This is a genomic window from Alkalihalobacillus deserti, assembly GCF_020734105.1.
Classification (GTDB): domain Bacteria; phylum Bacillota; class Bacilli; order Bacillales; family Bacillaceae_D; genus Halalkalibacter; species Halalkalibacter deserti.
Map to the genome: position 1 here is coordinate 287,198 of NZ_JAJAFR010000003.1, position 57,671 is coordinate 344,868.

Genomic DNA, 57,671 nt, shown 5'->3' on the forward strand with positions numbered 1-57,671 from the left:
CTACTACTGTCGGTCATTTCTTATTTAATGCAGCGATACAGAAAATTGGAGCAGGACAAACGGCGATTTTTAACAATTTTGTTCCTTTCTTCGGATTAATTTTCTCAGCTATTTTCCTTAAAGAGCAAGTTTATTGGTATCAATCATTTGGATTTATGTTTATTGTAGTTGGTGTTCTTTTTGGTACTGGTTATATCGAAAGGTCGTTTCTAAAAAACAAGCACCATTCAGTACAAGAAAAAGGTATGTAGTGAACAGTCAGTTAAGTGAAACTAAAAATATAAGTGGTGATGCTTGTGCTACAGGTATCACTTTTTTGTCTCCAAATGAAGGGAAGTGTGTTACGACTGTTATGCATGTTCCTTTAATTCTGACAAATTTTCTCGACAGAGCGGTTAACTTATATGGAGATAAGCTTGCTATTATTGGTGATAAAAATTCGTATACATACGCCGAGTTAGGGGAAAGAGTCAATCAATTGTCTAACGGTTTGAAAGCGCTCAACATTGAAAAAGGTGATAAAGTAGCTTATCTGGCTCCTAATACAGTAGAAATGCTAGAGGGGTTTTATGGTACCTTTCAAGTAGGTAAGGTAATGACACCTCTGAATACTCGACTGAAATCCGAAGATTATCTATATATATTAAATCATATTGAATCTAAAGTTTTGTTTGTTGATGCAGAGTTGTATCCACTGGTGGAACCTATCTTAAAAGATTTACCTAATGACGGTTTGTCAATCTAACTGCGACACTTCTTCCCAAACTGCTTCGTATGAAGTTTTCCAACCAAGACAATTTAAAAAAAGTTATTGTCCAAGGAGAAAAAGGGAATGAAGTAAACTATGATCAATGGCTTTCACAATTTTCCTCTTCCTCGTTTGATCGCGTCTTATTAGAAGAATCGGATGTGGCTAGCTTATTGTATACGAGTGGGACAACTGGAAAACCAAAAGGTGTCATACTTACTCATCGGAGCAACTATTTACAAGTCTTATCAACTCAACACCATCTTCGTGTGTCTGATCAAGACACGTTGCTTCATGTATTGCCGGTGTTTCATGTGAATGGATGGGGCTCTCCTTTTTATTATACAGCTAACGGGGCAACTCAGGTTATGAAAAGTAGATCCAGAAGTTATCTTTGATAAGATTGCTGCTCATAATGTGACGGTTGCCCATATGGCGCCAACGGTTTTAAATATGTTACTGGAATATCAAAAACAAAAAAATATACAGATGGCAATCAAATAAGTATTATCATAGCTGGTTCAGCACCACCACCAGCTTTTGTAACAGCAGTGGAAGAGGGGTTAGGGTGGAAGTTTATTCAGGTATATGGAATGACGGAAATCTCTCCGCTCATTACGATTTCAGAAATTAAATCTCAATATGTAGTAGAACTGAGTGAACAATCAAAACTGAAAGTGAAGACGGGCTACGCGATGATTGGATCAATGGTTAAAGTTATTGATGTAAATGGAAAGGTTTTATATAAGACCAACCCAACTCATTCCAAGTAGCCAGTTTCGGTTCGCATTACTATAGTAAAAAAGCAAGGATAACTTTTAAGTTATCTTTGCTTTTTATTAAAAGATTGGAAAGTACACGTTATGAACATAATAAAGTATGAAAGCCTATTCTAAGAAAAAACAGCTATCTCCTTTTTTCTTAGCTGACAAAGAAATTAATCGTTGGGTGCACAACTGTTTGGAGTTCTGCTTGCTGCTCAGCTGTTAAAGGAATAAGAGGTAAGCGAACTTGCCCCACTTTGATCCCTTTCATTTCAAGTGCTGCTTTTACCGCTGTTGGGTTAGGAGCCATAAAAAGAGTTTTCATAATCGGTACAAGTTGACGATGCTGCATAGCGGCAGCTGTAACTTGACCTGCTTGATAATTGCGTACCATTTGTTGCATTTCATTTCCAATTATATGAGATGCTACAGAGACAACACCTGTACCACCAATGGCCAATACTGGTAAGGCTAAACTGTCATCACCACTATAAACTGAAAATCCTTCAGGTGCGTGTTCGATAATAGAAGCGATGGCATCTAAATCACCACTTGCTTCTTTCGTAGACACAATATTTGGTATTTGAGCTAAACGAAGAGTTGTTTCAACACTCATATTAACAACACTGCGACCAGGTATGTTATAAAGCATAACAGGTAACTTGGTTGTATTAGCTATCGCACTAAAATGTGCATACATACCTTCTTGAGAAGGCTTATTATAGTAAGGAACAACAAGCATAATAGCATCTACGCCAATTTCTTCAGCTTGCTTGGTAAGTTCAATTGAGGCTTGTGTATTATTTGAGCCTGTTCCTGCTATAACAGGAATTTGTCCATTAACTGTTTCGACAACTGTTTTAAAAAGGATAAGTTTTTCTTCTGTTGACAAAGTAGGTGATTCACCTGTTGTACCCGCTACAACTAAAGCGTCTGTTCCATTTGACATTAAATGAAGCACAAGTTCCTTTGTTGCCTCAATATCAAGTTGTCCATGTTGATTAAATGGTGTTACCATTGCAGTTATAATTCTTCCGAAATTCATCCAATTCACCCTCAATTCATCAAATTTTCCACGTACGTTGGGCTAGATGGGCTACTGGGAGGCACAAAAAAACAACAATGAGGCCTCTACTCATTGTTGATAGGTTATGCATGACTAACAAGCAAAACCATTCAATGTGTGAGATAGCCCTCCATATAGCTTCTGCTATATGACAGTACTGCTCTTATTCAGAACAGTCCCAGCTCATGAGATAATGAGTTCTCATAAAGCTTCGGCAAGCACCCCTTTTTATTAGCTTCTACAGATCCCATTCTCCTCAGCTAACATACTAATGATAATTGCACCTCTACCCTCACTTCAATATTTGAAGTAAGATATAACGTATTTTGAGTTTACCTTACCAGATGTTTTAATTCAATGCAATGGTTTAACGGATTTTTCTTTTTTTTGTTGATGGGATTAACAATAAATTTAAGAGCTTGTCTAATTCTTGACTGCATTGAACAGTAGCGTCTGCAGTCATCCCGTATTTTTTTGCAAAATTCAACATTTGTAATCGTTTTTCTTCTATTTCCAAATGCAGCATTTTTTCCAACTCCAACTCAATTAATTATAACAAAACAGATTGGCATAGTTGCTGTTACTGGAAAACTAATCTTGGATCGATTTAGGCAATCTGTTCATAATGATTATTATAACCAAAAGAAAATTGTTGAAAAGTGTTTCTGTTAAAGTAGTCATAATCAGATTAAATAAGTGAGGAATCGACAAGATTCTCGTGGTTGAAACAATTTCTAAATATTTTCAGATTGAAACCAGTTGGTTAACCGCACAATAGAAGAAGGAGGGATTCCAATGAGATATAGGAACTATCTACTGATTGCCGTCATATTTCTAACAGGTTGCACGATACCACAACAGGAAGATATGGGGGCCAATTCAGATCGTAATGAAGGATTTAGTGGGTATGGTGTTAATCAAATGAGAGAACTGGAAGGGCCTCTTTCAGATTTAATGGTACCAGACGAAGCCCCGAACGGCTTAACCGATCCTGCTTCAGAATTAGTCCAACAAGGAGCTTATATAACGGGGAGACGTGACTTGAGTATCACTAAGGATAGATCGATTAACGGACAGCGAATCTTAAGTAACCGTCCTGGTGTTCTAAGGGGAATGTACTCACATAGCAATAACCCAGATGTAAATAAAAGCAACCAGAAGGGTAAGCACTATCAAGCAACAAGTGATCAAACTAGAACGATTGAACAACGTGTAGAATCTCTACAAATTGTGCGTGACGCTCATGTGATTACAGATGGTAATCGAATCATAATAGGGCTTGAATCAAGTGAGCAAGATCGACCAAAGCTGATTCAAACTGTTAAAGAGGAAATAGCAGAAATGGTTGACTTAACCAATGTGTATATTACAACAGACCGGCAAATCATCAATCGAATGAATGCACTTGAACATGGTGTCGGATTACCAAGACCTTTTGAATCAATAGGAGGAGCGGTAGGAGACATTGTTGATTTAGTGGACGATGCCGCACATGGACGCAGATAAAAAAGCAAGGGATAAGCTCATCCCTGCTTTTTTATTTTGGGTTATTTGATTATCACTAACAGCTAAGACATTTAATAGATGCCTAGCTCCTCTGTAACAGACAAAAATTCTCGTTCCATTAATTTATGGGACATGACCGAATTTTCATAATAGACACGGGCATTCGTAACTTGAAGAGGATGTATGGGTTCTTTCATGTCTTCAAGAATTCTACGGAGCGCGTCCAATTCAACGAGAGTAGATAAATGTACATTATGAAAACCATCAAAAGGTTCTGGTCTTTCTAGTTTTATGAACTCTTCACTCTTTCTTCTAATTTGGTCGAGCGTAGATATAGTGGCATTTAAACTCTCTTGATTAGCTTGATTTTGCTGAAATAAAGTAGTCATGTTCTCTAATAAACTAGCCGTTTCAGCTAAATAAAAACCAGCTTCATTTGCATATTTGGTTTGGCGTTCATCTTGTGGCAGTCTTTCTTGATTTTGTCCTTTTATGTTTGGGGGTTCTAGGCCAAGACGCTCTGTATTAAGCTGCTGAGCTTCAACATCGTTGGCAATATCAGCTTCAGAGTCAGCTCCACAGCTAGTTAGCAGTATACTAGCTCCTACTAGTAGAAAAAGATTCTTCTTATTCAAGGTAGATCAACCTCCGTTAACAAATGTTTCCTTTAGTATGGAACCCAGCAGGAAAAAGTATGCATGAGTTAGAGCTTTCCCTCGTATGATGTTAAAAAGGGCGAGGGGGACGTCAGATGTTTACTCTAGTCATAACGATTTTTCTATCTGTTTTTTTCTTGCTTTTCTTTGGAGTTATGATGCTTGGAAATAAAATGGCTCATAAAATTGAATATTTACTAGCTAGGGAAGCAGATCAAGAAATATCTTATATCAATGAAATGATGAGCAAGAGTGAGCAGGAAGAACCAGTAAAAAGAAACAACAAGAAGAAAAGATAAGTTAAAGGTAAACGAAAACATGCTAAGGGTAGCATGTTTTTTTATGGGATAAAGGATTTAAGACGAATTTTGGACGAATTAAAATTAATTTATTGAGAGAGTGTGAAAAGCATCATTCTATTTAAATCAATCTGTAACTTTTTGTTATTTATGCCTTTATTTTTCTTGGTTTTTTATATCTGACGCGAAACAGATATAAAAAGGTTTGAAGAGTACGTGAGGGCACGTGAAAATTCTTGGGGGCACCTTTCCTGAAGTGAAACCATGCATACAACGACTAAAGACACTGAAAGGCCAAAGAGGTGTTCAGACAAATACAAGAGAAAGGTTGACTCAATTATAAGAGTCAACCTTTTTTACGCTTTTTAGTTGACTAGGATTTAAACGAGTGGCTACTTTAGGTTTTTTAACAGAGTAATAGCTATGAAGCATGATTCCAAAAATGATAATGAAAATACCCGTTAATGCAATTGAATCAGGCCATGGAGTAGAAAGTAAAAAGACTTCACCGAGAATAACAAAAATAATTTGAATTGAGATCGTTGCTTCAACGGCTGCTAGTTGTTCTGGTGAATGGCGAACAAGATTGGTCGCAAAAAAGAACAGTATCGTTGCTATCACACCTGAACAAATAGCGACGAGGAAACTTTGAAACACTTGATTCGTACTTGGTAATCCCACGGTAGCGAGACCATAGAACGACAAGAGAAACCAATAAGGTAAGCTCGCTACCGTCATTCCAAGCACACGCTGAAACGTATCAAAACGATCACTACAAATAGCCATCATTTTGCGATTTCCAAGTGGATAAGCAAAACAAGCAATGATAACGGGGATGCAACCTAATAACATGACAGGTATAGAGACAGTTTCAAAATGACGAACTTGTATGAGGACAATTCCGATAAAGATAATGAATGAGATTGTTAACGGCCTTAATGGGATTTGCATTTGTGTCTCATTATTCTTTGATTTAAACAATGGAGTTAACAAAACACCGGCGATAATCGTGAATTGCCATGTCCCTGCTATGAGCCAAGCAGGACCGTATGCAGCTGCGAATGTAATTGGGGCATAAAATAACACAAAGCCAACGAAACTCCATAGTAACCACGGTTTTGGGTTGTTTTTTAACTCTTGCCAAAGTGACCGAAAATTCTTCCTCCATAAAACAAAAGCAAATAAAAAGGGTACCATAAAAATAAATCGAAGCGAAGCGGCCCAAATCCAACTTCCTCCAGAGAGTTCCATTGACCGGTTTAGAACAAAGGTTGATGCGAAAAAAAGAGAAGATAGAATTCCGAGTAAAATTGCTTTCATATGCTGCCCACCTTTTTTAGCTGTTAAGTCAGTTGTACAGCTTACTTTTGTTATATTCAGAATGTAGTTATATGTTATAGTAAAAAGACAAAAATTGGAAGGGGTTTGTCGCTTTATAAAGTGGAACAATTTTAAAAGGGCATACTGCCAAGAGTTTAAAATTGAATATCAGCTTATAGTGGGAGGATGTAAGACAATTTTATGAAAAAACACCAATTTACATTTGTCACTAAGTCGATTTAGTTGCTTTTGCTAGATTTAGGTCCGATTGCATTAAATAAACTAAGAACAGGTTTACATAGGAGAAAAACGATGATTAAGTTAATTGCAATAGATATGGACGGAACATTACTTGGAGATGCGCGAGAAGTAACAAGGGGAAACATAAAAGCAATCAAAGAAGCTCAGATTTAAGGTGTAACAATTGTCGTTGCGACAGGTAGAGATGAAATAGAGGCAAGAACACCTTTGAATCCCTTGTATTACTGTTAATGGAGCGGAAACTCGTGATGAACATGGAAAAGTGCTTGAAAGTTATCCACGCTCACAACAGAAGGCCAAAGACATTATAGTCTCAGATGATGTTTATTGAAGTGATGGTAATCGGGGATATTCTAAATGATGTTTCGATGTTTGAAAAGGCCAAATATCGGATTGCGATGGGAAATCCAAGCAAAAAATCAAGGATCTATTATCTTTTGTAACAAAAAAACAAATGAAGAAGATGGGGTTGCCTATGCTATTGGAAAATGTTAGCAGAGATTAGTTAATGAAGAGGTGAAGGATGTGCGGGCGTTTGCTAGACCGAAAGTAGTTGTTAGTAAATGCATGGAATTTGCGGCCTGCAGATATAACGGCGACAAAATAACTGAGGCTATTGTAGCAAAATTGGCTGACTATGTTGAGTTTATTCCAGTGTGTCCGGAAGTAGAAATTGGTTTAGGAACCCCTCGTGAAATAATTCGCCTTGTATCAGAAGGTGAAACAAATCAGTTAATACAACCTAAAACAAAGAAAAACCTAACCCATGTCATGACTGAATTTGCAGATGACTTTATAGATGGGTTAACGTACATCGATGGCTTTCTCCTCAAGAGCCGTTCTCCAAGTTGCGGAGTAACAGACGCGAAAATTTATGCAAAGAGCGACAACTCCCCTGTATTACGAAAGGGTAGTGGTACTTTTACAACTCGTATCCTAGCTGCTTATCCGGCAAAACCCTTGGAGGACGAAGGGCGCTTAAGAAACTTTATTATAAGAGAGCATTATTTTACACATTTATTTATGGTAACCGATTTTCGTATCGTGAAACAAAGTCTAAAAATCAAAGAATTGGTGAATTTCCATGCGGAAAATAAGTATTTATTTATGGCCTGTAACCAGGTGAAAATGCGTGAAATGGGGAGAGTGATAGCTAATCAGGCAGCGCTCCCGATGGAAGAAGTATTTTCAACGTATGAGGAAGGTTTAAACGAATTGTTTGCAACTCCAGTTAAATTAACTGACCATATCAATGTCTGTCTTCATGTTTTTGGTTATTTCTCCAATTATTTAACTACGGCTGAGAAACTTCATTTTGATCATCTTTTAGGGCAGTATAGAAAGAAAAAAATTCCTCTCAGCAGTGTACTTTGTGTATTAAGGTCATGGTGTTATCGCTTTGAAAACGAGTATTTATTAAAACAAACCTATTTTGAACCGTATCCTGAAGAATTAATAGCGATTAGTGATTCTGGAAAAGGGAGAGCGTTATCTTAGGCTGACTTGTTCGGCCTATTTTTTTTGACAAAAAAGCAGTCAGATATAGGTTAGAGTGTGTATTAATACATAACTAAAAAAAAGATTGACTATTATAGTACAGGAGCATATAATAAAAACAAGAAAAGAGTAAAAAATTCAAACAATTTGTATTGAGGGGATGAGATGACATGAAAAAAGCGCAAACAGGGTCAAACAGTAAACCAGTGGAAATCAAGGAAGATCAGTCGATTCTCGAATCCATTAATGACTATTATAGCCGTAATTAAATAGAATAAGAAAAACGAACAGATCCTAGTACCAACATAGGATCTGTTTTGTATATTAAGTTGTTGTGATACAGTAGATCACATGCTTTTTATAGATTGCATGGCCGGTCTTTTGGTTGGGAATTCACTTGCAATTTCCAGTAGAATAGGATATAGTTATCATAACGGTCGTCAACTTCCAATTACGTATAGCGCATTTCATTCAGCTGGCGCGGTCAAGGAACCGCAAGGATGAACGAGAGGCAGGGCTTTCATCGTGTGGATATTGATTGATGGATCCTAAGATTTACCCATAGAACAATTGCATCAATAGGCAACACTTTAGAGAGTCCAGTATTCACATGTTATAAGGGATATTCACTCGATTCGTGGTTGATGTTCCTTATAATATGTGAATTTTTATTTACCTCGGATTGTAAATACGATTGCATATTAAGTAAATTATTTTAAGATTGGGGTTTTTTAAGCATGGCACAAACAGGTACAGTTAAATGGTTTAATGCAGAAAAAGGATTCGGTTTCATTGAAGTAGAAGGCGGAAACGACGTATTCGTACACTTCAGCGCTATTACAGGCGATGGTTTCAAATCACTTGACGAAGGTCAAGCAGTTGAATTTGAAATTGTTGAAGGCGACCGTGGACCACAAGCAGCTAACGTTGTAAAACGATAAATGGTTCTTAAAGACATTGTCTCATGGAGAGATGATGTCTTTTTTTATATTTGAGAATTAGTTTAATATAATTTTATTATGTAAACTAATTACTTGGACTTAAAATACAGATGAATTAATTCGGTAAATAAGGTAAAATTACCCTATTGTCTAGAGGGATGTTTATGAAAGGAGAGAAAAGATGCGCAAAAATAGAATGAATTATGTTTTCACAGTTCTACTTATTATGTTCATAGGAGGATGTTCTGAATCTATTGCGACACCTGAAGAAGTCTTCTCAGCTTTTGCGTTAGCATGGGAGCAAGGAGACTATGAAGCAATGTATGAATCCCTTTCTAATAGTTCTAAAGCTTTAATCTCATCGGAAGAATTTATCGAATTGTATACAACTACATATACGGAAATTAATGCTAGTGAGGTATCAATTTCTCTTACTTCACCTGAAAGAGATGAGGATGAAGAGATCGAAGGAAATGAGACATCTCTTCAATTTGAAAAAGATTTAATCGTGTTTACAGGAGAAATCAAATTAGATTCTCATGTCTCAATGATGCTTGACGAAGAAGCAAGTGCGTGGAAGGTCGATTGGAGCCCTGATCTTATTTTCCCATTGATGGAGATGGGGGATCGTGTAAAACTTCGAATCCTTTATCCAAGTGAACGCGGAGAAATTTTAGATCGTAATGGGGAAGCTCTTGCGATCAATGGATCAATCTATGAAATTGGAGTGGTCCCGAGTCGGATAGAAAATGAAGAGGAAGAAATAAGTCAATTAAGTGAAAGAATCGGTGTTTCAGAAGAGTTTATAATAGATAGATTAAATCAAGGTTGGGTTGGGCCTGATACTTATGTTCCTATCAAGAAAATCTCGGAAGATCAGAAACCATTTGTTGAAGAGTTACACTCAACGATCCCTTTTGCTACATATAAAAAAATAGGGGCTAGAGTGTATCCAGCAGGTAAAGCTTCAGCTCATCTGATTGGTTACTTAGGAATGGTATCAAAAAAGGAATTGGAAGAAGATACAGAAAGAGCTTATCATGCTAATTCAACAACAGGTAAAGCGGGTTTAGAGCAAATTTATGAAAATCGCTTAAGAGGTCAAAGTGGTGGTGAAATTTATCTAGAGGCAAACGATGGAACAGAAAAACATGTGATTCAGAAAAAAGAACCCATTAATGGAGAATCAATTCAATTAACGATCGATCGGACATTACAGCAGGCTGTATTTGATAAGTTTAATCAAGAGGGTGATACAGGGACAGGAGTAGCTGTTCATCCTTTAACTGGTGAAGTACTGACTCTAGTCAATTCACCTGCATATGACCCAAATGAGTTTATTTTAGGTATCTCACAGAACAAATATAGTGAACTAGAAAATGATCCGAAAAAACCACTTATCAATCGTTTTGCACAAGCGTTCGTCCCTGGATCAACGATTAAACCAATTACAGCAGCGATCGTTTTAAAAAATGGTTTAGATCCTGATGAGAAGATTGCTAGTACAGATGCAGGCTGGAGGAAAGATGGTTCTTGGGGAAATCATACCGTAAGACGTGTACCGAACCCATTACAACAATTGAATTTAACGGAAGCGATGATGTATTCAGATAATATTTATTTTGCTAAGGTTGCTGTCGAGTTAGGGATTGATGATTTTGAGCAGGGATTAACTAAACTTGGCTTTGAAAAAAGAATGCCATTTGTTTACGGGTTTTCAGAATCTCAAATTGCAGCAAAGAAATTAGACTCAGACATTTTACTCGCTGATACAGCCTATGGGCAAGGTGAATTATTAGTTAACCCGTTGCACTTGGCGATGCTGTATACAACCTTTCTCAATGATGGTTCAACACCTAAACCATTACTTTTAATGACAGAAGAAAAAGAATGGTGGTTAGAAGAGACGATCAGTAAAGAACATTCGGATATCGTCTTGCAATCGCTTATTGAAGTAATAGAAAATCCGAGTGGAACGGCTTCTAATGTTCGACTCGATGAAGTCAAATTAGCTGGAAAAACAGGAACGGCGGAACATAAATTATCTCGTGAAGATGAAGAAGGCATAGAGACAGGGTGGTTTGTAGCAATGGATATAGATAATCGAGATTTGCTTATGTTGATGATGGTTGAAGAAGGCGGTAGTAGTTATGCAGCTTTAAAAGTAAAGGAACTGTTTCAAGAATATTACACGGATTGATACATGTAGACAACTCAGTTAATCTACTGCTATTCTTTTTAGAAGTAGACTTATCGTGGGTTGTCTTTTTTTTGAACCCGATTTAATAGCAAAAAAAGATTAGCATGAATTCTGAAAAGTGAATATAATAATGTAAGGGCTTACATTATTTTAGTGCTTGCGTGAACAACGTAAGTCAAGTCTATAGTAGAAGATTTTTGTATACACATAATCAATACCATTATAAGGTGAGGGGTGTATAAATATGGAAGCGACACATTACGATGATCTGTCCATTTATGTTCCTAAAAATCAGTTGGATAAACTAATTAATGGAGTTCTTCAAAATAAATATCGGATTTTCTGGGGATTTAACAAAGGAAAAATGATTTTAAATATTTACAACAACGAAGTGAATAATAAACTTATATTTAAAAGGCATAAAGGTTACTTGGAATTAATTGAGGCGAAACTTAAAAGCGACAAAGTCTTAAGTGTTTTAGATCAGGATATAGATTTTACTTTTAAAGTAGCTACAAAAAGTAATGAAGACATAAAAAGAGGAGCAGATGCTGTTTATCGTGAAATTGATTATTTCTTAATTGAGTTATCTCATTTTAAAAATATAAACGATAAGAACTCGATTGACAATATTAAAGAGAAATTAAAAAAGCTTACAGAAGAGTGGAATAACTTAAGGGAAACATGATGCGATTAAACCACTTTAGGAGATGATGTCATTTTCTAAGTGGTTTTTAATTTTAATGAGACTTAAGTAACTAACCTTGATTTATGAACGATGTTACTGATCTGATTTAGTAAAAGTACATACCCTGAAGAAAACCCTATAGCTGACTGAACTGTGTACTATAGGGGATAGAAAGATCCATCTGTATGAATTTTACTAGTTGCAACAGTCAAATTATCAGAGGCGTAAAAGTGGTCACTCAACGTATTTGTCTAACGGACGTAAAGCCTTTGTTTCATCCACATAAATAAAAGCATCGTATCGTTCTGAAAGTCTAGAAGGGACATAATTTCCCAAATGCTCATAACGATGATTATAGGTGACGCCAATTGCGCGGTGTCCGATTGTTTCATTAAAAACACTAAAATTCATTTGATTAAATAAAATGAATTTATCATAGGCACCAGCTTGGTGGAGAGAATATTCCCAGCTACCTGTTTGAGCTTCAGGAACGACCATTTTTTCATAGGGATCTCCCCATCTGTCGGCGGCGATGACTGTTCCTTTATATGTTCCAAACCCAACGGCATATATTTGGTCTTCACCATACTTTTCGCGCGTAAGTTGGCCGACATTTACCATGCCGTCATCTGCCATATCGGTTGCTCTTGCGTCACCTATATGTGTGTTGTGCTCCCATATGATTCCTTTCGCCTGATCCCCATAAAAAGAAGAGACTTTATGCAAAGCATCAACCATATGACGGTCACGAATATTCCAAGATTCATTCCCATCTGTTACCATAACTCTATAGTAATTCTCTGCGTTATTTACGACGAGTGAATTTATTTCTACATTCATAGTTGCTTCTAAATCCTGGTCATAAACTGCTCGGTTTTGGTGCATAGATTTCAGTAAATCGACGAGTTCATCTAAACAATCTTTTCCATAGAAAGAGGCCGAAACACCATACATTTGGAGTTCGTCATGATAAGGTTCAAAGCAATCAAAAGCCCTTTTTGCCTTTTCGAGATCGGGAGACCCTATGGACTCAAGGTAAGAGACAATTTCGGTCATAGACTCCGAAAGACTATAGACATCAATTCCATAAAAGCCTATTTTAGAACGAGTATCTTTACTATCGTTAAATTCCTTCAACCAACTAGTTAAAGTAGCTATTTCTTCATTTGCCCACATCCATGCCGGCCATCTGTTAAATGCACTCAGAGATTCAACTGCTTTTGTATAGGGGGTTTCATACCCCTTAATATACCGATTTACTTCATAACAAGAAGGCCAGTCCCCCTCTACTGCAATGAATTGAAATCCCTTTTCTCTTATAAGCCACTTGGAAATTTCCGCTCTTATGGAATAAAACTCTGATGTTCCGTGAGAAGATTCTCCTAAGAGAACGTATTTAGCCTGACTTGCTTTCTCTAACAACGGTTTTAAATCAGAAAGGCTAGTAAAGCGTCTTGCATGTTGTTCAATCGCTTTTGTTAAGTCAAGTGTGTGGATCATATCAGTATCTCCTTCTTGAATTACAATTAAATCCTTCTAAGAATAGTATGTGTGTGTATCGTTTAAAAAATAGACGGTAAGGAAAAGAAATGGATTATCATCTGCTTTTTCTAAAAAGTAGTACCGAACGCTATAAGTTTGGCAAATTCTATGGGATCCGTTTCTACATCAACACAACAAGCGAAAAAGGATTCAATCCGGTAACACCCTACTAGAAATGTATTTCCACAAGGACAAACCCAATGATGGTCAGGTGGGTTTTCAATAGTGCTAAAAAACGAGTAAGTCAATTGAACCAGGATGTTTAAACCAAAATAAAAATCTGTTTACAAAGACGTTTTACTAATAGTCCCTTTTTTCAATTTCAACTTCCTCTTCTAAAATATTATTTAAAATCCAGGGAATGGCTGATAATAAATTAGGAAATACAGCGTTTGAGTCAGCGGTATTTTCTCGTTCAGGCCCGATAAAGATGGTTTTACATCCTGCTTTTTTACCAGCTTCAATATCTGGTTCACGATCACCAACCATGATACTTGCTGTTAAATCAATTTGATGTCTTTGCGCTAGATCCTCTAACATTTGTGACCCAGGTTTTCTGCAAGCACAGCCTGCTTTGGGTTTATGTGGACAATAAGCAATGTCATTTACTCTAGATCCGTAAGCCGCTAATTCCTCTTGCATTTTTTCATGAACTTTTATAAGTGCTTTTTCTTTCATAAATCCTAGACCTACTCCACCTTGGTTCGTTACGACAAAAGTAGGGATTTGCGCATCATTTAATATTCGTACAGCTTCGCCCACCCCATCTAACAAGAAGAATTCATGAGGTTTATTTACGAATTTCACACGTGTTGATAGAACTTCATTTATAACTCCGTCACGGTCTAAAAAAACGGCTTTTTTCACAAAGACCCTCCTTGTAAATTAATCTAGGTAAGCAGTATGTATAAAAAGAGGGAGAAAAAAATACAGGTATTAGAATACGGGCCAAACGTTTGTTTGACCCGTGTCATACAACCAATGTTATTGGTTACGGTTCTGAGAAATCATATCGTTAATAGGTTCCATCATGTTGTTCATGCCACTTCCGTTGTTACGATTTCTCATCATACCGTAAGCGGCAGCACCGATACCGATACCTACCAATGACATCATTAATCCATTACCATTATTATTTCTGCGCTTACGACCACCGAATAATCCATTCATTTTCATTCCCCCTTTTAAAAAATGTGTTTGAATGACTATCAAACATTCTATATCATCAGTTATTTTGCTTGAATTTATTCGTGGCGATAAATGTTATTAGTTAAAATGAAAAAATTGTGATCAGTTTTAGCTTCATACATTATTTTCTTGTTGATTTTTCAAGCTTCATAGTAGAAAAACAAACAAACATTCGCTAAAATGAAGATAATTGAAATTGAGGTGTAGCGGATGTTTAAAAAAGATTTACAACAAATATTAAATGAATTCAAATCAGATGAACAATGGAAAGAACGTATAGTCCATTGGCACGAAATGCCTGCTGTTGAAGCTAAGAGTAGACCGTTTCCTAATTCTTTGGATACTCGAATTCAACAAGCAATGCAGCGTCGCGGCATTGGTTCATTGTATTCACATCAAGCGGAAGCATTTCATTATACAAGAGAAAAAAAAGAAAATGTCGTTGCTGTGACTCCAACTGCATCCGGAAAAACGCTTTGTTACAACTTACCTGTTTTACAAGAAATCATTGAGAATGAGGAAAGTAGAGCTTTATATTTATTTCCGACAAAAGCACTGGCTCAAGATCAGAAAAGTGAGTTAAACGAGATCATTGACGAAATGGGCATGGCTGTAAAGTGTTTCACGTATGATGGAGATACCGCTCCAACTATCAGGCAAGCTGTGAGAAAGGCAGGACATGTTGTAATTACCAATCCTGACATGCTTCACTCTGCCATTTTGCCTCACCATACAAAATGGGTCGCTTTCTTTGAAAACTTAAAATATGTTGTCATTGATGAACTTCATACGTACCGGGGGGTTTTCGGCAGTCACGTTGCAAATGTGATTAGGAGGCTTAAACGAATCGCTCGTTATTATGGGAGTGAACCAACCTTTATTTGTACATCAGCCACCATTGCTAATCCAAAAGAACTTGCTGAAGCACTAACAGGATCTAACGTGCGTTTAATTGATCAGAACGGAGCACCTAGAGGGAAGAAACATTTTCTTTTTTTAAATCCACCCATTATTAATCAAGCGTTAAACATTCGCCAAAGTGCGACGGTTCAAGTAAATAAGTTAGCCAAGCAGTTTCTGCAAAATAAAATCCAGACGATTGTATTTGCTAGAAGTCGTATAAGGGTTGAAATTATATTAAGCCACTTACAAGAATTAACAAAGAAGTACTTAGGGGATCAAACGATTCGTGGTTATCGTGGTGGGTACCTTCCTAAACAAAGGCGTGAAATAGAACGCGGATTAAGGCAAGGTGAAATCATTGGAGTGGTAAGCACAAATGCTCTTGAATTAGGTGTGGACATTGGTCAGCTCCAGGTTTGTATAATGACTGGATATCCCGGTTCGGTCGCAAGTGCTTGGCAACAAGCAGGTCGCGCGGGCCGTAGACAGAATGAATCCGTTATCATCATGGTCGCAAGCTCTACACCCCTTGATCAATACATCGTTCAACACCCAGAATTCTTTTTTGATAAAAATCCTGAGTCTGCTCGTATTAATCCAGATAATCTTGTCATCTTAGTGGACCACCTGAAATGTGCTGCTTACGAGCTTCCATTTAAACGAGGGGAGACGTTTGATGGAGTTGAAATTGAGGATATTTTAGAATTTTTAACGGAAGAGCAAGTTCTTCATGAGCGAGCAAATAAATGGTATTGGATGAATGATGCGTTTCCGGCTCATGGCATTAGCCTTCGCTCGGCTTCACAAGAGAATGTGGTCATTATTGATCAAAGCGATGTGGCGAACTCGAAGGTTATAGGCGAAATGGACCGATTTAGCGCAATGACATTGCTTCATGATGAAGCAATTTACTTGCATCAAGGCGTTCAATATCAAGTAGAGTATCTAGATTGGGATGAAAAGAAAGCGTTTGTCCGAGAAGTGGATGTCGAATATTTTACTGATGCAAACTTGGCGGTGCAGCTTCGTGTATTAGAAGAAGATGAAATAAGAGAAGAAAAAGAGGTCACAGTCAGTTATGGTGATGTCATGGTAAATGCAAAAGCAACAATATTCAAGAAAATCCGCATGTCGACTTTTGAGAACATTGGTTCAGGTCCTATTCATTTACCAGAAGAAGAACTTCATACAAGTGCGGTGTGGATTAGTTTCTCTGAGGACTTGACAAATCGTTTCGGAGAAAGGGCATTTGACCAAGCGTTAACAGGGTTAGCTCAGCTTTTACAACAAGTAGCACCTGTTTTTGTGATGTGTGATCGCCATGATCTTCATGTTGTTCCTCAAATGAAAGCAGAGCATTCTGAACAATCAACGATTTTTCTTTATGATCGGTATCCTGGCGGCATCGGTTTAGCTAAAGAAGTGTATCGTCATTTGCCAACCATATTAAAACAAGTAACACAACTTATTTCGGCTTGCCCATGTGAACAAGGATGTCCAGCCTGTGTAGGGGCAAGCGACGGGAATGTAAAGTCGTTAGTGAAACGTTTCATTCAGCTTCTAAAATAGAGAAGGGGAGGGTAAATGGAATGACAATGAAAAACAAATTAGCACGGATGAAACAGCATATGGGAATAAAGAAAGATCAAAGTCATGCGAAAGTAGTTCTAGAAACAAAACATTCTAATCAAATACCTTATCAAGCTGAGTGGTATCAATTTGACACTAAACCTTCGTGGTTTGAGGATGGATACACTCTCATACGCGAAAAGGAGTATTCTCTTGATCACCAACATGGACGTTATCGTTTTTCAGATATATTCAACGTGATAGATAGATGGCAAAATCACCAACAAAGTCATCCTCTATCTGCGAAAGATCGTAGCGTTGAGAATTTAATTTTTTTTGATACGGAAACAACTGGTTTAAGCAGTGGCGTAGGAAACACCATCTTTATGCTCGGCTATTGTCAGGTTAAATCTGATTCTGTTAAAGTAAAGCAGTTTTTTCTTCCAGGTCCAGAATCTGAGGTAGCATTATATCACCACTTTCTAACAGATGTTGGTACATTAGGAAACCTTGTTACATATAACGGCAAGGCATTTGATTGGCCTCAGGTGAAGACACGCCATACATTTGTAAGAGATCAAGTACCCAAATTACCCAAGTTTGGCCATTTTGATTTGTTACATGCATCTAGGCGACTTTGGAAAGATAGTTTACCTTCTTGTAAACTATCAATAATTGAAAAAGAAATTTTGGAGTTTGAGAGAGTTGAAGATACTCCAAGTTATATGGCACCTATGCTCTATTTTGATTTTCTAAGAGAACAAGATCCGGATTTTGTAAAAGGAGTATTTCAACATCATGAATGGGATGTTCTTTCTTTATTGATTTTGTATACACATCTTTCTACTACTATCTTAGATTGTGAAGCAGATCTCATTTCACCACGTGAGAAATTTCAAGTGGCTAGGTGGTATGAAGCACTAGGTGAAAAAGACATAGCAATGAATTTGTATGAGCAGTTAAAAGGGATTGGCAATGATGTAGCAGAAGCGAGTTTATTTGCTTATGCAAAAGGAAAAAAACAGCAAAGTGATTTTACAACTGCTCTTGAATCTTTTACAAAATTAATAGGGACGAAGGGCTTTACTTATTTAGCTGCTCTTGAATCTTCCAAATTATATGAACACCAATTTAAAGATTTTGAAAAAGCTTTATATTACAGTGGAAAAGTGCTAAAAGATAAAGATGAGTATGTGTCTAATCTGACGCAAGCAAAACAAGAAAAAATAATGAAAGAATTAGAACAAAGGAATGGGCGTTTAGAGAGAAAGAAGAACGTTACGTAATTGTACGTTCACCATTTCCTGGGGAAGCGCAAAAAACCTTTTTCTTGAACAAAAATCAACAAATTTATGAACACAGCTTTGCAAGTTTAAGTAATGTAAAAAAAAGAATTGTCATTACGTGTAGAAACCGTTACAATATGTTCGATATTCTTCTAAGAAATGAGTGAACAAAATGTATCGAGCGATATTGGTATTGTTTTTTTTGATGATTGGCCTCACATTTTTTATTATGATTGAAATGCGAGATTCTGCATTGCAAATTTTATAATTTACTAGTGAAGTTGATATATAGCTTTAGGCGTTTATTTAGGCGATATGATTAGTACATCTAGGTTTATAGATACATAGGTTAATATTGACTCAACTTTAAAAGGAGGAAATAACTTATGTATTGCAAACCAAGACCTAATTTTTGTAAGCTTCCAACAACAACTCAAGTGATGCCAGCGCAAGTTGCGCCGACACAGCAAAACATTGTTGAGAAAACGTGTGAGTATGTGGTTCCGCATGTCTACCCAACACACACTCATCATCAAACAAACCATGTTTACAAACATGTTGCAAGCTATCCACAAACACAATCTGCTGATCAACAAATCTTTAATCAGCAATTTGTAGCTCCAGCACCTGGTCCACAAGTAGCAGGAGCAATGTCTCCGGCAGGTCCAGGCTTCGGCGGCCCGGGCTTCGGCCCCCAAGTAGCAGGGGCAATGTCTCCAGCAGCAGGCCCGGGCTATGGCCCCCAAGTAGCAGGGGCAATGTCTCCAGCAGCAGGCCCGGGCTATGGCCCCCAAGTAGCAGGGGCAATGTCTCCAGCAGCAGGCCCAGGCTATGGCCCGAAAGTAGCGGGGGCAATGTCTCCAGCAGCAGGCCCAGGCTATGGCCCGAAAGTAGCGGGAGCAATGTCACCGCACATGCACGGTAAAGGCTGCGGTTGTAGACGTTAGTAGTAACAACTAGAGCGAACTGTGAGTCCAGTTCGCTCTTTCTCTTTACACATTGAAAAGAAGTGTGGTGAAAATGAATGAAATCAATCGTTGTTTCGGGTTATAAAGGGCATGAACTTGGCATTTTTGATCAAAAACACAAGGGGATTTATTTCATAAAAAAAGCGATTGAACAACGACTAAGATCACTAGTGGAAGAAGGGCTTGAATGGGTCATTATTTCGGGGCAATTAGGAGTCGAGCTTTGGGCAGCTGAAGTAGTTCTTCAATTAAAAGAAGAATACCCTAAATTGCAGTTAGCTGTGTTAACTCCATTTTTGCAGCAAGAGGATAGATGGCAGGAAGCAACGAAATTATATTATCAAGAAATTGTTCAACAAGCGGACTTCCAAGATAGTATCACAAGAAGGTCTTATGATAACCCTGCTCAGCTAAGACAAAAAAATGAATTTCTTATTGCAAAAGCAGATGGGTTATTGCTCCTGTATGATGAGGAAAAGCCAGGGTCTCCTACCTATTATCTAGAAATAGCAAAAAAACGTGAATCTTTTGAGCATTTTCCAATTTTAATCATAACGCCAACAGATCTTGATATATTAGTACAAGAAGAGCAATATGAAAGCTTTGATGGTTAGTGTTTTAATAATTGAAATTGACAAGAACGCAAACTTTTGGAAAAATAGTAGAGAAGCCGTACATATAAGAGGTGATGGGAATGAACCAACAGCAAAGTATTCGTTTTACTGCGAAGGAAATTTTGGAGAAAGACTTTAAAACAAGCATGCGGGGATATAATCCAGATGAGGTAGATAAATTTTTAGATGCAGTTATACAAGATTACGAGCTTTTTCAACGTAAAGTTGAACTTTTAGAACAAGAAAATGCAGCCCTTAAACGAGAAGTGAAAAAAGTATCTGAACGTACGCAAAGGCAGGCACCTGCTCAAACAGTGGGAAGTACGAATTATGACATCCTTCAGCGACTCTCAAATTTAGAGAAGAAGGTATTTGGAAATAAATTGTACGAGTAGGAGATTGATATGAATGGTGGATGTTTATATTGACGGCGCTAGCGCTGGGGATCCGGGCCCTTCCGGTGCGGGAATATTTATCAATTATAAAAATGGTCAAGTTGAAAATTACGCCATTCCTTTAACTATTATGTCCAACCATGAAGCAGAGTATGAAGCTCTAATTTATGCACTGGATCTCTGTCTTGAAAAAGGAATGACAATTGTTTCGTTTCGAACTGATTCTAAATTAATTGATGATGCTATTGAAAAGCGCTTTGTCAAAAATAAAAAATTTCAACCATATTTAGAAAAAGCGATTGAAAAAATTGATCAGTTTGATCTTTTCTTCATCAAATGGGTTCCAAGTAATCAGAATAAAAATGCTGATAGACTAGCAAGACAAGCAATAAGAAAGAAGAAATAAATACCTATTGATTCCTTTTCTAATTAAAGGTATAATAACCTTTGTCGCTTAAGACAACATTAAACATTCAGGTAACCGCTGTACGTTTACGTGTAGAGGAAAGTCCATGCTCGCACGGGCTGAGATGCCCGTAGTGTTCGTGCCTAGCCAATAAATAAGCTAGGGTAGTCTGGTTTCGACTGGGCTAACGGCAAGGTAAGCACCTAAGTCTTTGGATATGGTGTGAGGCCTTTGAAAGTGCCACAGTGACGGAGTCTGTTCGGAAACGAATAGAGTGGAACGCGGTAAACCCCACGAGCGAGAAACCCAAAATATGGTAGGGGCATCTTCTCAAAATTGGAAATGAACATATGAGAAGGACAGGGGAAATACCTTGTAGATAGATGGTTACCACCGGAGTACGAGGTTCATCACCGTTTGCAGTACAAAGGAACAGAACATGGCTTATCGAATGTTTAGTGGATGATTAAAAAAACCCCCTTATTGGGGCTTTTTTTATAGACTTTTTTCAAAAAGGTTCCTTTCCCCTTTTGAAAAAAGTAGTAGAACAGTCAAAGTTTGTTTTCGATATTAAGACAATATATAATGAAGATATTAAGTTAAGTTATCTGAAGGAGTACATAATGGAAAAAGTAACGCTAATTGCAACAGCAACAATGGGGCTAGAAGCACTTGTTGCTAGGGAAGTGAAAGATTTGGGATATGAAGATGTGCAAGTAGAGAATGGGAAAGTTACTTTTACTGCGGATGTCTCAGCCATTCCAAGAGCCAATTTGTGGCTCCGGACAGCCGATCGTATAAAGTTAAAAGTAGGCGAATTCAAAGCTTATACGTTTGATGAATTATTTGAGAAGACTAAGGCTTTGCCATGGGCGGATATCATTCCGGTTGATGCTGAGTTTCCGGTTATTGGAAAGTCAGTAAAATCAAAATTATTTAGCGTTTCAGATTGTCAGGCCATTGTGAAAAAAGCGGTAGTAGAAAGCATGAAGAAAAAATATAACCAAGGCTGGTTTGACGAAGACGGTCCATTTTACCGTATTGAAGTCGCGTTACATAAAGATGTAGCGACATTAACAATCGATTCCAGTGGGACGGGTCTACACAAGCGAGGCTATCGTTATTTACATAATGAAGCACCGCTTAAGGAAACGTTAGCAGCGGCGATGATTATGCTTACGCCGTGGAAGCCTGATCGTCCGTTTGCAGATCCATTTACAGGGTCTGGGACGATTCCCATTGAAGCAGCAATGATTGGCCAAAATATCGCACCTGGATTTAATCGAGATTTCGCATCTGAAGATTGGAACTGGATTGGAAATGATGTATGGGATAAAGCTCGTCAAGAAGTAGAGGATGCTGCCAACTATGATCAGCCACTCGATATTTTAGGAGCTGATATTGATCATCGAAGTGTCGAACTGGCTAGTAACAACGCAATGGAAGCTGGATTTGGTGATTTAATTAAATTCAAACAAATGCAAGTGAAGGATTTTAGACACCGTGGTGAATATGGAGTTTTGATCGGAAATCCTCCGTATGGAGAGCGCTTAGGTGAACGTCATGAAGTAGAAGAAATGTATCGAGATATGGGTAAGACCTTTAACCAGTTTCTTGAAACGTGGTCAATCTATATGTTAACTTCACACGAAGGATTTGAAGGGCTCTATGGTCAAAAAGCAACAAAAAAACGTAAGCTCTATAATGGTAATTTGAAAGTCGATTATTATCAATTTTTTGGTCCAAGGCCACCGAGAGTTTAAATTTCATTTACCGTATTTTGGAATGATAAAGACAGGATAAACATAGCGAAGAAGCACATTCTAATATCGAGGTCAGCAGTTTGACTGTTGCCTCAATGACCATATCCCATCAAGTTGATGTTCACATATACAACAGGAAAAAGACGATTACATCACTAAAAAAGGTGATTGCGTTTAACAGTGACCCTTTTTACGAGTGTTCCTTAGAACATAATTGAAAAGAGATGTCTCTTTAAAGCCTATGATCGTTACTACCCAGATTGTAACTTGAATGAGAATGCTTGAGTAAGGTTAATGGTTAGAGGAGAAGGTCACATTGTGTGGACCTTCTCTTCTTTTGATTAAAAAAAGTTTCGTTTTCTGAAAAAGTATACTATTCTTTTAAATATACTTTATTTTAAAATGGATGGTGTACTATGTATGATACAATAGCAATATTATTGTTAAATTTTCTCTTTTTATGTTTTTTTCTTTTATTTATACCCCTTATAACAGATACAGAATTAAGTCGAATGGCTCATGAGAACAGAAATGTTATTTATATTATTTGTGCTGCTCTTGCTATCATTAGTTGTATAAGCTTTCCAATTCAGATAATGGATGGCTTCATGTTTGACTTGAGACTTGTTGCAACAATGGTTGGCAGTTTATACGGCGGTGTTTTAGCGAGTATTTTTTTATTTATTGTAGGGATCTCATACCGCCTTGTATTCGGAGGTCTCGGAGCTCTTTCATCTATATTTGTTTCAATGGTTATTATGATTATAGCAATCTTACTTTATTCACGTTTTAATGAAAAATCAAAACGTAGAAAACTAATCATTATTTCAGCCTTTTCTCTTTTCACTGGTTTTTTTGTTTTAACAACACTTACGTTTATTAATGGACTAATTTTAGATCCTAAAGTTACTTTTATTTACATTAGCATTCAATGGATGGCTGCAGTCGTCATTGTTTACATAACTGAATTTATTAGAGAAGCTTCTTTAATAAGGTCAAAAGTCGTGAAAGCTGAGAAAATGGAAGTAGTCAGGCATCTAGCTTCATCAATCTCTCATGAAGTAAGAAATCCGCTCACGGTTGTTAGAGGCTTTTTACAAATGATGATTCAAAACGATCTCAATAAAGAGAAACGAGAGGAATTCTTAAAGATCTCTATGGCTGAAATTGATCGTGCAAATGTAATCATCCGTGATTATCTAACTTTTGCTAAACCGAAGCCTGAAAATATGGAGAAGTTTGATGTGAAAGAAGAGTTATCACATTTAAAAGATTTGCTTAGTCCTCTTGCTAATATGAACTCAATTACAATTGAGACGGAACTGCATTCCTTCAAGATAGAAGGGGAACGTCAATTATTCCAACAATGTTTGCTAAATATCGCAAAAAATTGTATAGAAGCTATGCCCGAAAGTGGTGTGCTAACAATCAAAGTTATGAACGAGATACATAAAGTAAATATTGAAGTTTCAGATACCGGAATGGGTATGTCTGAAGAACAAATAGCTCGAATAGGAGAACCTTATTTTACAACAAAGGGGCGAAATGGGACAGGTCTAGGTATGCTTTCTGCCATTCGAATTGTCGAGACCATGAAAGGAACAATGAAAATTTCAAGTGAATTAAATAAGGGAACCACTTTTATTATTACTTTTCCTTACGCCTCTTAAAAAGGAGATGACCAAACAAATTGGTCATCTCCTTAACATTACCTACAAGTTCTCAAACACTCTGCGGCCGTAACGATTATTGTCTTCCACAGACACCCCTCATTTCATTTATGTTACTATGAACACTCTTGAAATTTCTGGATACTGTACAATGCAATCACCTCATTAAAGAGATTAACGTTAGTTTCTCAAGTATCACGATTAGTTCTATCTGCGGTCGAAACGATTATGCTCTTTCACAGACACCCCTCATTTCATTTATGTTACTATGAACACTCTTGAAAATCCTGGACACTGCGCAATGCAACCACCTCATTATGAGTTGATAAAATCGTCAACAACGATCCCTATTTCGGTAATACTATCTGCGGCCGTAACGATTATTGTCTTTCACAGACACCCCTCATTTCATTTATGTTACGATGAACACTCTTGAAATTTCTGGACACTGTTCAATGCAACCACCTCAGTAAGAGTTGATCCAAAATCGTTTTCATTGTATTGAATGAACTTGTTGGTTGAGAAAGCAATTAATTGCTCCTCGGTTAATATGATGTCCGCTTGTGAACTATTTATTCTACAATTTTTATTTTTTTTAAGAACATTAAAAACCTCGTAGTAAAGTATGTTTTTTCCGGAGATGGACAACCTTAACTTGAAAGATTTGCATTTGAAAAAGGAGGAGATTATAAATGACAAATCCATCTGGCTATAATGATATCAAACAGGTTGAAATGTCTGTACTATCAGCCGAACACATGGTTGGACAAGCGACAAGAAGCATGGATGAAGAACAATTAGAGGCAGCAACGAATGCATTACAAGAGGCGAAATCCAAGCTTTATAAAGCGATGTCCCATCAAACAGGTGTTGATGAGGCATTTTTTGAAATGTCCCAGGAATTATTAGAAAAGGCAGATCATCAATTAAAAGAAGCAAAAAAATAAAAAAAAGGGACGGTTCTTTATAAGAATCGTCCTTCTTTAGAATAATTAGACTTATTTTTCTGGGTGATCTAATTGAGTAAATTGAGGATTTTGAAAATCAAGGAATCCTGTATCTTCATTATATTGAATCTTCATCCCATCTAAATACCAAAAATCATCTTCGGTAACAAAGAATGTGATTCCTTGTTTTATTATCGTAAAAGAAGTGTCTGTAGGTGAATCTTCTTTCATAATCCCGACAGAAAACCCACCAGAACCAACACCACCCACTCGTACATACAGTCTTATTGTGTCTCCATCTTGAAGAGGAATTTCTTCTTTGTATAATAAAGCTGCTGAATCAGTAATCGTTAACTTCACCTTATAAAACCTCCTATCTCTTCAAAAACATTAACACAGGAATTGAGATTTTTCTAGGCGTGAATAAAATGGAGAAGGGGAATCAATTCGAATGTCGAAATAATAATGAAGGACTTTTATATCATAGAAAAGGTGGATGGCTTATTATGACCGACAAAGTTCTAAAACTAGAAACAGAATTTAGACAATATATTAAGAAAATCGAGGACTACGGACAAGCACTAGCTGTTTTAGCATGGGATTCGCGTACAGGTGCTCCCAAAAAAGGCGTTCAGCAAAGATCCGAAGTAATAGGAACATTATCTTCTGAAGTATTTGCTTTATCTACTTCGGAGCAGATGGGCAACTATCTAAAGGAACTTCGCGATGAAAATGTATATCGTCAGCTATCAGCAATTACGCAAAAATCAGTTGACGAATGTCATAAAGCCTATGAGCGCAATGTCAAGATACCAAAAGAAGAATATAAAGAATACGTCATGTTACAGTCACAATCTGAATCTGTATGGGAAGAAGCAAAGAGTAAAGCAGATTTCGAGATGTTCAAGCCTAATTTAGAAAAATTAGTAGAATTTAAAAAGCGTTTTGTTGGATATTGGGGGTACGAAAAGCATCCTTATAATACCCTGCTTGATGATTTTGAGCCTGGTGTTTTTGTTGAAACCATTGATAAGGTATTTGGAGAACTTCGTGATCAATTGATTCCACTTGTTAAAGGTGTGATGGAGTCATCTCATCAACCGAAAACGGATTTTCTCTTTCAGAAATTTCCATGCGCTAACCAGAAAGCGCTTAGCTTAGATATTCTGAAAGAAATTGGCTATGATTTTGCGGCAGGTCGATTGGATGAAACGGTTCATCCGTTTGCTATCGGAATTAATCCTAACGATGTTCGCGTAACAACTAAATACAATGAGGACGACTTCCGCGTTGCTTTATTCGGAACGATTCATGAAGGTGGACATGCTCTCTATGAACAAAATATTTCACAAGATTTAATAGGTACACCATTAGCTGATGGAACTTCGATGGGGATTCACGAGTCACAATCGCTTTTCTGGGAAAAATTTGTAGGTAAAAACTATCGTTTTTGGGAGCGTAATTATGATCTCTTGAAAAAGCATTCATCAGGACAATTTGATGATGTCTCACTTGATGATTTCTACTTTGCGGTAAATCAAGCCAAACAATCGTTGATCCGTATTGAAAGTGATGAATTAACGTATTGTTTACATATTATCTTACGGTATGAACTTGAGAAATCCCTAATGGAAGATAAACTCACGGTTGCTGAGCTTCCTCAAGCATGGAACGATAAGATGGAGGAATATTTAGGTGTTCGGCCAGCAAATGATGGCGAAGGTGTCCTTCAAGATGTACATTGGTCGTTCGGGGCTTTCGGGTACTTTCCGTCGTATGCATTAGGCTATATTTACTCTGCCCAAATTAAAGAAGCGATGGTAAAGGATATACCTAATTTCGATGAGTTAGTAAGAACAGGAGAATTAGCTCGGATCCGTGAGTGGTTAACGAAGAAAGTACACCAACATGGAAAAATGAAACAACCGGCTGAGATTATTAAAGATATAACAGGCGGTGGGATTGATTCAAAACCACTGGTTAATTATCTAACAGAAAAATATCGCCGTTTATACAAATTCTAAGCTATTTATACAAAGATTCACTGTAAGCACAACGACTTTTCAAACATTGTTGTGCTTCTTTTGGTGAAAGATTAGAATTCTGTCATTGGACAAAAACAAAAATAATTGCACTCTGATTGCTAGACAATTGTATAAAATGCTAGGTTTTGGTATAAACTATTGTCACTATGTAAATTGGGGTGAACTAAATGCGTATTGTTGAAATAGACCCAAAAGCAAATTGCACAGTAACAGCGATTGAAAATGATGTACATAGTTATTTTCAAGATAAAGTGTGTATATTAAATTGTTCATTTAAAGGGAAAAATTATCGATTTATCTGTTATGAACAAGGAATTCAAATAAAAAATAAAGAAGTAAAAGCCTTATATGGACCAGCAATCATTTGTGATGAGCACTTTGAAGGTCTGAGTGAGAATGAAGCACAGCTTGTCCAAAAATACGTGAATGAAAATCAGTTGGACTTGAACAATTTAACTATATAATAGACTGTTAAAAGAAGATCATATGCTGATCTTCTTTTTTTGCGAAACCATTTAAATAGGAAGGCACTTATGCACCAAATTGTAACTCTTTATATTTAATATTGTTTGTTTGAGGTGAGCTATGTGCCTATAATTATTTTTTTTCTTCGGTTACTTGAGTAGTGTAGGATTTTATCATGCATTTAGACAAAAGCAAAAATCCGCTTCCTTCCTGAATGACGTATCTACCATTTATCCAACATGGTTCTCAATATTTGGAGAAATCATCTTGTGGCTTAATCGAAAGTTTCTCCCAAAAAACCTGCAATGAATCGTATACAAAATATTAGCATTTCTATTTGGACTTTTGATGATTTTTATTATTATGTTATTTTGGGTTCTACTTAGATAACGCTTTTAAAAAATTCTGATTGTTGTTTAGTAGCTTGTACAACATGATGAAACGATTTGTAAGGTTTTATCGTTTTATGTGTAAACAAAGGGAGGAAGGTGAAGGATGATGTTTCTAGCTTTAAAAATAACCTCTATACTTTCGTTTTTACTACCTAATCTGTTTAAACCATCTTATATAAAGGGATTACCTGTTGTTGAACCTGATCTCATTGGAGAAGTCTTAAGTGTGGAAGAACATTGGTTGTTTATAGATGGAAAGGCATATTTTTATATTCGGGATGCAACTATCATGGATGAAAAAAACATTCGTCTTGGACTTAAGCATATAGAAAAAGGAGATACAGTACGTATATGGATCTCAGAAACTGAGTTATTTGAAACAATTCCAGCTTTGGGAACCGCCATGTTTGTACAACGGCAAAATAACAATTAACCATAACAAAGGATGATTCAAGAAGTTGTAACATGGCTTTTTGAATCATTTTTGTTTTTTTTTATGGAATGGCAAATAAAGTAAGACAAACATCAATAAAGCAATGAATTCCAACGATACTATATACCAAGGATAGGGACCTAATACATCAAGAATGCTCGGGCCAGTAGGTTTACGAGCAAGAAACATATAATTGGCACCAGTGACTTTATTTGCCGAAAAAGCGATGAAGGCGAACCCATTCAATACAGCAAAAGATTTAAAAATAGATGTAAAAGTAATCGTATACTTTTCAATCCATACCATATGTAAAATGGCTAAGATAATGGCAAAGTGAGCGACAAAAAAGTGAAGATAGCGATAATGTGGGAATGTATAGAACAGGTCAGGAGTCACTAATGCTTGAAAGGATCCTGCAATACCAAAAAAATAAACCACTTCAAATATAAAATAATTTCTAGTGATAAGCATGATAATACACAGATATAAACTGATTGTACATAGTTGTAAAGGCAGATTAAAACGAATATCCCATTGGCCTATAGAAAGACTCCAAACAATTAAACTAATTTCAGACACAGCTAGTACACCTATTAAAGTCCAGCGACTAAAACGAATAACTAGAGAGTGATCTCTAAACAAATAAAAGAAAGAAATGAGAATGAAAAAGAACGTAAGCGTGTAAAGGTGAACAGGTGACAAAAATAAAGCTTGATCAATGTATGTGCCAGTTTCAAAAATGGGAGCCACGAAAATGTCACCTCCGGATAAATTTGAAATTGAGCATTAAGTTAATGACTCGTAGGTGGTTTTTTTGCTGGTCGATCTAAATGTCGGAATCTAGATCTCTTATATTTTTTATAATGATTTTGAATCTCCTTTTCTGACAGAGAGTTCTCAACTAACTCAATTCGATCGATAAATTTAATAAATAACGCTGCCGTATTAATAGCGTCATCAATTCCTCTATGTGCTTTTCCAGTTAATTCAATGCCTGCCATGTTTAAAGCATTTTTTAATCCTAATTGATTGTTTACCGCCTCGGTTAGAAATTTGCCAATGGGTTTTTGAATATCATTATAGTTTTGTAACCAATCAAGGTTGAGTTTATTTTGAACCGATTGATTAATGAAGTGAGCACGATCATCTTTCCCCCAAGAACATAAATAATAGTTATCTTCACCAATCCATTCACAGAACAGTTGAATGGCTGTTTGAAAAGGAACGGCCTTTTTCACGTCTTCCTCCGTCATTTTTATAAATTTTCTTGTGCTTTTTGAAATATGACCTTTTTTAGGAGAGATGTAAATTTGAATTTGATCAATCATAGTCTTTGTTTTTAAATCCACTTTGCAAGCACCGATCTCGACAATTTCACTTGGCTGGCCTTTGCGAAATCGTTTTATTAGCTCAAGATCAAAAATAATTGCTACCAATATAGTTCATCCTTTCTTTTCTTTAAAGCATATTTATACTGTTCTCTGATGAGAGACTTCCCATACAACAAAAACTCAAGAAAAAACAGGCTTGTTTATCTCGTGGTGACCTTCATTTAGGCAGTTATGCTTTCCCTAAGGGAAATCTTATCATACTGAATTAATAGGGTGGGAAACTAATTTAAAAAATTGGATAAGTTTTGAGGACACTTGTAGAAGCTTTTTGATCTTGTGTATTTTTTCAAGGAGAGATTAAGTTAGGGATACTGTCTTTAATTTTTCAGATCTATATATCACGCATGTGCCAAATTGTAATTTTCTTCAGTACATACGAAAGAGTCATCTTTTAAGCGTTATTGATTGAAATAAATAATAACGCTTACTTAGGATATTAATTCGCGAGTTCATTAGTTCAATTCATGTAAATTATTTCACGTACCATACTGGAAACAGATATAGCAAAAAAATTGAACTAAGTTAAATAGGGATTCATCTCATAGGTAATCGCTTCAGCGTAATAGTCAAGCGTACCGTTTTTTATCAATTCATACACTCTTAAAACCGATTCATCTTTTCGTTTTGATTCAAACATAATATCAGCTTCTCTATTGCCTATTAATTGAATAAAATCAATAAAGTCCTCTTTTAAAATAAAATCATGGTGAGCCGGATCAGTTATCGAGTTTCTTCCTGAACTGATATGCATTTTAGGGCGGTCGACAGACACCCATGATTCAAACACAATATCTAACGCATGATTTAAAGACAAATCGTCAGTAGGATTACAGCGATTATGGTGGAAATCAAAGATGATCGGAATGCCTGTCTTTTTATAAATATCAATCACATCTTTAATATGAAAAATTTTATCATCGTTTTCTAGTCTCAATTTAGTTTTAATATCGCTTGATAATGTTTGATAATTGTCAACGAACTTATCTTTGGCTTCTACTTTATTTCCGTAGGCACCTCCAACATGGATAATCATATCTGTTCCACTAACAAGATTTAAAATCTTGGAATGATATTCTAAATCTAAAATAGCTTTTCGGACAATTTCTGGTTTAGGGGAGTTAAGGATACTATATTGGCCTGGATGCATCGTGAGCCTCATGTTATAGTCAATCGCTAATTTCTTTATTTCCTTGGTTATGTTTAGAACGTCATCATCTAGATCCCATTCCCAAGACATGATTTCGTGTGTGGCAAATGGAACTAAATCGCTACTTAATCTATAGAAGAAAATACCTTGTTCAATGTTCCAACGAATGGTTTTTAATACTTCATTGAAGTTATGTATAGTTAGTTCCTTCACTTTTTCTAACCCTTCATTCTCAACTGTTTTTAAGCGACAAGTCTTAAACTTAGAAGGCAGCGAAAGGTTAATACATGCGTAACCAAGTTTCATTTATTCCAACCTCACTTTCCTTATGCTATTATGCCACAGCAATGAGAAAGAAATAAAATCTAATGAATGTTTAGAGTTCGCTTTCTAAGGATATAATTAACTGTAAAATAAAAAATAAGAGTTTGATAGCAAAGAGTGGAACGATTGCAGATATTTGGGGGAATGGACAACGTGAAAGAGACACTTAAAAATATATACCAATATTTAGTGAGTTAACGAGTGATGAACTTGATAAAATAGAAATGATTACAAATATGCGCACCTATAAGAAGCGAATGCATGTTTAGCTGAATTGCCAGAAGTGTTAGTCCTATTATTAGACGGAAAACTGCGAGGAAGAACGATTGTGAAGCTTTAATATAAGAATAAACTTTATTTTGTAATAGATACATATTTCCTACTCAAAGAGGTTAATTTATATTTGTACTTTAAACCAACTTTCAGGAGGAATTAAACATGTTTCAAAACCAACACACTCAAATGAGTTCAATGAATGCATCATCAATGTCAGGTCAATTAAACCAAATGCTTCAACAAATGTCACATATGGAGCAACAACATGCGTCACAATTAAAACAAATTACTAGTCAACTTCAACAGATTTCTCAGCATGAAGGCATGGCTAGTCAACAAATTCAACAAATTCAACAAATGTGCAATCAATTAATTCAAGAGAATCAACGTTTAACACAATTGCAATCAACTCAATCACACATGCAGCCAATGTCACAAGGTTCGATGCGTATGAATCAAATGCATCAAAGTCCAAATCAATTTCAACAATAGTAAATGAATAGCCATCTACATAATTGGAGGGCTAGGATAAACAAAGAGGAGGTGGCCAAAGCCACCTCCTCTTCTATCTAATAGGCCATTGTTGTATCATGGTAAAATTTAAATTCTAACAGATTATTGGCTGGATCAACTAAAAAGAAGAGAAGGTGTTCTTCTTGTTTTCCTTGAAAGCGGGTTGTTAGTTCCTGAAAAAAAGGAAGATCTTTGCTTTTAGCTGTTTCAATCAGCTGATTGAATTCTTGTATGTTTGTTAGTGTAATCCCGAAATGACGCGGGTACATTTTCGGGGAGTGATCGATGTGTTCAGGACTAAGATGACACACAACCTGATCACCAAAGAAATTAAACGTTACTCGGTCATCGTATCTTCTCGCAAGCTTGCATCCGAGCTGTTCGTAAAAGGTAACAGTCTCATCTAAATCTTTACATGGTATGGCGAGGTGAAATATTTTATTTGTATCTCTCATTTCTACTCCCCCTAATCAAATATGTTAAATGTGTCTGATCGTAAACCTAAGCGTAGTGTTTCTAATGAGATAGGATCAGCGAACGAAATATTAGCTAGATTAACGTCTGATCCAAGCCTTTGGATAAAAAATGTTTGCATTTTCTTGTTAGGCGCTTCAAATATCACGTTATTTATCGGGATTTCAGAAGATAGAATATCTTCAATCAAATCGTATCTCATTTCTCCGTTGCTTCGACATATTCCACTTGTACCGCTTTCCCTTGCTTCTGTAATTACTTTTGCTGACCCAGCTTCGAGGTCTTCTTGAATATATTCAATCCACTCCGAAGTGTGACAATCATCGGATTTTTCGCAATTTTTGCTCCCGACTTCACTAAAGACGTTAAATTCCGGTGTGAAGTCAGAAATGTATTTTGCCTTTTCACTGTTGCTAATATCAATCGTGCCATTTGAAATTTCGATAAACTGACAATGATACATTTTGCAGTATTTGTAAAACTCGTCAATTTTCCTTTGACTTAAAAACTTCTCAAAAAGAGTCCCCCCGAAAAAAAAGTGAACATCGTGTTCTTGGAGAAAATTTATTTTCTCTTGAAGTTGTTTCGTAATAATGGAAGTACCCCAACCAAACTTAACAAAATCGATAAGATCTGCAGAGCTGTTTATCGTGTCTTTAAAGGATTGTATCGAAACCCCATTATCAATCAAAATTGTTAGACCTTCATTTCTAGGCTTGACGTTTCTTACCGGTAAATATAATCCAGATGCAGATAGGTTATTCATATGTCAATCCTCTCAATCGTTGGTATTTGATTTGACTGATTTACTTTCATTACAAAATTAGATTCTCGTTCATGGGCACAAAATGTAATATCTTCATAATTAAAATCAAGATTGTTTGGGTCGAAGAATTTCTGAGCGACGTGGGCATTTTTAATTCTTTCTTCCACTTCAACGTTAGTTAAAAAGCCTTTTCCCAAAATAAGGCCTCTTATATATTCAGCACAAGCTAAATCATCATCACCTGATGGATGTGATGCAATAACAGTAATCTTGAGGTCTCTTTGAGAGGTGTTATTTATTTTTTTTATATAATTAGCTGTAGTCTTAGCATTCGAATACCCTGTTACAAAAAGGCATTTCGAATTTAAACTATTTAAAGTGGCCCTTACCCCATTTGTTGTTTTTTGAACTAATGTTTTATCACCCAATCTTTCCTCAGAGATTCGTTTAGGCGAGTTATCGAAATCAAATCCATTAATCGCTATACCGTGTTTCTCTCCAGCTAAAAGGAAATGAGGATGTTCTTTTTTTAAGGTGAAAGCTTCTTCTGTTGTTCCTACGAGTAAAATCTGTTTGGCTCCTTTAATAAATGCATAATGAGCCACTGTAAATGCACGTATGACATCAATTACAATGGTAATGTCTGATGACTCTAAAATATGAGAGTGCCCTTGGTGAATTGTAATCATCATATTCTCTCCTAAACTTGAGTTATGTCAAAGTACTATATTCGCCTATAAAAAGGATTGTTACTCGTTTGATTCAATATAGGCTGATAGTTAATTGGCTTTTTTAGGCTGTTTTAGTTGCTATTGTAAAAGTAGCTATAATAAAATACACAATATCTTGATCGTTACATATCTAAAAATCAGGGTAACTTTTAGATGCTAAAGGAGGTTTATGGATGTCCAAAGAGGATATGAAACAAAGAGATTCTAAACAACTTAAAGATATTAAATTGTCTATTTTGGATTTAGCCCCAATTGTAACCGGTGGAACTCCAGCAGATTCTTTTCACAATACCTTAAATCTAGCTCAGCATGTTGAAAAATTAGGCTTTCATCGTTTTTGGTTAGCAGAACATCATAATATGCCTGGTATTGCAAGCTCTGCAACTTCGGTATTAATCGGCTATGTTGCTTCAGGAACATCAACCATTCGAGTTGGCTCAGGTGGAATTATGCTGCCTAACCATGCCCCGCTCATTGTAGCGGAACAGTTTGGCACGTTAGAATCACTTTATCCAGGTCGGATTGATCTAGGTTTAGGACGAGCACCTGGAACGGATCAAGCAGCAGTCCGTGCGTTGCGTCGTGATATTCGTGGAGATCATGATTTTCCACAGGATTTAGAAGAGCTTAGATCCTTTTTTAAATCATCTCCAGAAGCTCATCCAACAGTGAGAGCGGTCCCTGGTGAAGGATTAAATATTCCAATTTGGCTTCTTGGTTCAAGTGGTTTTAGTGCTCAGTTAGCTGGGCAATTAGGATTACCATTTGCTTTTGCGAGTCACTTTTCTCCTGATAACACATTAGCCGCACTTGAGCTATACCGAAAATGCTTCAAGCCATCGGAGGTATTACAAGAACCGTATGTGATGGTTGGGGTTAATGTGATTGCTGCCGACACAGATAAAGAAGCGCTGAGATTAGCTACATCACACCAACAAAGATTATTGAAGAGGATTAGAGGTTATTCAACTCCATTAGACCGACCAGTAGAAAGCATGGATGAAATTTGGAGTGCATATGAAAAGGGAGTAGTAGAGCAACAGTTGCGTTCTTCTATTAACGGGAGTGTAGAGGTCGTGAAGGAAAAGTTACAAGCGTTCTTAGATGAGACCCAGGCGGATGAAATGATGATAAATACAAGCGTGTATGATCATGAAGCACGTTTACGATCTTACACTATTCTAGCTAACCTTTGGAAAGGGTAGTTCATTAAAATATTTTAAAGTAATCAGAGTCCTTCGGAAAATAAAAAGAAGGGCTTTTTCCTATGGATAAATGGAGTCCAGAAGATATTCTGTCACCCATTTAGTTTGTCGAAAAGAAAAATGTCTGTCGAAGAAATCTTTAATATCATTTCTATTATAAATTTTAGTAAACTTTAGATGAACGTTTCTCCATTTTCAACAGTATAGACTAAAACTAAATTAGGTAGATGGGTACCTCATGAGAGGCATCCATTTTTTTCTATGAATGAATATTGAACTAAAACTGTCGGAGGTGTTAATTTAGATGGTGAGTAATATCTTTGTCCTCATGTATATGTTAACTGTAATTATTTATATGACTTTTCTGATCCTGATTAATCCATTTACTTGGTATATGGTAGGATTTCTTTTTATTCTCTTTGTACCGGTAGCTGTTTTAACTAAAGTTATCCAAACAAATGTTGTGGAGAAGAAAGAACTACAACAAAGAATCGAAAAGCTTATAGAAAAAGAAGAAGAAACTGAACAAGACTTGAATGAAGTGAATCAAATCAATAAGGTTCTTAATATAGGTCATTTATCCTTCGACGTTAACGATCAATCTGTCAGTATTTCCGAAAACCTTGAGGATATATTTGGATATAAAATAGAGGAATTCCAACGTAATCCTTTCTTTTGGCAAGAAGTCGCCAATCCTGAAGATATAAGCCTACTAATCGAACAAGAGAATAGCTTGCTACTTGGAAAATCTACTAAGTATAAGTATAGAATTTTACATAGTAATGGGAATCCAGTTTGGCTAATTAATAGTGCTACTCCGATATATGATTCAAATGGTAAACTAGCAAAAAGTAGAAGAGCGTTTATTGATATAACAAAAGAAAAAGAAACAGAAGAAAAGCTAAGGCAGTTAGCGTTTTATGATGATTTAACGGAACTACCAAATAGAAAAATGCTTGAAACACATATGAAGAAAGCGTTGGCGCGATCAAAACGTCACAACCATACAATGATCGTTATGTTTATTGATTTAGATGGATTTAAAAAGGTAAATGATTCATTCGGTCTTGAGAGTGGAGATTTATTATTGAAGGAAGTAGCCGAAAGTTTGTTCGATAGCGTCCGTGAAGAAGATCTGATTGTCAGACTAGGTGGAGAGAATTTGTAATCGTCTATGAAGAAACGCATAAAGACGAAATAATCGTTATTGCTGAGCGCATTTTAACGTCTGTTTCTAATCCCTTTATCATTGACGGTAATGAAGTAAGTGTCTCACCAAGCATAGGAATTAGTATGTATCCGGAAGACGGTGAGACACGTGAAACACTAATTCAAAACGCAGATAAAGCTATGTATTATACAAAAAGAAATGGAAAAAACAATTATCAGTTTTATACTTCTGACCTAGACATTCTACTTCCTCGTAAATTTGATTTATTTGAAAAGCTTGTGCAAGGTGTAGCTAAAATGAGAGGTTAGTAGTAATGGAAAGTTTTGTATTGAAGTTACTAAAATTGTATGTTACAAATAGTATTATATTTAAACAATTATATAAAGTTATCACTACTAGGGGTGCTATTTAGCTGAGAGAGATGAAATGTCTTAACCCTTAAAACCTGATCTAGCTAAGACTAGCGTAGGGAAGAAGTGTTAGTAAATTCTATTTAGCCAATTTTTGTGTTTAATTAGACATTTACATAAAACCCCCACTTCTATATCAATTGGAAGTGGGGGTTTTATTGAGGCACAATCGTTTGAGGCGACATCCGACCTGTAGGGATAATATTTTAGGAGGGTTGAAAGTGGATGATAAGATACAATTCTTACTCAAACAAGTTGATGAACGTCAGGAAGAACTGATAGATCTGTTGAAAACATTAATATCGTTTGAAACACCAGCACCACCAGCAAGAAATACTAAAGGAGTCCAAGACTATGTCGCTTCTCTACTTAAGGATCTAGGATTTGAGATTGATATGTGGGATGTATATCCAAATGATCCAAATGTGGTTGGCTTTTTAAAAGGCAGTGATTCTAATTACTATAAGAGTCTAATCATCAATGGGCATGTAGATGTAGCAGAGGTAAGTGAAGATGAAGAGTGGGAAACGGATCCATTTACTCCTATCGTGCGCGATGGTGTTGTGATTGGAAGGGGAGCCGCTGATATGAAAGGCGGCTTAGCTGGAGCGCTATTTGCCATTAAGTTACTTCGTGGGTCTGGAGTTGATTTGCCGGGAGATCTTATTTTTCAATCCGTTATTGGAGAAGAAGTTGGTGAAGCAGGAACGCTTCAATGTTGCAAACGGGGAAGTACGGCTGATTTTGCAGTTGTTGTTGATACGAGTGATTTACATATTCAAGGCCAGGGTGGGGTTATTACTGGCTGGGTTACGATAAAAAGCAAACAGACTTATCATGACGCAACAAGAAGAAACATGATTCACGCAGGTGGAAACTTAGTTGCAGCGAGTGCAATTGAGAAAATGATGAAAATAATAGAAGGATTGCAAGAACTTGAACGCCACTGGGCTGTAACGAAAAGTTATCCAGGTTTCCCTCCAGGAGCAAATACCATTAATCCTGCTGTTATAGAAGGTGGAAGACATGCTGCTTTTATAGCCGATGAATGTAGACTTTGGATTACCGTTCATTTTTATCCTAATGAAACGTACGACCAAGTTTCAAAAGAAATTGAAGACCATATTTTAAAAATAGCTGAAGGAGATGTATGGCTGCGGGACAACCTACCTACATTTATTTGGGGAGGGACATCGATGATAGAAGATCGAGGTGAAATTTTTCCTTCTCTTGAAATTGATCCTTCCCATCCTGGAGTTAAACTACTAGCTCAATCACATCAACATGTTACTGGACAAGGTGCCATTGTCGATGTTTCTCCAACCGTTACGGATGGAGGGTGGCTCGCGGATGCAGGCATTCCAACAGCCATTTACGGACCGGGTGATTTACTTAATGCCCATTCAGTGAATGAACAAGTCTCAATTGAACAGCTTGTTGAATACACAAAAACACTGATGATGTTTATTTATGAATGGACAAACTTACAATCAAAATAAAAGAGGTGCCTTAACGTGAAATTTAGCGAACGTTTATATAAAGAATTGCAACCAATTTGGAGAAAAAATCATGCTCATCCCTTTGTTCAAGGAATTGGAGATGGCACATTAGATCAAGAGAAATTTCGCTTCTTCATGATCCAAGACTATCTGTACTTAATCGATTATGCTAAATTGTTTGCTCTTGGTGTAATGAAGGCAGAAGATCTTGAGACAATGGGGAAATTTGCAAAATTACTAGAAACAACTTTGAATGAAGAAATGTCTCTTCATCGCAAGTATGGAAAGAAGTTCGGTATTACTGAAGAGGAGTTCGAACAGGCAAAGCCATCACCAACTACCTTAGCTTATAGTCATTATATGTTACATGTTGGACAAAATGGTACGCTAACAGATCTAGTTGCGGCTATCCTTCCTTGTATGTGGAGTTACTCAGAAATCGGCAAAGAGTTAAATCAAATCCCTGGAGCTAGCGAACATGAGTTTTATGGTGAATGGATCAAAATGTATAGCTCTAAGGAGTTCGAAGAGTTAGCTGATTGGTGCATTGATTTATTAGACCAACTAACAGAAGGGAAGCCAGAGACAGAACTCGAAAAGCTTGAAGAGATCTTCTTAAATACGACGCGCTTTGAGTATATGTTTTGGGACATGTCCTTTAATCAAGCGATGTGGCCAACGGATGAGTGAACGGTCATTACAATTTAAGGAGGTCAGCTTTTACTACAAAAATGGTCAGAAACAAACACAAGCTCAAATTCTCGATTCTCTTAGTTTTGCTATTGGAGAAGGAGAGTTTGTAAGTATTATTGGTCCGAGTGGTTCAGGGAAAACCACCTTATTTAGGCTTATTACCGGATTAGAACAATCAGTTAAAGGGGAAATCCTTATCAATGGGCAATCCTATTCGGATCGATTTGGTAAAGTGGGCTATATGCCACAACAAGATTTACTCATGCCGTGGAGAACCATTTTGGCTAATGCTGCGCTCCCATTAGAAATTAAAGGGATTGATAAGCAAGAAGCTCACAAACAAGTTACTCAACTTTTAAATGAGTTTGGTTTAAATGGTGTAGAAAAAAAATACCCAGGGGATTTATCTGGTGGGATGAGACAACGCGTTTCTTTTCTACGAACCGTTTTAAGTGGTTCGAATGTTCTGTTGTTAGATGAACCGTTTAGTGCTCTTGATGCCATTACGCGACTCACCATGCAAGAGTGGTTGTTAGACCAATGGGAGAAATGGAAATCGACGATTCTTTTTATTACTCATGATGTCGATGAAGCATTGTTCTTATCTGATCGCATTTTCGTCTTTACCGAGGCTCCGGTTCAGAAGCTTGAAGAAGTGGTTGTCCCACTGAAACGCCCTAGAGAGATTCGAGACATTCATAATCCGGAAGTCATAGCCGTGAAAGAACAATTAATTGATCAACTGCGAAAACAGGTGAGATTATGAAGCGGATGAATGATTATGTTACACCGGTTGTTGTTGTTTTTGTTCTGCTCGTTATTTGGGAAACTGTTGCTAGATTTATCGGTATGACGTTTATTTTGCCAGCACCAACAGAAGTAGCGGTGAAGCTCTGGGACATTAGACAAATTCTATTAACGGTTCACTTACCGTCAACATTGCTCATCATCTTAATTGGTCTAGCGTTGTCTATTGTCTTAGGTGTTGGTCTAGCGGTGTGTATGAGTGTCAGTAGAGCGGCTGAAAAAGCCTTTTATCCGATTATTATTTCGTCACAAACAATTCCGATCATTGCTTTAGCACCCATTTTCGTTTTGTGGTTTGGTTATTCGATCTGGAGCAAGGTGGTTGTAACATTACTTATAACCTTTTTTCCTATTACCGTAAATACGTTTGATGGTTTAAAGTCGAGTAGCAAGGAGTTAAAAGAGCTATTACAGACAATGGGAGCGAGTAAAAAGGATATATTTTTTAAATTAAGCGTTCCATCAGCCCTCCCGCATTTTTATTCTGGTTTAAAAGTCGCAGTTACATTAAGTGTGATTGGAGCAGCGATTGGGGAATGGCTAGGTGCTCAATCAGGTCTTGGCTATTTTAGCAGGAGAATGATGACGCAATTTGATGGAGCAGGTGTATTCGCGCCAATTGTCTTGTTATCAACAATAGGAATTATCTTGTTCTTACTTGTTGTTTTACTAGAAAAATTATCGTTAAAGTGGAGGAGAACAGAATGAAGAAATGGTTAACAGCTAGTGTTAGTGCATTCATGTTAGTAAGTCTAGTAGCTTGCGGAGGGAGCGAAGAACAGCCAGAGCCAGAAACGGTATCGCCTGAACCTGTAACTGAAGAAGAAGTGGAGTTAGCAGAAATCGACATTATGTTAGATTGGTATCCGAATGCCGTACATAGTTATTTATATGTTGCGCAAGAAAAGGGCTATTTTGAAGAAGAAGGGGTTAAAGTCAATATTCAATTCCCGGCCAACCCAACTGATCCTATTAATTTAGCAGCAGCTGGGCAAGTGACACTAGGTATTTCTTATCAACCAGATGTCGTAATTGCTCGTGCAACACAGAATGTACCTGTAAAATCAATTGGTGCAATTGTTCGTTCACCTCTTAATCACGTGGTGTTTTCAGAGGATAGTGACATTCAAACACCGAAAGACTTAGAAGGAAAGCAAGTAGGATTCCCCGGCATCCCTTTGAATGAATCGATCTTGAGTACAATGGTTCAAAACGATGGTGGAAATCCCGATGATGTCGAGATGATTGATGTTGGTTTTGAGTTAGGTTCTTCACTCGTAAGTGAACGAGTAAATGCTGTCATCGGAGCTTACATTAATCATGAAGTTCCAGTATTAAGACATAATGGTCATGAAACTCGTTATTTTAATCCAGTGGATTATGGAGTGCCGAGTTATTATGAATTAGTTGTTGTTACAAATGATCAAACGTGGGAAAAGCAAGAAGAAGAAATTAGAGCTTTCTGGCGTGGAGCAACAAAAGGGTATGAGTTCATGAAAGAAAACCCTGAGGAAGCTCTAAACATTTTATTAACGAATCAAGATGAAGCCAATTTCCCATTAATTGAAGAAGTTGAACAAGAAAGCTTAGGCATTTTACTTCCGAAAATGGAGTCTGAAGCGGGATTTGGAAGTCAAGATGCGGACTCTTGGCAAGAAACCATTGATTGGATGCTGGAATTTGATTTGATTCAAGAGTCACCTTCATTAGAAGATATTTTTGTTAATATTGTTGAATAATAAAAGTGGACTACTAATTTTTCTCGAAGTTAGTAGTTCTGTTTTTATTTTGATGAGAGAGGGAATGTATTTGATTTAAGCACTTTGAATACGTAATATAGGAGTGAATCAATTTATCTTGTGTATAAACCCTTGATTGTAAGTAGAGGTGTACATAAATGAATCGTAGAATATGGTGGATGTTTGTCGTCTTTTTGATTTTGCCGATAGCTGGTTTTTTTACGACTACTTATTTTGTAATAAACGGAATGGTACTTCCTTTTGATCAATCGATACTTAATATGGTTAAACCACTTGAATCCGCTGTCTTAACAAAGTATATGAGTTTTTTTAGTTATTTAGGTTCAGTAGGTCCTGTAATCGTGATATCGTGTATTTTTCTTCTAATTATTTATATTTTTTACCGTAAACTAGATGAAGTTATTTTATTTATTGTTGTTTCACTAGGTTCACTTGGTATTAATCAAGCCCTTAAGTTTGTTTTTAAAAGAGACCGTCCTTTTGAGCAAATTATCGCTGAAACAGGTTTTAGTTATCCAAGTGGGCATGCAATGGCAGCGGTATCACTATATGGAATTATTACGTTTTTATTTTGGAGAAATACAGCTACTGTTTGGGGACGTATACTTCTTATAATATTTAGCTCCTTGATGATTATATTTGTTGGTTTTAGCCGTGTCTATTTAAGAGTGCATTTTCCTAGTGATATAGTAGGTGGATTTCTTTTAAGTGGAATTTGGCTGTACATCACTATTTGGATTTATCAATATGTGATGGAAAAACACTATGAAAGAAAAAAGGAAGAATCGAAAGGAAATTCATTAACATAATCGTATGATATGATTAGTTACAAGAATTTTTTTATAGTTCTTACTATCTTTTAAAATTTCAGGAAGGGAGTCGTAACAATGGCTGAGATAAAATATGAAATTAAAGAAACGGTCGGAGTTTTATCAGAAAACCTTAAAGGGTGGAGCAAAGAATTAAACCTAGTTAGTTGGAATGGACGAGAGGCAAAGTATGATCTTAGAGACTGGGCACCTAATCATGAGAAAATGGGTAAAGGTCTAACCCTTACATCTGGGGAACTAGTGAAACTTAGAGATATTTTAAATCAATTGGATATTTAATATATATGCTGATTAGATAATTTCTAATAGGGGTGTTTGTTAGTTAAAGGCTGTCCCTTATAAGATCGAATACACTGTTTTAAACCAATAAACATTCCTATAGGAATGTTTATTGATTAAAAGGTTTCTGCCCTATGTGTGAATAATAGAAAATTACAAAAACCGATAAAAAAAGCGCCGCTTTAAACAAACGTTTAATTAAAAATAGGGCCTGTTTGTAAAAAAAGTGTTCACTGTAAACTTCCTTCATCTTTTTCATCTTCGTTTTCTTTTCTGCTTTTCTTCATTTTAAAAATGCCCTTAGCTGGAGTTTTTTCTAGGTTCATTCTCTCTTCTTTTTTGTTGCCTTTTTCTTTGTGTGCGTACCATGAGATAATTTTCAATTTAAGCACCACCAATCATTGATTCTTTTTTTAAAAGCTTTGTCCATATATATGTAGATAGTTTTTTAAATATGCTAGATTGATTCATTCCTCCACTTGTAGAAGTAATATTTGTGCTAGCAAAATTAAGAGGGTGATTTATAGGAGCAATGATGATCTTGAATCACACTCAGTCGTTTATTTGACTCTTTCGATATTTACACGATCTGAAAAAAAGTCGCCTCTCCGCCCATAAACCCTGATTTAACACAACTCTCGAACTACTGAAGTAAGTTCGCACTCGCCGCGATCATTCCAAATTCTCACAAAATCCCCATTCTTGATTCCCTCCATCAGACTGATTAAGATCAATTTTAGCTGTTTTCTAATTTTATATGTTCTCGTTATTGGAGTGATTAGGTCCGAGCCCGAAATTAAAAGGAAAGTCACCATCATCTACTAAGGAGTGTACGTTGGGAGGCTAAGGTTTTCTTTCCACTAATTTTGAATAGAGCTCAATTTGTCCACTCGGAGTATATAGTTTTTTGAAGCTGAATGGCTTCCGAGCGGCCTTTCATGTATTGGTTCGCTAAGGAAAGAATGATCATAAATATGGTCGAAATAAGGGTTTGATGAAAGCCGCATCATTTGTTCATCAGAGTCCTTTAAAGCTTCATTTTCAAAATCCATCGCTTCGGCTAAAAGCCTGAATACATTCATAATTAACTTTCTTCATAAGGCTCAATGACCTGCTGTGGCATGTAAACATAATGATGCCAGTAAGAAGTAAGAAATCTGCGTGTTCAAAAGAGGATGAGTTAGTAAGACAATGTCTGCGAATTGAGCTGTTTCCGTTAAAAATAAATCATCTCTTTCTAATCCTTTACTTACTTTGGCAGATATTCCTCTGAACAATAGGAATTTGGATCACCCTCAACTTTAATTAAACTACAAAAGAGGGTTAGCGACGATCTATTGAATCCTAGCAAATCCTATTGTTAATTCCAACGAGTAGCTGTTTGAAAGAAAGGATAATTACTGTTTGTTCTATAGATACGACAATCATCAAGAAGAAGGGCATGGGATTTTCCCTGCCCTTCTTTCATTCATTTATTAGCTAATATAAGCTGCTCCTACAATCACTAGTAGGATAAACAGAACTACGATTAACGCAAATCCGCTACCTGCACCGTAGTAACCCATAATAGAAAACCTCCTTTTAGAGTTGCTATATAATATAGTTATGCTTTTTGATTAAAGTTGCTTGGGACAATACCCACAAAAAAGCAACTTTAATGAAAGTACCTACACAAGTAGTTACTTTACATAAGCTGTTCCTACATTTACTAGTAGGATAAACAGCACAACGATTAACGCGAAATTATTTCCCATACCTGGGGAAGGAGTTGGGCAACCTTAAAATTGTGGTGCGCCATAAAACCTCAGCATGGATGCCTCTTTTTGAGTTATAATACATAGTTATGTTTCTAATTAAAAAAACGAGTGGGCAGAAAACATTAATAACAGAAATTGATTAGGATGCCTATGTCTAAAAGTAGGTTTTTTGTTATGAACAAGCTCTAATAAGGTTGTTTTTGATCTGATCCTATCATTTAAATGTCAGAATAACGTTCACTGAGTGAGTGCTACTGGTTACACCAAACCAAACAAATGAACTAAAAGATATCCTAGTAACGATAAAAATATGGATCCAATTAGGGAAGCTGCTAGAGGCTTTAGACCTAATCGTTTAAAGCTTGATAGCTGAATATTTAAACCTAAACCCGCCATAGCCATACCAATTAATAAGTAAGAAAGCCACACAAATCCATCCGCAATATAACTGGGTATCAGACCAAGAGAATAAAGAGCACTTGTGCTTATAAAGCCTACAATAAACCAAGGAATAGGTAATGATTTTAAGGATAGTTTATCTTGTGTTTCTTTTTGAGTTAGGTAGTTGCAAAACCCAATTACAATTGCAACAGGTATAAGCAAGGCAACTCTCGTTAGTTTTACGACAATAGCTAAGTCCACTGCTGAATTTCCGCCAGGTGCAGCAGCAGCAACAACATGAGCTAGTTCATGTAAGGTAGCCCCGGAGAAAATACCATAACCATTAGCTGATAACCCTATAAAAGGGAAAAGTATCGTATAAATGATGGTGAACAAAGTCCCTAAAATAGCAACGGTTGCAGCACCAATTGCAATTTCTTCATTTTTTGCTTTGATCTGTGGAGCAATAGCTACTACAGCAGCTGCTCCACAAATTGCTGTTCCACAGGCCGTTAAAATTCCAAGCCGTGTGCCAACATGAAAGAGCCTTGTTAGTAAGAAAACGACAATTAATGTGAAAACTAAGCTAATACTCGCAAGAAGAAAAACACTAGGTCCCACTTGAGAGACGTCCCCTAAATGCAAACGAAATCCAAGTAATACGATTCCAATGCGTAATAACTTTTTACTTGAAAATTCCGTCCCACTAAAGAAAGAATCTGGTACACCAATTAATGATCTCCAGATTACACCTATTAAAATCGCTATAACTAACTCTCCCATAATTGATAGCAGAGGTAGAAGAGCCAAATATTTGGCGATACTAGCAATTACGAATGTAATACTGATGCCTATGATAAATGATAAATTTTGTTTTTTTCCGGATCTTGTATAATCTTTCATTCGACTCACTTCCTCTATGTATTAACTATATGGTTATAATTATCATAAAGGAAATATATATTTGCTATCTCAATCATTTGGATTTTTTATGATAAAATAAATAAAGTAAATATATAGGTGAAAGGGAGAAAAAAGGATGATTATTGATCCGTTAAAAATTTTTGTGACTGTTGTTGAGCAAAGACATTTTTCAAGAGCAGCAAAACTACTGAATTTATCTCAACCGAATGTGAGTCTTCATATTCGAAATTTAGAAAATGAATTAGATACCACTTTATTTATTCGTTCACCTAAACAAGTAAAAGTGACGGAAGCAGGGGAAATGTTGTATATCCGAGCAAAGAAGATACTTTCCCTTTATGAAGAGGCAAAGCAGGAGATTGCTAGTCAAAGACATATTGTTCAAGGAACGATTAATATAGGAGCTAGTTTTACCATTGGAGAATATATCCTGCCACGTCTATTAGCGAATTATGCAAACGAAAATCCGTTAGTCCATGTAGAAGTAACCGTTGGAAATACAGAAGAAGTGATTGCGAAAACAAAAAGTAATCAATTAGATATAGGTTTGATTGAAGGTGAACTTCAAGACTTAGATGTGGAGGCCAGACCCTTTATGGAGGATGAAATGATTATTATCGCACCCTCGAATCATCCTTTAGCACAGCTTCGAATAGTCAAACCTGATATGCTCCACGATCAATCATGGATCTGGAGAGAAAAAGGTTCAGGAACACGTGCCTACAGTGATCAATTAATTGAAAGTTTACAGATAGCGGTTAAACGCTCGTTTATATTTAGTAGTAGTCAAGGAATCAAGGAAGCGGTTTCGGCAGGACTTGGAATTGCGATGATTTCTAAATTAACCGTTCGAAAAGAGCTAGAAACAAACGAAATAAAACAAATTCATATTAGCAATCGAACATTTACTAGAAATTTCTCGATCATACAAGGAAAGCATGATTTCAAAAATCGAGCCCATGATTTATTTATTGAAAAAATCATGAGTATCTAGTTCTTTTTCAATTGTATTCTTATTTGGATTAGGCATTTTCTTTCCTTTTAGAATAATGATGGGTGTTCCGATCAGGGTTGGCAAAAAACGATAAAAAGCAAGGAGGGTCACTCATTCAAAATTGATATTATCCTAGCATTTACTATGATTCTGGCAGTACTGATGGCATTATAGGAACCGAGCATTCCTTCTATATGTACGCTTTACTGCTAAATTCCCAATAAGAGCTAGGGAGTAAGAAAAGATAGCTATGTAGAAGAGATACGTGCTTTCCTGCTAATTAGAACAGCCAATATTACTGCTGTTAGTAAAATAACAACATAGAAACCATGATACATTTCGCCCAAAATGTATGGAAGCCTTTTTTCTTTTTAACGATGCCTGTTAGTAGGCCAACGAATAAACACAACAAGCCTGTTAAAATCGGAATGATAAAAAGAAATTGAGACATTCACACTTCCTATTCTTAACACCTTACATTTAGTCCCAGTCAACGACAATAGAAATCTTGTGAAGTTACTGGAATAAAGCTGGCATTTTACTTTTAGCAGGATTCAACAAATTAAAAGTCGAATTCTTTTAAAAATAGGAAAGCGAATACAACAGGAAGGAGAATATTAGATGAGAGAAGAGGTAATTGTAAGTGAGGTTGGTACTTCAGTTGGTATAATTGGGGGAGCGTTAGTAAGTAATCAGCTTATCAGTAGATGACCTTGATTTAATTGAAGCAAACGAGGCTTTTGCGGTCAAGCTTTTAACCGTGCTGAAAGATTTAAGAAGATCCTGATAAAGTAAACGTAAATGGTGGAGCCATTGACTTTGGGCACCAGTTGGTGAATTAGAAACACGTGTTCTTGTTACTCTTTTACTGAAATAAATAGATCTAATGGCAAACGTGGACTCGCTACTCTCTGTATTGGTGAAAGTCGAGGCACAGCTTATCGGTAAGGAATTAGTTTCTTTTGAGGAATTCTGTATCAAAGGTTCCTCTTTCTCTAAAATGGTTTTAACCAAAGGTTTTTCTATAAACGTTTTTTCTGTAAGGGAGACGGTATAATATGAACATAAAAGAAACAGTGAGTCACTTTGCTCGGTCCTTTGACCAAGTGGAATCAATTGTACAAGCATTGCCATTTGCTCTGGTACTTACAGATCAAAAGGGAATTGTTCACTATCATAATGAAATATTTGAACGTGTGGTCAAAAAGAAACATGAGAATATAAAGCTTCAAACAATAGATCAATTTATTGAAAAAAAGGTGATCGAAACCATACAGATCAAAACTAATATTGATATAGCCGTAGATCACCGATCATTTGTTTTACGAAAAGAACATGCGTACGTTCATGGAGAAACGTACCATTTGTATTTGCTATTTTCAATTAAGCAGTTGGAACTTTTTGATGAGAAAGTGATCAATATCAAACATCTACCTGAGAAACTCATGACCGTACACAACGATCAACCAATCGTACCACTAGTTGAATTAATGGAAAAAACAGAACGAGAAGCTCTTCAATCTGCGTTGTTCCAAACGAAGGGAAACCGTTCAAAAGCTGCCAAACAGCTAGGAATTAGTCGGACTTCTTTTTATGAAAAATTAGCAAAATATCAATTGAACTAATGAAACTTATTTTTGAAGATAGTTTGCTATAAGCAAAATAAAAATGTAGCTAAAAAAGTATTCCCGTCCAGTTAAGAGTAAATACACTAAGAGATATTTTAACACTATTCTAGTAAATAAATTTACATTTTGTAAGCGATCCCATACATTAGTTGTAGCTAGAATATTAAAGTGTACGTTTTATCATACATCTTTTGACTGAAGTGTAAGGTAATCCGTACAATTATCGTATTTCTTGTCCTGATTACTTCGTTTTAAACTTTTAGTAGAAAAGCATAGAGCACCAAGCTAGAGGTATGATTGATTGAGAAAGGTTCGGCAACCTGAGATTAATGAAAGTAGATTCCTATTTTAAATGGGAATATTTTGATTGCTTTATCAAAAATAAGATCTTGTATAAAAATTTAGACGAAAACTAGTATCAATTTTTTCTGTGAAATTAGCGAATGCCTTGAAAACCTCATACAGTCGGTGCGATTTTATCAAACCAACATAGTCTTTCACCTGAAAAAACTTCTTCTATGCATCTGGATTTAGAAAAAGGATTATCGGTTGGATTAGATAGCCTACATGGCTATTTGTAACACTTTGCGAACAGGATCAGATTGAAGCGTAATCCATTCATGCCATTTATTCTTTGTTTCATCTATTTAGAAACGGAAGGAATAATAAGCAAAAAAGGATCGTCATGAAGTCTATTTTCATTCTTCAGACCTTTTGGTAGAATTACAATCTGATAGTCGAGAAAATAATACCTGTTTTTCATGAGAACATAATACTATGAAAATAAACATACTTTTAGATTATTAAGAATAATTAGGGAGTTAGAGGTGAATTAGATCATTATTTAAATGAACGTAATACTCAAAGTGATTTTTCGAGAATATTTTGTAAAGTGAATATGAGTGGTTGTTCATTCACCTAACTTGATGGGAGCTGAAAAAATGAAGGGTAAAGTTGTAATCGTAACGGGTGGAAGTAATGGAATGGGAAAAGCAATGGCAAAGCGATTTGCAGAACAAGGTGCTTATGTCACCATTAGTGGGCGTGACTCAGAAAAACTTCAAAAGGCAAAACAAGAAATAGAAACATTTGATGGACAGATCCTTCCAGTTGAGATGGATGTTCGTGACCCTGAAAAAGTGCGAGCGATGATTGATCAGACCAAAGAGGCATTTGGAACCATTGATTTTCTCGTAAATAATGCAGCGGGTAATTTCCTTGTACCTGCAGAAAAGCTCTCGTTGAATGGATGGAAGTCAGTTATTGATATCGTATTAAATGGAACTTGGTATTGTTCACAAGCCGTGGCGAAAGAGTGGATTAAAGATAAAAAATCAGGAAGTATTACAAATATTGTCGCAACCTATGCATGGACTGCTGGGCCCGGTGTTGTTCACTCCGCTAGTGCGAAGGCAGGCGTATTAGCGATGACTAGATCCCTTGCTGTTGAATGGGGTAGTCATTATGGAATTAGAGTAAATGCTATCGCGCCAGGGCCCATTGAAAACACCGGAGGGACGGAGAAGTTGATTATGAATGAAGAAGCCTATAAAAAGGTAGTAGGAGGTATACCTGCTAGACGTTTTGGAAAAGTTGAAGAAGTAGCAGGGGTAGCAACGTTCCTATTCTCACCAGAAGCTCAGTATATAAATGGTGATTGTATTACTATTGACGGTGGACAATGGTTAAACAATTCCTCTCTCCAATTTTAAAGAAAACTAAAAGGTAAGCGCTTTAAATTAGGAGGGCTAATTAACAATAGCAGTCTTTTTTGCTCGTACCGATAATAAAAACTGGCTTTAGGTATACCATATAAAAAATCACCTAACCTACGTTTTCCATCGGGAGCATCAGCTAACGAGATGCTCCTTTTTCATATTGGTTGATAATGTTCGCTTTGCTCGGTTTGAATCGCTAACTTTTGGATTTTTTCGTTTAAATATAAGCGATCAAGTTCAAGCATTTCTTCTTTTTTGATCCCTTCTTGAATATACCAGGAAAACTCCCAAATTGTTTTTTTAATCTGTTTGTCATTTTGAGAAGCAATTAGTTGTAAGGAGTCGATCATCGCAGCTAAAACAGATACATCTTCCGTCCCAGGACTTCTTATTTGATAATAACACTTATATAAATAGTCTTTAAAATGGCGTTGTTGAACAATGACTCTAAGGGCTTGATGCGAGTCGTTATAAAAGGAACGGTGAAGGTTTTTTTTTGCTAAAACCGTTAGTATTCTTGCTAGCGCGCGAATGCCACTAATCGCCGTATTTGGGTCATTGATTCCTGATGATAACGCTCGTAAAGATATCTCAACAAGCTTTGTTAATCCAAAATCAATATCTTGAATGGTAGCTCTTTCTTCTCCAACATGGAAAAAACGTTCATACAAAGTAGGTTCTAAGTGGCTCTTTCTCCCCCAAATCGAAAGTAGAATCATTCCTTCTTCTAGAAAATCTCCAAGACCCACTTCAATTCTGACAATGAGATCATCTTGTGTAGCTTGTTCAATCAGTTCATCTAACTCTATCACTAACAAATAACCGGATTGTTTCGACTGTAAGTGAATAGGATCCACCAATTTGACATCTTCGCTTTCCCAATCTTTCCAAGGCTCATCGGCGACTTGGTCTGAGGAATCTTCGTAATTATGGTGAATGGATTCAATTGTATTTTGAGTGATATGGTGAATCAAATTGCTAACCTGGATCCATCTGCCAACATGGTGAACAAAAAACACAAAATAACCAACACAAACCATCGCGTAAACAACAGCGAGTGTAGGGGAAATAAACAGAAGTTCTTCGTTCGTATCTTTTAAGAGCAACAAAAGAATTAGTGCATATAAAAAACCGCCAATGAATACACCTAGAATACGCTGAGTGTAGACATCAGTCATAAAGTCCTGCATGGTCCGAGGTGAGAACTGTGATAAATAGGTTGTTAACACAACCATAATCGTTGAAAAGGAAATGGTTGTCATGGTTAACAAAGAAGAGGTAATCGTACTTAATAATGTATGTGCTAGAGCTAGATCTACAAATAAAAACGCTGGAAGAAATTGACTATTGAGATAGTAATCTAAGAAAACACTCAAGCAAGCAATTAATATAGAGAAAACTCCGTATATGGCTGGGATAAACCAAAATTTAGATCTCAAAATAAACAAAGTAGGATGGCGTTTCATTTGTACCCTCCCGTTCGAAAATAATATATACAAGTAGGTTTTACCAAATTCATGAGAATAAACGTTTTGTTTTCATCATTTGCAGGAATAGATGAGTAAGAAGTTGAAAGAAGAACACGATATAAAAAGAAAGGAGTAATGTCATGAGATTTGAAAATCCAAGTAACGATGAAATCAAGCAATTACTAAATGAAAATAAACGAATTGCGGTAGTAGGCCTTTCCGATAACCCTGCTCGAACTTCTTATATGGTGTCAGAAGCGATGCAAAAAGCTGGCTACGAAATTATTCCTGTAAACCCTAAAGCTGACGAGATTTTAGGAGTTAAAGCGGTCGGCTCATTAAAAGAAATCGATGGAAAAATAGACATTGTCAATGTATTTAGACGAAGTGAATTTTTGCCAGAAGTAGCAAAAGAAACAGTTGAAGTAGGAGCAAATGTGTTTTGGGCACAATTGGGTGTAGAAAATGAAGAAGCTTATGAGATCCTTCAACAAAAAGGGATTCAAACGGTTATGAATCGTTGTATTAAAGTTGAACAAGCGAAATGGAAATAGCTGTATTTGAAACGAGACTTGCTAAAAAGTCTCGTTCTTTTACTTGTTAAAAAACTTAAAGAAAATAAAGGATAATAGAAAAGAGGTTGCGAATACAGAAATAACAGCTAAAATAGATTAAGCAGCACTGTTCGAGAAAAAGAAACATTTGTTCGTTTGTGCTACAATGGGTGTAGCATGTTGAAAGGAGTCTCAACTTTGGCAAAAAAACAACATATGGATTATAACGATGAATCAATACAAGTATTAGAGGGCCTCGAAGCTGTTAGAAAGCGTCCTGGAATGTATATTGGCAGTACGGACTCGCGCGGGCTTCATCATCTTGTTTATGAAATAGTGGATAACTCAGTTGACGAAGCGTTAGCTGGACATGGTTCTTACATAAATGTGACCGTACACCGTGATAATAGTATTTCTGTTACTGATGAAGGGCGCGGGATGCCGACTGGAATGCATAAATCAGGAAAACCTACTCCAGAAGTAATATTAACGGTTCTTCATGCAGGTGGGAAATTTGGACAGGGTGGTTATGCAACAAGTGGTGGCTTACATGGTGTAGGTGCCTCTGTTGTAAATGCTCTTTCTGAATGGTTAGTCGTTGAAATTAAACGGGATGGTCAAGTTTACAAGCAGCGGTTTGAAAATGGCGGGAAACCTGTAACAACACTTGAAAAAGTGGGAACAACTCGCAAAACAGGTACAACCATTCATTTTAAACCAGATACAACCATTTTTTCCGTGACCACGTATAATATAGAATTTTTGATAGAGAGGCTACGCGAAGCAGCTTTTTTATTAAAAGGCTTGAAAATAGAACTTGTTGACCAGCGTGGGGAAGGCTCGAAAAACGATTTTTATTTTGAAAATGGAATTGAAGCATTTGTTGAATACTTAAATGAGGATAAAGAAACGCTAAGTCCTGTTGTCTTTTTTCAGGGAGAGCAAAATAAAATAGAAGTTGAGTTTGCCTTTCAGTTTAATGACGGTTACACCGAAAATGTTCTTTCGTTTGTTAACAACGTACGTACTAAAGACGGCGGAACGCATGAACTCGGTGCAAAAGCAGCGATGACAAGAGCGGTTAATGAGTATGCGAGAAAAGTGAAACTTTTAAAGGAAAAAGATAAAAATTTAGATGGATCTGATATTCGCGAAGGTTTTACTTCGATTATTTCTGTAAGAGTACCTGAAGAGATCCTTCAATTTGAAGGACAAACAAAAGGGAAATTAGGAACCTCCGAGGCCCGTTCAGCTGTTGATGGAGTCGTATCAGAGAAGTTATCTTATTTCTTTGAAGAAAACCCGGATGTTAGTACGATGCTTATAAAAAAAGCGATTAAAGCGGCTCAAGCACGAGAAGCAGCAAGAAAAGCACGAGAAGATGCTCGTAATGGCAAGAAAAGCAAGCGTAGAGATGTGTTATTAAGCGGCAAACTTACTCCAGCTCAATCCAAGAACCCGCAACGAAACGAACTTTACTTAGTAGAGGGAGATTCAGCCGGTGGCTCAGCTAAACAAGGACGTGATCGAAAATTTCAAGCTGTTCTTCCTTTACGTGGTAAAGTTATTAATACGGAGAAGGCTAAGCTTGAAGACATTATGAAAAATGAAGAAATTCGCACGATCATCCATACGATTGGTGCAGGCGTTGGAGCTGATTTCGCGCTTGAAGACGTGAATTACGATAAAGTCGTCATCATGACAGATGCCGATACTGATGGAGCACATATTCAAGTACTTTTGTTAACGTTTTTCTATCGCTATATGCGCCCACTATTTGAGGCAGGAAAGATTTATATTGCTTTACCACCCTTGTACAAAGTAAGTAGAGGCAGTGGGAAGAAGGAAGTTATCGAGTATGCATGGGATGAACGTGAATTAGATAAAGCAACGAAAAAAGTCGGTAGAGGCTATATATTACAGCGTTACAAAGGTCTCGGAGAAATGAACGCAACCCAGCTATGGGAAACAACAATGGACCCAGAGACAAGAACGCTGATTCGAGTTAAACTTGACGATGCCGCACGCGCCGAAAAGCGTGTAACGACATTAATGGGGGATAAAGTTGAGCCAAGACGGAAATGGATAGAAGCACATGTCCAATTTGGCTTGGAAGAAGACTCGAACATCTTAGAAAATGAAAACTTAGCAGTAGTTGAGGAGGAGTAAGCTTGGCACAAACAGAGCGTTACTTAGACCTTCCCTTAGAAGATGTCATTGGCGACCGGTTTGGTCGATATAGTAAATACATTATTCAAGAGCGTGCGTTACCAGATGCAAGGGATGGACTAAAGCCGGTTCAACGTCGTATTTTATATGCGATGTATAAAGAAGGGAATACAGCTGAAAAACCATTTCGTAAGTCGGCTAAGACCGTCGGTAACGTAATTGGTAACTACCATCCACACGGAGATTCATCTGTATACGAAGCTATGGTTCGGATGAGTCAGGAATGGAAGGTTCGCAATCTTTTAGTAGATATGCATGGAAATAATGGTTCAATAGATGGTGATCCACCAGCTGCTATGCGCTATACGGAAGCACGTTTATCGAAAATCGCTGCACAGCTTTTGCGTGATATCGATCGTGATACCGTAGAATTTATACCAAACTTTGATGATTCTGAAGAAGAGCCAGTTGTATTGCCTGCAATGTATCCAAACCTTCTTGTTAATGGATCTACAGGGATTTCTTCTGGTTACGCTACGGATATTCCACCACATCATCTAGGTGAAATCATCGATGGTGTGATCATGCAAATGGAAAATCCTAATACAACCTTGGATGACTTGTTGCAAGTCATTAAAGGACCGGATTTTCCTACAGGCGGAATGGTCCAAGGATTAGATGGTATTCGTCAAGCTTATCGTACGGGCAAAGGAAAAGTAGTTGTAAGAGCGAAAACAGAAGTGGAAGAGGTTCGCGGTGGACGTAAGCAAATTGTGATCACGGAGATTCCTTATGAGGTTGTCAAATCAAACCTTGTAAAAAAAATGGATGAACTTCGATTTGATAAAAAAGTCGATGGTATTGCTGAAGTCCGAGATGACACAGATCGAACTGGACTTCGTATTGTGGTGGAATTAAAGAAAGAAGCAGATGCTAACGCAATCTTAAACTATCTATTAAAAAATACGGATTTACAAGTTACATATAACTTCAACATGGTGGCAATTGCCAACAAAGCACCGAAGTTAATGGGACTTCAACCGTTAATCCAAGCTTATATTGATCATCAAAAACTTGTGTTTACTAGAAGAGCGAAATACGACCTGAAAAAAGCGCTCGATCGCCAACATATTGTTAAAGGTTTAATAAAGGCGGTATCTATTCTTGATGAAGTAATCACAACCATTCGTGCTTCTAAGGACAAAAAAGATGCAAAAGATAATTTAATTTCAAAATACGATTTTACCGAAGTGCAGGCAGAAGCGATTGTAACCTTACAGCTTTATCGTTTAACAAACACGGATATTACGACTTTAGAAGAAGAGGCAGCAGAACTTGAACGTCGTATCCATGAGCTAGAAGCCATTCTTGAAAGTGAAAAGAAATTAATCACAGTTATAAAGAAAAATCTTCAAACAATTAAAAAAGATTTCGTAGACCCTCGTCGAACGATTATTAAAGAAGAAATTGAAGAAATCAAAATCAATATGGATGTATTGATTGCTTCTGAAGACGTAATGGTCACAGTAACGAAAGAAGGTTACGTCAAGAGAACGAGTATTCGTTCATATGGAGCCTCAAACGGTGAAAATGCTGGCATGAAAGAAGGAGATTATCTTCTTGGCCATTTCGAAATAAATACAACAGAAACCTTATTATTATTCACGAAACTGGGAAATTATTTATATATACCCGTTCATCAACTTCCAGACATACGCTGGAAAGACAACGGTCAACATGTTGCAAATCTCGTTAGCGGGATAGAACGAGGTGATGAGATCATAAAAGCCTTGCCAGTGAAAGAATTTAAAGAAGAAGAATCTCTACTGTTTATTACGAAAAATGGAATGGCAAAACGCTCACAGCTATCGCTTTACCAAGCACAGCGCTTCTCAAAACCATTGATGGCGATTAAGCTTAAAGAAGAAGATGAAGTGGTAGCGATGATGCATACAACAGGTACAGAAGAACTGTTTATTGCAACGAACTTGGCATTGGGCCTATGGTTAAGTGTGAATGAGATTAACTTAGTCGGTCAAAGAGCAGCAGGGGTAAAAGCAATCAATCTGAAAGAAGGCGATTTTGTCGTCGGGGCTTCAACGTTCCTTGGAGACGATAAGAAAGTGGAATTTATCATCATTACACAACGTGGAGCGGTGAAAAAGCTCCCTATATCTGAATTTGATAAATCAAGTCGTGCAAAACGTGGACTTGTGATGCTTAGAGAGTTGAAGTCGAATCCTCACCGGGTGCTTGCATGTAAGCGAGTAACCAAAGAATCTTCCATTTTATCGATTCGTACAAAGAAAGACGTAATAGAAACGATTGATGCTAAGAATTATCGTAACAGTGATCGTTATAGTAATGGATCCTTTATTGTTGACGTCGCCACAACCGGAGATGTGATTGAAGTGTGGGAGGAAGTCGATACAACATTAAAGACCGATGAGGAATAATCTCATCGGTTTTTCCTTGTGGCTAGAAGTTAGATAGCAACAGAAAGAGACACTGAATTCGTTTAAAAGTTGCTAATAAGTAATGATTTGCAATTATAATGGAGAAGTCGTAATTAAAAATAGAAAGTCACCTTTATATCAGGGAAGTTACCATTAAAGCTAGCTTGCAGAGCTGCTGGACACTTTAATCAATGGAATAGGAGATCAGCAGGTGTGAAGGTAGATTAGCGAAACTTCGATTATGATAAAGAAAAAATTTTTTTAGTAGTAATATAAATGAATGCTCGATTATAGAACAATAGTTTAACGTAATTATATTATGTAAACTATAAAATACATAAAAGGACGTATGCTATGAAAGGAACAACCCATATTCTCGGTGGAATAGCTGCTGCAGTTATTTGGCAAAAATATTTTAATATTCCCATACAAGACCCGATCTATTTTTATAGCGCAGCCATTGTTGGCTCCATAATTCCTGATATCTGTCATCCGAAGTCGATAATTGGAAGAAGAGTACCGATACTTTCTAGAGCATTCAGCAAAATTTTTGGTCATCGCTCATTAAGTCATAGTTTATTATTCATGGTGCTTTTATATTTACTCTTTCAACAACTTACTTTTTACGGAGCAACTTCTATTGAAATTGGTTTATTAGTTGGTGTTGGTAGTCATATTCTACTCGACGCGATGACAGTACAGGGAGTTAAGTTTTTATATCCAATTAACATGAAAATTAGACTACCGTTGTATGTGAGGACAGGATCATTAATTGGAGAAACATTGGTTGCAATGAGTTTACTCACTCTTATG

Annotated in this window: 60 protein-coding genes, 1 other RNA gene, 1 pseudogene and 2 riboswitches (2 of these 64 running past the window's edge); of the genes and pseudogenes, 43 read left to right on the forward strand and 19 right to left on the reverse strand. The window is 36.7% G+C overall.

The window, feature by feature from the left end:
- The 3 genes and pseudogenes from LDX58_RS07840 to LDX58_RS25870 form a co-directional block, all read left to right on the forward strand.
- Positions 1-251: the final stretch of a DMT family transporter gene (locus LDX58_RS07840; protein WP_227936274.1), read on the forward strand. The gene continues 697 nt to the left of window position 1, outside the view; only the last 251 of its 948 coding nucleotides appear in the window; its start codon lies beyond the left edge, outside the window; its stop codon occupies positions 249-251.
- Entirely contained in the window at positions 251-745 is a 495-nt protein-coding gene (locus tag LDX58_RS25865; protein ID WP_372459123.1) for an AMP-binding protein, read from the forward strand. The genes LDX58_RS07840 and LDX58_RS25865 overlap by 1 nt, the downstream gene beginning before the upstream one ends.
- A 29-nt stretch (positions 746-774) precedes the next feature.
- Positions 775-1,521 (forward strand): annotated as a pseudogene (locus tag LDX58_RS25870) (AMP-binding protein).
- A 148-nt stretch (positions 1,522-1,669) separates the two neighbouring features.
- On the opposite strand, the gene dapA reads toward LDX58_RS25870, so the two are convergent.
- Positions 1,670-2,557: a 4-hydroxy-tetrahydrodipicolinate synthase gene (dapA, locus tag LDX58_RS07850; RefSeq protein WP_227936275.1), complete on the reverse strand. Its 888-nt coding sequence runs from the start codon at positions 2,555-2,557 to the stop codon at positions 1,670-1,672.
- Between the two features lie 136 nt (positions 2,558-2,693).
- A riboswitch (Lysine riboswitch) is annotated at positions 2,694-2,875 on the reverse strand.
- Between the two features lie 70 nt (positions 2,876-2,945).
- Positions 2,946-3,104: an aspartyl-phosphate phosphatase Spo0E family protein gene (locus LDX58_RS07855; RefSeq protein ID WP_289623467.1), complete on the reverse strand. Its 159-nt coding sequence runs from the start codon at positions 3,102-3,104 to the stop codon at positions 2,946-2,948.
- 269 nt (positions 3,105-3,373) lie between these two features.
- On the opposite strand from LDX58_RS07855, the gene LDX58_RS07860 reads away from it, so the two are divergent.
- Positions 3,374-4,084: a YhcN/YlaJ family sporulation lipoprotein gene (locus LDX58_RS07860; RefSeq protein WP_227936276.1), complete on the forward strand. Its 711-nt coding sequence runs from the start codon at positions 3,374-3,376 to the stop codon at positions 4,082-4,084.
- A 71-nt stretch (positions 4,085-4,155) separates the two neighbouring features.
- Here the strand turns inward: LDX58_RS07860 and LDX58_RS07865 are convergent, their stop codons facing one another.
- The gene (locus tag LDX58_RS07865) at positions 4,156-4,719 is read right to left on the reverse strand and encodes a DUF6376 family protein (protein ID WP_227936277.1); all 564 of its coding nucleotides are present in this window, start codon (positions 4,717-4,719) and stop codon (positions 4,156-4,158) included.
- Positions 4,720-4,835: 116 nt separating this feature from the next.
- On the opposite strand from LDX58_RS07865, the gene LDX58_RS07870 reads away from it, so the two are divergent.
- Entirely contained in the window at positions 4,836-5,039 is a 204-nt protein-coding gene (locus LDX58_RS07870) for a hypothetical protein (protein ID WP_227936278.1), read from the forward strand.
- 333 nt (positions 5,040-5,372) lie between these two features.
- Here LDX58_RS07870 and LDX58_RS07875 read toward each other — a convergent pair whose 3' ends face one another.
- Positions 5,373-6,359: a DMT family transporter gene (locus LDX58_RS07875; RefSeq protein ID WP_227936279.1), complete on the reverse strand. Its 987-nt coding sequence runs from the start codon at positions 6,357-6,359 to the stop codon at positions 5,373-5,375.
- A gap of 312 nt (positions 6,360-6,671) precedes the next feature.
- On the opposite strand from LDX58_RS07875, the gene LDX58_RS26640 reads away from it, so the two are divergent.
- The 6 genes from LDX58_RS26640 (at position 6,672) to LDX58_RS07905 (ending at position 11,946) form a co-directional block, all read left to right on the forward strand.
- Positions 6,672-6,773: an HAD hydrolase family protein gene (locus LDX58_RS26640; RefSeq protein WP_372459124.1), complete on the forward strand. Its 102-nt coding sequence runs from the start codon at positions 6,672-6,674 to the stop codon at positions 6,771-6,773.
- A 182-nt stretch (positions 6,774-6,955) separates the two neighbouring features.
- On the forward strand, positions 6,956-7,063 hold the full coding sequence (locus LDX58_RS26645; protein WP_227936473.1) for an HAD hydrolase family protein: 108 nt from the start codon (positions 6,956-6,958) through the stop codon (positions 7,061-7,063).
- 82 nt (positions 7,064-7,145) lie between these two features.
- Complete coding sequence (locus tag LDX58_RS07890; protein ID WP_227936280.1) at positions 7,146-8,117, forward strand: YbgA family protein; 972 nt, start codon at positions 7,146-7,148, stop codon at positions 8,115-8,117.
- Between the two features lie 737 nt (positions 8,118-8,854).
- On the forward strand, positions 8,855-9,058 hold the full coding sequence (gene cspD, locus LDX58_RS07895) for a cold-shock protein CspD (RefSeq protein ID WP_227936281.1): 204 nt from the start codon (positions 8,855-8,857) through the stop codon (positions 9,056-9,058).
- 181 nt (positions 9,059-9,239) lie between these two features.
- Positions 9,240-11,258 (forward strand): penicillin-binding transpeptidase domain-containing protein, encoded by a 2,019-nt coding sequence (locus LDX58_RS07900; protein ID WP_227936282.1) that lies wholly within the window; start codon positions 9,240-9,242, stop codon positions 11,256-11,258.
- 244 nt (positions 11,259-11,502) lie between these two features.
- Positions 11,503-11,946, forward strand: coding sequence for a hypothetical protein (locus LDX58_RS07905; RefSeq protein WP_227936283.1), 444 nt, complete (start codon positions 11,503-11,505; stop codon positions 11,944-11,946).
- Positions 11,947-12,180: 234 nt separating this feature from the next.
- Here LDX58_RS07905 and LDX58_RS07910 read toward each other — a convergent pair whose 3' ends face one another.
- The 3 genes from LDX58_RS07910 to LDX58_RS07920 all read right to left on the reverse strand — a co-directional run bounded on the left by LDX58_RS07910 (position 12,181) and on the right by LDX58_RS07920 (position 14,658).
- The gene (locus LDX58_RS07910; protein WP_227936284.1) at positions 12,181-13,446 is read right to left on the reverse strand and encodes an erythromycin esterase family protein; all 1,266 of its coding nucleotides are present in this window, start codon (positions 13,444-13,446) and stop codon (positions 12,181-12,183) included.
- A gap of 342 nt (positions 13,447-13,788) precedes the next feature.
- A complete protein-coding gene (locus LDX58_RS07915; RefSeq protein WP_227936285.1) occupies positions 13,789-14,355 on the reverse strand; it encodes a D-glycero-alpha-D-manno-heptose-1,7-bisphosphate 7-phosphatase in 567 nt (188 codons plus the stop codon).
- Positions 14,356-14,472: 117 nt separating this feature from the next.
- Positions 14,473-14,658 carry a hypothetical protein gene (locus LDX58_RS07920; protein WP_227936286.1) on the reverse strand — a complete coding sequence of 62 codons (186 nt, stop codon included), beginning with the start codon at positions 14,656-14,658 and terminating at the stop codon, positions 14,473-14,475.
- A 228-nt stretch (positions 14,659-14,886) separates the two neighbouring features.
- Here LDX58_RS07920 and LDX58_RS07925 point away from each other — a divergent pair, with 228 nt between their 5' ends.
- From LDX58_RS07925 to LDX58_RS07970, 10 genes are all read left to right on the forward strand, one after another.
- Complete coding sequence (locus tag LDX58_RS07925) at positions 14,887-17,148, forward strand: DEAD/DEAH box helicase (protein WP_227936287.1); 2,262 nt, start codon at positions 14,887-14,889, stop codon at positions 17,146-17,148.
- Between the two features lie 20 nt (positions 17,149-17,168).
- Positions 17,169-18,434, forward strand: coding sequence for a ribonuclease H-like domain-containing protein (locus LDX58_RS07930; protein ID WP_227936288.1), 1,266 nt, complete (start codon positions 17,169-17,171; stop codon positions 18,432-18,434).
- 386 nt (positions 18,435-18,820) lie between these two features.
- Positions 18,821-19,381: a spore coat protein gene (locus tag LDX58_RS07935; protein WP_227936289.1), complete on the forward strand. Its 561-nt coding sequence runs from the start codon at positions 18,821-18,823 to the stop codon at positions 19,379-19,381.
- A gap of 77 nt (positions 19,382-19,458) precedes the next feature.
- Positions 19,459-20,016: an SLOG family protein gene (locus LDX58_RS07940; protein WP_227936290.1), complete on the forward strand. Its 558-nt coding sequence runs from the start codon at positions 19,459-19,461 to the stop codon at positions 20,014-20,016.
- Between the two features lie 80 nt (positions 20,017-20,096).
- Entirely contained in the window at positions 20,097-20,411 is a 315-nt protein-coding gene (gene gpsB, locus LDX58_RS07945; protein WP_227936291.1) for a cell division regulator GpsB, read from the forward strand.
- Positions 20,412-20,424: 13 nt separating this feature from the next.
- Positions 20,425-20,817, forward strand: a complete 393-nt coding sequence (locus tag LDX58_RS07950; protein ID WP_227936292.1) for a reverse transcriptase-like protein — start codon at positions 20,425-20,427, stop codon at positions 20,815-20,817.
- Positions 20,818-20,880: 63 nt separating this feature from the next.
- Positions 20,881-21,269, forward strand: an RNA gene (gene rnpB, locus LDX58_RS07955) — RNase P RNA component class B.
- Between the two features lie 171 nt (positions 21,270-21,440).
- A complete protein-coding gene (locus LDX58_RS07960) occupies positions 21,441-22,580 on the forward strand; it encodes a THUMP domain-containing class I SAM-dependent RNA methyltransferase (protein WP_227936293.1) in 1,140 nt (379 codons plus the stop codon).
- A gap of 416 nt (positions 22,581-22,996) precedes the next feature.
- Positions 22,997-24,250 (forward strand): ATP-binding protein, encoded by a 1,254-nt coding sequence (locus LDX58_RS07965; RefSeq protein WP_227936294.1) that lies wholly within the window; start codon positions 22,997-22,999, stop codon positions 24,248-24,250.
- A 692-nt stretch (positions 24,251-24,942) separates the two neighbouring features.
- Positions 24,943-25,197, forward strand: a complete 255-nt coding sequence (locus tag LDX58_RS07970; RefSeq protein ID WP_227936295.1) for a DUF2564 family protein — start codon at positions 24,943-24,945, stop codon at positions 25,195-25,197.
- A 51-nt stretch (positions 25,198-25,248) separates the two neighbouring features.
- Here the strand turns inward: LDX58_RS07970 and LDX58_RS07975 are convergent, their stop codons facing one another.
- On the reverse strand, positions 25,249-25,557 hold the full coding sequence (locus LDX58_RS07975; protein ID WP_227936296.1) for an iron-sulfur cluster biosynthesis family protein: 309 nt from the start codon (positions 25,555-25,557) through the stop codon (positions 25,249-25,251).
- Between the two features lie 146 nt (positions 25,558-25,703).
- Between LDX58_RS07975 and LDX58_RS07980 the strand changes: the two genes are divergently transcribed.
- From LDX58_RS07980 to LDX58_RS07990, 3 genes are all read left to right on the forward strand, one after another.
- The gene (locus LDX58_RS07980) at positions 25,704-27,221 is read left to right on the forward strand and encodes a carboxypeptidase M32 (RefSeq protein ID WP_227936297.1); all 1,518 of its coding nucleotides are present in this window, start codon (positions 25,704-25,706) and stop codon (positions 27,219-27,221) included.
- 188 nt (positions 27,222-27,409) lie between these two features.
- Positions 27,410-27,706: a hypothetical protein gene (locus LDX58_RS07985; RefSeq protein WP_227936298.1), complete on the forward strand. Its 297-nt coding sequence runs from the start codon at positions 27,410-27,412 to the stop codon at positions 27,704-27,706.
- 496 nt (positions 27,707-28,202) lie between these two features.
- The gene (locus LDX58_RS07990) at positions 28,203-28,532 is read left to right on the forward strand and encodes a cupin domain-containing protein (protein WP_227936299.1); all 330 of its coding nucleotides are present in this window, start codon (positions 28,203-28,205) and stop codon (positions 28,530-28,532) included.
- 45 nt (positions 28,533-28,577) lie between these two features.
- Here LDX58_RS07990 and LDX58_RS07995 read toward each other — a convergent pair whose 3' ends face one another.
- The 3 genes from LDX58_RS07995 to uvsE all read right to left on the reverse strand — a co-directional run bounded on the left by LDX58_RS07995 (position 28,578) and on the right by uvsE (position 31,376).
- Complete coding sequence (locus LDX58_RS07995) at positions 28,578-29,282, reverse strand: YwaF family protein (RefSeq protein ID WP_227936300.1); 705 nt, start codon at positions 29,280-29,282, stop codon at positions 28,578-28,580.
- A 41-nt stretch (positions 29,283-29,323) separates the two neighbouring features.
- Positions 29,324-29,968, reverse strand: a complete 645-nt coding sequence (locus LDX58_RS08000; RefSeq protein ID WP_227936301.1) for a 3'-5' exonuclease — start codon at positions 29,966-29,968, stop codon at positions 29,324-29,326.
- A gap of 472 nt (positions 29,969-30,440) precedes the next feature.
- Positions 30,441-31,376: a UV DNA damage repair endonuclease UvsE gene (uvsE, locus tag LDX58_RS08005; RefSeq protein WP_227936302.1), complete on the reverse strand. Its 936-nt coding sequence runs from the start codon at positions 31,374-31,376 to the stop codon at positions 30,441-30,443.
- Between the two features lie 456 nt (positions 31,377-31,832).
- Between uvsE and LDX58_RS08010 the strand changes: the two genes are divergently transcribed.
- Positions 31,833-32,162, forward strand: coding sequence for a hypothetical protein (locus LDX58_RS08010; RefSeq protein WP_227936303.1), 330 nt, complete (start codon positions 31,833-31,835; stop codon positions 32,160-32,162).
- A gap of 77 nt (positions 32,163-32,239) precedes the next feature.
- On the opposite strand, the gene LDX58_RS08015 is transcribed toward LDX58_RS08010, so the two are convergent.
- The 3 genes from LDX58_RS08015 to LDX58_RS08025 are packed head-to-tail and all read right to left on the reverse strand — an operon-like array spanning position 32,240 to position 34,115.
- Positions 32,240-32,638: a VOC family protein gene (locus LDX58_RS08015; protein WP_227936304.1), complete on the reverse strand. Its 399-nt coding sequence runs from the start codon at positions 32,636-32,638 to the stop codon at positions 32,240-32,242.
- An 11-nt stretch (positions 32,639-32,649) separates the two neighbouring features.
- Positions 32,650-33,423, reverse strand: a complete 774-nt coding sequence (locus tag LDX58_RS08020; RefSeq protein WP_227936305.1) for a phosphosulfolactate synthase — start codon at positions 33,421-33,423, stop codon at positions 32,650-32,652.
- Positions 33,420-34,115, reverse strand: coding sequence for a 2-phosphosulfolactate phosphatase (locus LDX58_RS08025; protein WP_227936306.1), 696 nt, complete (start codon positions 34,113-34,115; stop codon positions 33,420-33,422). Before LDX58_RS08025 ends, LDX58_RS08020 begins: the two co-directional genes overlap by 4 nt.
- Before the next feature lie 212 nt (positions 34,116-34,327).
- Here LDX58_RS08025 and LDX58_RS08030 point away from each other — a divergent pair, with 212 nt between their 5' ends.
- The 10 genes from LDX58_RS08030 (at position 34,328) to LDX58_RS08070 (ending at position 42,808) form a co-directional block, all read left to right on the forward strand.
- Positions 34,328-35,359, forward strand: a complete 1,032-nt coding sequence (locus LDX58_RS08030) for an LLM class flavin-dependent oxidoreductase (protein WP_227936307.1) — start codon at positions 34,328-34,330, stop codon at positions 35,357-35,359.
- A gap of 304 nt (positions 35,360-35,663) precedes the next feature.
- Positions 35,664-36,527: a PAS domain-containing protein gene (locus LDX58_RS08035; protein WP_289623468.1), complete on the forward strand. Its 864-nt coding sequence runs from the start codon at positions 35,664-35,666 to the stop codon at positions 36,525-36,527.
- On the forward strand, positions 36,527-36,838 hold the full coding sequence (locus tag LDX58_RS26265; protein ID WP_308017479.1) for a diguanylate cyclase domain-containing protein: 312 nt from the start codon (positions 36,527-36,529) through the stop codon (positions 36,836-36,838). The genes LDX58_RS08035 and LDX58_RS26265 overlap by 1 nt, the downstream gene beginning before the upstream one ends.
- A 79-nt stretch (positions 36,839-36,917) precedes the next feature.
- Positions 36,918-37,019, forward strand: a riboswitch (TPP riboswitch).
- 124 nt (positions 37,020-37,143) lie between these two features.
- The gene (locus LDX58_RS08040) at positions 37,144-38,439 is read left to right on the forward strand and encodes an acetylornithine deacetylase (RefSeq protein WP_372459131.1); all 1,296 of its coding nucleotides are present in this window, start codon (positions 37,144-37,146) and stop codon (positions 38,437-38,439) included.
- A 15-nt stretch (positions 38,440-38,454) separates the two neighbouring features.
- Positions 38,455-39,129 (forward strand): thiaminase II, encoded by a 675-nt coding sequence (gene tenA / locus LDX58_RS08045; RefSeq protein ID WP_227936309.1) that lies wholly within the window; start codon positions 38,455-38,457, stop codon positions 39,127-39,129.
- Complete coding sequence (locus LDX58_RS08050; RefSeq protein ID WP_227936310.1) at positions 39,122-39,898, forward strand: ABC transporter ATP-binding protein; 777 nt, start codon at positions 39,122-39,124, stop codon at positions 39,896-39,898. The genes tenA and LDX58_RS08050 overlap by 8 nt, the downstream gene beginning before the upstream one ends.
- Complete coding sequence (locus tag LDX58_RS08055) at positions 39,895-40,647, forward strand: ABC transporter permease (protein WP_227936311.1); 753 nt, start codon at positions 39,895-39,897, stop codon at positions 40,645-40,647. The genes LDX58_RS08050 and LDX58_RS08055 overlap by 4 nt, the downstream gene beginning before the upstream one ends.
- Entirely contained in the window at positions 40,644-41,678 is a 1,035-nt protein-coding gene (locus LDX58_RS08060; protein ID WP_227936312.1) for an ABC transporter substrate-binding protein, read from the forward strand. The genes LDX58_RS08055 and LDX58_RS08060 overlap by 4 nt, the downstream gene beginning before the upstream one ends.
- 158 nt (positions 41,679-41,836) lie before the next feature.
- Positions 41,837-42,508 carry a phosphatase PAP2 family protein gene (locus LDX58_RS08065; RefSeq protein WP_227936313.1) on the forward strand — a complete coding sequence of 224 codons (672 nt, stop codon included), beginning with the start codon at positions 41,837-41,839 and terminating at the stop codon, positions 42,506-42,508.
- A 78-nt stretch (positions 42,509-42,586) separates the two neighbouring features.
- Complete coding sequence (locus LDX58_RS08070; protein WP_227936314.1) at positions 42,587-42,808, forward strand: YdbC family protein; 222 nt, start codon at positions 42,587-42,589, stop codon at positions 42,806-42,808.
- A gap of 230 nt (positions 42,809-43,038) precedes the next feature.
- On the opposite strand, the gene LDX58_RS08075 is transcribed toward LDX58_RS08070, so the two are convergent.
- The 4 genes from LDX58_RS08075 to LDX58_RS08090 all read right to left on the reverse strand — a co-directional run bounded on the left by LDX58_RS08075 (position 43,039) and on the right by LDX58_RS08090 (position 45,849).
- On the reverse strand, positions 43,039-43,191 hold the full coding sequence (locus LDX58_RS08075) for a hypothetical protein (protein ID WP_227936315.1): 153 nt from the start codon (positions 43,189-43,191) through the stop codon (positions 43,039-43,041).
- A 1,092-nt stretch (positions 43,192-44,283) separates the two neighbouring features.
- Positions 44,284-44,373 (reverse strand): YjcZ family sporulation protein, encoded by a 90-nt coding sequence (locus tag LDX58_RS08080; protein WP_227936316.1) that lies wholly within the window; start codon positions 44,371-44,373, stop codon positions 44,284-44,286.
- 114 nt (positions 44,374-44,487) lie between these two features.
- Positions 44,488-44,562: a YjcZ family sporulation protein gene (locus tag LDX58_RS08085; RefSeq protein ID WP_227936474.1), complete on the reverse strand. Its 75-nt coding sequence runs from the start codon at positions 44,560-44,562 to the stop codon at positions 44,488-44,490.
- Between the two features lie 261 nt (positions 44,563-44,823).
- Positions 44,824-45,849 carry a YeiH family protein gene (locus LDX58_RS08090; RefSeq protein WP_227936317.1) on the reverse strand — a complete coding sequence of 342 codons (1,026 nt, stop codon included), beginning with the start codon at positions 45,847-45,849 and terminating at the stop codon, positions 44,824-44,826.
- 136 nt (positions 45,850-45,985) lie between these two features.
- Here LDX58_RS08090 and LDX58_RS08095 point away from each other — a divergent pair, with 136 nt between their 5' ends.
- From LDX58_RS08095 to fadH, 4 genes are all read left to right on the forward strand, one after another.
- Positions 45,986-46,864: a LysR family transcriptional regulator gene (locus tag LDX58_RS08095; protein ID WP_227936318.1), complete on the forward strand. Its 879-nt coding sequence runs from the start codon at positions 45,986-45,988 to the stop codon at positions 46,862-46,864.
- Positions 46,865-47,585: 721 nt separating this feature from the next.
- A complete protein-coding gene (locus LDX58_RS26650) occupies positions 47,586-47,651 on the forward strand; it encodes a hypothetical protein (protein WP_372459132.1) in 66 nt (21 codons plus the stop codon).
- 271 nt (positions 47,652-47,922) lie between these two features.
- On the forward strand, positions 47,923-48,489 hold the full coding sequence (locus LDX58_RS08110) for a helix-turn-helix domain-containing protein (RefSeq protein WP_227936319.1): 567 nt from the start codon (positions 47,923-47,925) through the stop codon (positions 48,487-48,489).
- Between the two features lie 944 nt (positions 48,490-49,433).
- Positions 49,434-50,204: a 2,4-dienoyl-CoA reductase gene (gene fadH, locus LDX58_RS08115; protein WP_227936320.1), complete on the forward strand. Its 771-nt coding sequence runs from the start codon at positions 49,434-49,436 to the stop codon at positions 50,202-50,204.
- A gap of 161 nt (positions 50,205-50,365) precedes the next feature.
- Here fadH and LDX58_RS08120 read toward each other — a convergent pair whose 3' ends face one another.
- Positions 50,366-51,676, reverse strand: a complete 1,311-nt coding sequence (locus LDX58_RS08120; protein ID WP_227936321.1) for a DUF2254 domain-containing protein — start codon at positions 51,674-51,676, stop codon at positions 50,366-50,368.
- Between the two features lie 143 nt (positions 51,677-51,819).
- Here LDX58_RS08120 and LDX58_RS08125 point away from each other — a divergent pair, with 143 nt between their 5' ends.
- From LDX58_RS08125 to LDX58_RS08140, 4 genes are all read left to right on the forward strand, one after another.
- Positions 51,820-52,233 carry a CoA-binding protein gene (locus tag LDX58_RS08125; protein WP_227936322.1) on the forward strand — a complete coding sequence of 138 codons (414 nt, stop codon included), beginning with the start codon at positions 51,820-51,822 and terminating at the stop codon, positions 52,231-52,233.
- Between the two features lie 177 nt (positions 52,234-52,410).
- Positions 52,411-54,402 (forward strand): DNA topoisomerase IV subunit B, encoded by a 1,992-nt coding sequence (gene parE, locus LDX58_RS08130; protein WP_227936323.1) that lies wholly within the window; start codon positions 52,411-52,413, stop codon positions 54,400-54,402.
- Positions 54,403-54,404: 2 nt separating this feature from the next.
- A complete protein-coding gene (gene parC / locus LDX58_RS08135) occupies positions 54,405-56,858 on the forward strand; it encodes a DNA topoisomerase IV subunit A (RefSeq protein ID WP_227936324.1) in 2,454 nt (817 codons plus the stop codon).
- A 354-nt stretch (positions 56,859-57,212) separates the two neighbouring features.
- A protein-coding gene (locus LDX58_RS08140; protein WP_227936325.1) for a metal-dependent hydrolase crosses the window boundary here: on the forward strand, positions 57,213-57,671 show its 5' portion. It continues 24 nt past the right edge of the window; the window shows 459 of its 483 coding nt (coding positions 1-459); its start codon is at positions 57,213-57,215; its stop codon lies beyond the right edge, outside the window.

Excerpts from the sequence above, each read along its gene's own strand:
- LDX58_RS08050 (WP_227936310.1), top strand. The coding sequence starts at position 39,122 with ATGAGTGAACGGTCATTACAATTTAAGGAGGTCAGCTTTTACTACAAA.
- LDX58_RS07935 (WP_227936289.1), top strand. The coding sequence starts at position 18,821 with ATGTATTGCAAACCAAGACCTAATTTTTGTAAGCTTCCAACAACAACT.
- parE (WP_227936323.1), top strand. The coding sequence starts at position 52,411 with ATGTTGAAAGGAGTCTCAACTTTGGCAAAAAAACAACATATGGATTAT.
- LDX58_RS08070 (WP_227936314.1), top strand. The coding sequence starts at position 42,587 with ATGGCTGAGATAAAATATGAAATTAAAGAAACGGTCGGAGTTTTATCA.
- LDX58_RS07950 (WP_227936292.1), top strand. The coding sequence starts at position 20,425 with ATGGTGGATGTTTATATTGACGGCGCTAGCGCTGGGGATCCGGGCCCT.
- LDX58_RS08060 (WP_227936312.1), top strand. The coding sequence starts at position 40,644 with ATGAAGAAATGGTTAACAGCTAGTGTTAGTGCATTCATGTTAGTAAGT.
- dapA (WP_227936275.1), bottom strand. The coding sequence starts at position 2,557 with ATGAATTTCGGAAGAATTATAACTGCAATGGTAACACCATTTAATCAA.
- LDX58_RS08065 (WP_227936313.1), top strand. The coding sequence starts at position 41,837 with ATGAATCGTAGAATATGGTGGATGTTTGTCGTCTTTTTGATTTTGCCG.
- LDX58_RS07900 (WP_227936282.1), top strand. The coding sequence starts at position 9,240 with ATGCGCAAAAATAGAATGAATTATGTTTTCACAGTTCTACTTATTATG.
- LDX58_RS08095 (WP_227936318.1), top strand. The coding sequence starts at position 45,986 with ATGATTATTGATCCGTTAAAAATTTTTGTGACTGTTGTTGAGCAAAGA.
- LDX58_RS08120 (WP_227936321.1), bottom strand. The coding sequence starts at position 51,676 with ATGAAACGCCATCCTACTTTGTTTATTTTGAGATCTAAATTTTGGTTT.
- LDX58_RS08110 (WP_227936319.1), top strand. The coding sequence starts at position 47,923 with ATGAACATAAAAGAAACAGTGAGTCACTTTGCTCGGTCCTTTGACCAA.
- LDX58_RS08030 (WP_227936307.1), top strand. The coding sequence starts at position 34,328 with ATGTCCAAAGAGGATATGAAACAAAGAGATTCTAAACAACTTAAAGAT.
- LDX58_RS07970 (WP_227936295.1), top strand. The coding sequence starts at position 24,943 with ATGACAAATCCATCTGGCTATAATGATATCAAACAGGTTGAAATGTCT.
- LDX58_RS08090 (WP_227936317.1), bottom strand. The coding sequence starts at position 45,849 with ATGAAAGATTATACAAGATCCGGAAAAAAACAAAATTTATCATTTATC.
- uvsE (WP_227936302.1), bottom strand. The coding sequence starts at position 31,376 with ATGAAACTTGGTTACGCATGTATTAACCTTTCGCTGCCTTCTAAGTTT.
- LDX58_RS07985 (WP_227936298.1), top strand. The coding sequence starts at position 27,410 with ATGCGTATTGTTGAAATAGACCCAAAAGCAAATTGCACAGTAACAGCG.
- LDX58_RS07870 (WP_227936278.1), top strand. The coding sequence starts at position 4,836 with ATGTTTACTCTAGTCATAACGATTTTTCTATCTGTTTTTTTCTTGCTT.
- fadH (WP_227936320.1), top strand. The coding sequence starts at position 49,434 with ATGAAGGGTAAAGTTGTAATCGTAACGGGTGGAAGTAATGGAATGGGA.
- LDX58_RS07965 (WP_227936294.1), top strand. The coding sequence starts at position 22,997 with ATGTATGATACAATAGCAATATTATTGTTAAATTTTCTCTTTTTATGT.
- LDX58_RS07875 (WP_227936279.1), bottom strand. The coding sequence starts at position 6,359 with ATGAAAGCAATTTTACTCGGAATTCTATCTTCTCTTTTTTTCGCATCA.
- LDX58_RS08055 (WP_227936311.1), top strand. The coding sequence starts at position 39,895 with ATGAAGCGGATGAATGATTATGTTACACCGGTTGTTGTTGTTTTTGTT.
- LDX58_RS07990 (WP_227936299.1), top strand. The coding sequence starts at position 28,203 with ATGATGTTTCTAGCTTTAAAAATAACCTCTATACTTTCGTTTTTACTA.
- gpsB (WP_227936291.1), top strand. The coding sequence starts at position 20,097 with ATGAACCAACAGCAAAGTATTCGTTTTACTGCGAAGGAAATTTTGGAG.
- LDX58_RS08025 (WP_227936306.1), bottom strand. The coding sequence starts at position 34,115 with ATGATGATTACAATTCACCAAGGGCACTCTCATATTTTAGAGTCATCA.
- LDX58_RS07860 (WP_227936276.1), top strand. The coding sequence starts at position 3,374 with ATGAGATATAGGAACTATCTACTGATTGCCGTCATATTTCTAACAGGT.
- LDX58_RS07930 (WP_227936288.1), top strand. The coding sequence starts at position 17,169 with ATGACAATGAAAAACAAATTAGCACGGATGAAACAGCATATGGGAATA.
- LDX58_RS08125 (WP_227936322.1), top strand. The coding sequence starts at position 51,820 with ATGAGATTTGAAAATCCAAGTAACGATGAAATCAAGCAATTACTAAAT.
- LDX58_RS07855 (WP_289623467.1), bottom strand. The coding sequence starts at position 3,104 with ATGCTGCATTTGGAAATAGAAGAAAAACGATTACAAATGTTGAATTTT.
- LDX58_RS07980 (WP_227936297.1), top strand. The coding sequence starts at position 25,704 with ATGACCGACAAAGTTCTAAAACTAGAAACAGAATTTAGACAATATATT.
- LDX58_RS26645 (WP_227936473.1), top strand. The coding sequence starts at position 6,956 with ATGGTAATCGGGGATATTCTAAATGATGTTTCGATGTTTGAAAAGGCC.
- LDX58_RS26640 (WP_372459124.1), top strand. The coding sequence starts at position 6,672 with ATGATTAAGTTAATTGCAATAGATATGGACGGAACATTACTTGGAGAT.
- LDX58_RS08080 (WP_227936316.1), bottom strand. The coding sequence starts at position 44,373 with ATGGGTTACTACGGTGCAGGTAGCGGATTTGCGTTAATCGTAGTTCTG.
- LDX58_RS07940 (WP_227936290.1), top strand. The coding sequence starts at position 19,459 with ATGAAATCAATCGTTGTTTCGGGTTATAAAGGGCATGAACTTGGCATT.
- LDX58_RS08035 (WP_289623468.1), top strand. The coding sequence starts at position 35,664 with ATGGTGAGTAATATCTTTGTCCTCATGTATATGTTAACTGTAATTATT.
- LDX58_RS08020 (WP_227936305.1), bottom strand. The coding sequence starts at position 33,423 with ATGAATAACCTATCTGCATCTGGATTATATTTACCGGTAAGAAACGTC.
- LDX58_RS07910 (WP_227936284.1), bottom strand. The coding sequence starts at position 13,446 with ATGATCCACACACTTGACTTAACAAAAGCGATTGAACAACATGCAAGA.
- LDX58_RS07960 (WP_227936293.1), top strand. The coding sequence starts at position 21,441 with ATGGAAAAAGTAACGCTAATTGCAACAGCAACAATGGGGCTAGAAGCA.
- cspD (WP_227936281.1), top strand. The coding sequence starts at position 8,855 with ATGGCACAAACAGGTACAGTTAAATGGTTTAATGCAGAAAAAGGATTC.
- LDX58_RS07925 (WP_227936287.1), top strand. The coding sequence starts at position 14,887 with ATGTTTAAAAAAGATTTACAACAAATATTAAATGAATTCAAATCAGAT.
- LDX58_RS08010 (WP_227936303.1), top strand. The coding sequence starts at position 31,833 with ATGTTTCAAAACCAACACACTCAAATGAGTTCAATGAATGCATCATCA.
- LDX58_RS07905 (WP_227936283.1), top strand. The coding sequence starts at position 11,503 with ATGGAAGCGACACATTACGATGATCTGTCCATTTATGTTCCTAAAAAT.
- LDX58_RS08015 (WP_227936304.1), bottom strand. The coding sequence starts at position 32,638 with ATGAGAGATACAAATAAAATATTTCACCTCGCCATACCATGTAAAGAT.
- LDX58_RS07920 (WP_227936286.1), bottom strand. The coding sequence starts at position 14,658 with ATGAATGGATTATTCGGTGGTCGTAAGCGCAGAAATAATAATGGTAAT.